This window comes from Chloroflexota bacterium (genome assembly GCA_018648225.1).
GTDB lineage: Bacteria > Chloroflexota > Anaerolineae > Anaerolineales > UBA11858 > NIOZ-UU35.
On record JABGRQ010000046.1, the window covers coordinates 1 to 57,671 of the forward strand.

Genomic DNA, 57,671 nt, shown 5'->3' on the forward strand with positions numbered 1-57,671 from the left:
CAGGCAGCGCGCTGCTGAAAACGGCCATGCAGCAATTACAGCTTTCGGCGCGCGCTTATCATCGCGTACTCAAGCTGGCGCGCACGATTGCTGATCTGGCCGGAGAAGCGAATATCCAGACTACAAATCTGGCCGAGGCGCTGCAGTATCGACCGAAGATGGATTTATTGTAAGTAGGGGAGTCGAATTATTTTAACGTGATCAGGACTTACACACTTTCGCAAAAGAAAGCCCGAAAATAGGGGTGTGTGGGGTGCTCCGCGCCCTACACACCCCTATTTTCGGTATATTTTTCATCATTTTGCGTAAGCCTTGGCGATTATTCTGCCATCGGTTGCTTGCGCCAGAAAAACGCCCAGTACATACTGATAGCAATCGTATACAGTGTAATGGTGATGGCGAAGGCCGGGCCGAAGCCGTAATGCACCTGTAAATAGCCACTAAGCGCCGGACTGAGCGCCCAACCAAAACTCCAGGCCATGCTCGAAAGGCTGGCTACTGTGCCGCGGGCGGAGGCATCGACGCGCTCCATTACAAAGGTCTGATAAACCGGGGTGCTCATATTCATCAACGCTAAACGGAAATAATAAGCTCCTGCGCTGACCCAGAACCACGGAGAAAAGCCAAGCAGCGCCAAAAGAGGCACCGACAAGCCTTGCGTGACCACCACAACAGGAATTTTGCCAAAACGATCGGCCAGCGGCGGCGCAATCAACAAGCCAACGCCCATCGCCAGCGATCCCCAGGCGAAAAGATTGCCAATCACCGGGTCGGGCTGATGGTGCACCACCCGATAGAAAACATTCATAAACGGCATCACCAATCCAGCCCCAATTGAGGTGATCAGCAAAGGCATAATCAGCTTGCCCAGCAATGCCGGATTCTCTACAGCGTATTTTATCGGTGCAAAGACCGAACGCTGATCGCTCTCCAAACGCTGACGGCGCAGCAAAAATAACGGCGCAATCCCCAATGCAAAAGTGGCTGCCACGACCAGCAAAGACCAGCCATAGGCCGCGCTGCTGGTCGCGGCTGCACCCAATTGGCGCCCCAACAACCCTGGCAGATAGCCGCCGATGGCATTGCCAAAAAATGCCGAAAGCATCTGCAAACCCTGGCTAAAACTGAATAAATAGGTGCGCTCCTGCTCGCCGCTATTTTCCATTAAAAACGGCGACATGGTGATTCCCCACAACCCCTGCCCCAGCCCGGAAAAGATATTCATGGCGTATAACGAAGGCTCCGTCGGCCAGATAACAACCCCCGCCACTGAAAAAGCCGTTAACAAACCACCCAAAACCAGCGAGTATTTACGCCCAAAAATATCAGCCAGATAACCCATGGGCAGCGCAGAAAGCAAAGCGGTGGTACTCGAAACACTGATCAAACGCCCAACCAACGACTCATCAAAACCCAGGCTGAGCACATAAAAATTGAACAGCAATCGGAACACGCCCATCGAAATGCCAGTGAGGATCACATTCAGCAAAAACAAGCGTGCATTGGGTCGAAATAAACGCACACGGTCAATATATGCACCCAGTGCGTTGCGAAGTTTTTCAAATATCATCATAGAATTGGAGATTATACTCCCGCCTTCGGAGGAGTCAAATAAATTACGCGGTAAAGGCAAAAACGCGCTATATTGAGAACATATTCTGCCAGATATGGGGGGATGTATTTCAAGCGCAGATCGTATTTACCCCCCAAAGCTGTGGATAACTCGCAAAAAACTGTGGAGAAGTGGTCTTTTATGTTGAAAACTCGTTCTAACTATGTGTAGCAGGATTGATAGCGAACCCCCATATCTGGGTGGGACTATTTTTAGGAAACCATATCTACAGAAAGCCTGATTCTCGCTAAAATCTATTGCGGTTGTTCGCGTTTTCTCCCCATCACCGTTGGGGAGAAAATTGACTGGCATTTCCCCCGGATATCGGACGGTCAATTAATTTTATGGTATATATGGCGTAATTCCCGACCCACTAAAAACTTATCCACATATCCCCAGCCCCTACTAAGACGACTATTTTAACTATTAATTATTATTTGGGGATACTATCTTTAAAAAAACAAACTCACAAAAAGGTACTCTTTTTTTCTTGCTCTTTGAGGGGATCATCTGCCACCGGAGAGAGTCCCGCCTTGATCAGTTGTGAGCGTAATTTCTTTACCGTCTTTTTTAACTCAGCCATCCGAACTTCGCGCCCAGCCATCATATTGACCAGTTTTTGAAGTTCTTCGGTACGCTCTCGAACTAATAGCTTCAGATGTTCCTGATATTGACGTAGTTCAAGCTCAACACGTTCGCGCTCTTCCAGGAATTGAATTCGGTCAACTACAACCGCCACATGCCGCGCCATGGTTTCTAAATATTCAATTTCTGCCTGTGTTGGAACCCGCACCCCTTCTTCCCCAAATGTCCCCGTTGCGATGGCGCCTAGACGCTGATGTTCCAAATATACTGGCACATTGATGATGGTCCGATTTCCTAAAGCGGAAACGATGTCTTTGTTCGTGCGGGGATCTGTGCGTGCATCTTCGGCAATGCAGATATGATCGCCTTGTGTAATCTCCTCATTCCAGGCATCGCCAGCTATTTTGAACTCACTTACCCGTGAACCAAATTCTTCGGCTTTTTTCCCGGCGCAAGTCAGAAGTTGAGCGTATTCCCTTTCTTCGCTCAGCACATAAATCCAGACATTATTATAGCCAAACTGAGTTTGTATTTCGCGTAACAGGGCATTCGCTACATCCTGATGGCTGCGCGCTCGCTCCAATTCCTGAAAAAGCCTCATCAGGGAACTTAGATGCCCCTTGTTCTTGGCGAAATCCGAAGTGGCAGCCATATTTTGTTACTTTCAAGCGAACTGGTTATTTTGTGGGGTAGATTGCTAAATCGTGGATGTCGAGCCGGGAACTCTTATTGAATGTTAGTGTACCATAAGATAATTTCCCATGCGGTGGAAAAGCCGCATATTGATTATCGATCCACAAGACGAATCCCAGTGGGGCTTGGGGCACCACCGGTGTTTCGAAGATCACAATATCATCCACAAAGAACTGGATGAACTCTGTATGCCAATGAATGCCGTAACTGTGCCATTGGGTTGTATCCAGAGGGAGACGGGCAGCATCCTGATGGATGAGGCGGCTTGCCAGTTTGCGCAATAACCGAGCCGTGGGGGTGAGCGCCAGGAATGGTAACGCCGGAAGCCCCAGCCCCAACAGTGCTGCGGGCCAGTGCGGAGAGCGGAAGGTAGCGGCTAATAATCCTTGTGCGGGCAGGTCGTCGCGCAGGGAGAGATAGTTCTGCGCCGAAGCGTAGAAGAACCAGGCCGCGTTGGGGAGTGCAGGCAAACGCCTTTGTCCACCGCCAAAACCAAAAGACAGGCTAAAGGGGTCATTCCAGAAGCCGAACCCCCAGGTGCCAGGGATTTTCAGATCGGAGACTTTTGCGCGCAGGCGCATTTGTAGCGGCGGCTGCCAGGGGAAGTTTTTGCGTGTGAGGGCACTATAATCATCGAGCTGCGCCAGACGATAGCTTCCCGCAGGGCCAGGAGGGAGTTTGAGTTTCCACGCGCCAACTCCCGAGGGAGTCAGGCTACTGTCGGGGGTGAGGGAGGGAATCAGATTCACGCTACTTCAAAAATATGTGTCAAAATCGTCGCTCCACTGCCGCCGATATTCTGCGCCATGCCGATTTTAGCATCCTGCACCTGTGAGCCAGCCGCCTGACCGCGCAATTGCTCGACAACCTCAACGATCTGGTATATGCCGGTAGCGCCAACAGGATGGCCGCGGGCTTTCAATCCGCCGCGGGTGGTAATGGGGATACGCCCCCCGATGACGATTTCGCCTTCCAGCCCCAGGCGGGGGCCTTGTCCGCGCTCGGCAAAACCGCAAGCCTCCAGCGACAGGGCGGACATAATTGAAAAAGCATCGTGCAATTCGAACAGGTCAATCTCGTTGGGGCCGATACCAGCCTGTGTGTAGGCCTGCCGGGATGATTTTTCGGCGGCAGTGAGCCACAACGCATCGCGTCGATCGTGAATGGCGAGTGTATCGGTGGCCGCCCCGGAGCCAATCACGCGGATAGCAGTGTGTGGAGCCATTTCGACAGGCATAAGCACAACGGCTGCGGCTCCGTCGCCAATCGCGGATGAATCCATCAGATTGATAGGATCGGAAACCATGCGCGCCTCGAGATATTTTTCGTGGTTCAAGGGGATATGCAAGCGGGCATTGGGGTTGTGCAGCGCATTGGCATGGGCGTTGATCGAAAAGGGAGCAAAATCGGCGTGCTGCCAGCCATATTCGTGCATATAGCGGCGCATGATAAGCGCATTCAGGCTGATGAACGATAGCCCGTGGATAATTTCGTAATCGGCATCGGCGGCAGTTGCCAGCCCGGCGGTAGCTTCTATGGGCAGGGCATCGGTCATCTTTTCTGCGCCGATAACTACGGCGCTGTTGACCTGGCCTGAGGCCACAGCCATCAGCCCCATGCGAAAGGCAGCCGCGCCCGACCCGCAGGCAGCTTCTACCTTGAAGGCTTCAATGCCGCGCATTCCCACCCAATCGGCGATCCAGGTACCGAGATGCTCCTGCCGCTCGAGCAGGCCAGAGAGCATATTGCCAACATACAAAGCATCCACGGCGGGCATAGCTGCATCTGCCAACGCAGCGAGAATCGCCTCCCCGGCCAGTTCTTTGAGTGATTTTGTCCAGTGTTCCGCGACCGGGGTTTGCCCGATCCCGATAATTGCAACTCTTCTCATAGGAATGAATTACCCTCACCCTGTCCCTCTCCCATAGGGAGAGGGTTTGTATCTATTCGCTTAGCAACCTCTCTCTTTAGGAGAGGGCGAGGGGTGAGGAGTTTAAAAAGTTTATCATCTATCTCTAAACTCTGCATGATACAATCGTGCCCGTTATGCGGGTAAAGTTACGCTCTATTTGGCGTTTGTTTCGGGTTGTATTGCTTATCTTGGCACTCGTTTTTCTTTTGGTACGCAGTGTACCCGAAGTTGGCGACCAGACTGAGAAAGTGCGCGCTTTTACCCGTCATACGGAATTTGACTATATTACCTGGACACTGGATGCAGTTCAAATTAAATTGGCTCAGACCGGTTTGGGCGCCGCGAACTACCTCTCGTCCGCCGACCAGCACCAGGTCGTGATCGATTACTTTGAGCTGATTGACCGCATCCAGCAACTGGAGCGTGATCTCGATGCCTACTACATCAGCCCAGAGATTATTCATCCCAAAATCGCAGCGCAATTTACCCGCGGTGAGTTGGATCAACTCTATCAACAACGTCAGCAGCTCGCGCCACTGGCCGAAGCGATTGTGCAAGCCCAACTCAGCACCGTGACCGCCGAACTCGGTCTGGGTTTTGGCGGGCAGCCGATTCCGCCGGTACTTTATCATGTTACGCCCCTGCCGCTGGCGCTGATCGTCTCGCCGCGGGATGTCATTCGTCAGGATGAAGATATTTCGCTGGATCCGAATCTGACCGTGGATCAACGAGTATCATTGGAAGCACAGGTGGATGCTGCGCTGAATGTTTCGACGGTGGTGGTTAATATTGGCGGCGTAGGCATGTACCCGACGATGGTGCAACAAACCACCAATATCAACTGGATGTTTGAAGTCGTCGCTCACGAGTGGGCGCATAATTACCTCACCCTGCGCCCGCTGGGACTGAGCTATATGAAAGATAATCAATTGCGCACGATCAACGAAACCACGGCCAGCCTGGCGGGCAAAGAAATTGGCGCCCGATTGATTGAACGCTTTTACCCCGAAAGGGTGCCGCCCCCGCCAGAGCCGCAATCCGAAAGCGCACCCACCGATACAGGCGCTCCCGAAAGTGAAGCCCCTCCCGCATTCGATTACCGCGCTGAGATGCACGAAACCCGTCTCACCGCCGATGCGATGCTCGCTGAGGGCAATATCGAAGCGGCTGAAGCCTATATGGAAGCCCGCCGCCAGATTTTTCTCGAAAATGGCTATAGCATCCGCAAGCTCAACCAAGCCTGGTTTGCCTTCCACGGAGCTTATGCCGATCTCCCAGGCGGAGCTGCCGGAGCCGCTGAAAACCCCGTCGGCGATACTGTGCGCCAGTTGCGCGCCCAAAGCAATTCGCTCAACGACTTCCTTTTTCGTATTTCATGGATTTGGAGTTTTGAACAGTTGGAAATGTTAGTAGACTAAAAAAAAACTCACCCTAACCCGCTCCCACTGGGAGCGGGTTAGGGTGAGAGCAAAAAGGAGAAACTATGCTCAAAAAATTACTCGTACCCTTATTGATATTGCCACTGATGCTGGCCGCCTGCAGCGGGGAGACTCAAGCCTCGCTCGAAGAGGCTCCTGTTGCCGTGGCGGATGCTGCATCCAAAGTGGAATCCATCGTAGAGCCTGTAGCCACTGAAGCCGCAGCAGAATCCGTTCCCGGAGAATTTACCAGCGTATGTACCCTGGTCAGCGCCGCGCTGGATGCACCCGAAGAATACGCTCAACTCTTCGGTGTCACCGAGAGAGACTGGGTCTATGGCCCTGAAACCGCCGCCCTTACCATTGTTGAGTACGGCGATTTCCAATGACCATACTGTGCCGAAATTGCGCCCGTGTTGGCGCAACTCAAAGTTGACTTTCCCGAAGATGTTCGTATTATTTACCGTCATTTCCCGTTGGCCTCCATCCACGATAAAGCCCTGCTCGCCGCACAAGCGGCTGAAGCGGCTGGCCTGCAAGATAAATTCTGGGAGATGCACGAATTCCTGTACGCAAATGCCCCCGAATGGAGTGAACTCAGTGTTGCAGAATTTCAGGCTTATCTGATCGAAAACACCGAATCCCTTGGGCTGGATGCAGACCAATTTGAAGTTGATCTGACTAGCCAAGAAATTGTGGCCTTCGCCGAAAATACCTGGCAACTCGGCCAACAGATGGGCTTGCCCGGCACGCCATTTTTTGTGATCAATGACAATCCGTATAATGGCCCGCTCGATTCTGCCAGTGTTGAGGCTACGCTCAACCTGCACACTCTGCCTGAGAGACAATACACCGAATGTCCACCGGCGGTGATTGATCCGCTTAAGGCCTACACCGCCACCATAGAGACCGAACGCGGCGATATCGTAATCGAACTCTTCCCCGATGTGGCTCCGCAGACGGTGAACAGCTTCGTCTTTTTGGCGCAAGAAGGCTGGTTCGACGATGCTCCTTTCCACCGCGTGCTTCCCGGCTTCATGGCGCAAGGCGGCGACCCCACCGGAACCGGAATGGGCGGCCCTGGCTATGCCTTTGCCAACGAAATCAGTGATGACCTGAGTTTTGATCGCGCTGGCCTGGTGGCGATGGCAAATTCTGGCCCGGATACCAATGGCAGCCAGTTCTTCATCACCTACGGGGCAGCCGAACACCTCAACGGCGGCTACACTATCTTTGGCGAAGTGCTCGAAGGTATGGATGTGCTCGAAAGCCTAACCCCTCGTGATCCTTCACAGGGTGGCGAACTTCCTGAGGGTGACAAGATCATCACAATTATGATCGACGAAAACTAAACGTTGAAAGTTTCAGGTTGAAGGTTGAAAGTTATCCGTACACTTTCAACCTTCAACTTTTAACGTTAAGCCGGTATAATCCCGCCCGCATCTTAAATAAAGGATTGAAAATATGGAAATAATTAACTTTTTGATTGACTTTATACTGCATCTCGATGAGCATCTCAGCGCCATCATTTTGCAGTACGGAACCTGGACCTATGCGATCCTGTTTCTGATTATCTTCATGGAAACCGGCTTTGTGGTGACCCCCTTTTTGCCCGGCGATTCGCTGCTCTTTGCGGCGGGAAGTTTTGCCGCCCTCGGCGCGCTCAACCCGATTACTCTTGTGATCCTGTTGTGCATTGCCGCCATCCTGGGTGATACTGTAAATTACTGGATCGGTCACTATATCGGCGAGCGCGCCTTTAGTGGTAATATTCGCTGGCTGAAAAAAGAATATATGGATCAAACCCATGAATTCTACGAGAAGCACGGCGGCAAGACCATTATTCTGGCGCGTTTTGTGCCCATTATCCGCACCTTTGCGCCCTTCGTGGCTGGTGTTGGCAAGATGAGCTATGGCAAGTTCATCTCGTACAATATCATTGGCGGCATCATTTGGGTCAATCTGTTCATCTTTATGGGCTTTTTCTTTGGCAATTTGCCCTTTGTGAAGAAAAATTTTGAGTTGGTGATTTTCGCCATCATCTTTATATCGTTTATCCCCCCTGTGATGGAGTATTTCAAAGCCCGCAAAGCTGTCAAGGCGAAAGCCGAAGCCAAAGTTGTGACGGATTAGTATTAAAAACTATAGTAACTGCTCAGGCTAACGTCTCCGCAGGGAGAATTCCGAAAAAAGGGGTGTGCGTGGGGGCATACGCCCCCACGCACACCCCTTTTTTCGGCCTCTTTTTGTTCGAGGCTGAGTAGTCACAAACTAAACCACAAAGGACACAAAGAGACACAAAGAAAAATTTTTGTGTTCCTTCGTGTCCTTTGTGGTTAAATAGCATTAAAGTATGAATATTTCTCCGCCCCCCGTGTTTCATCTCATGGCAAAACCGCGTGGCGCAATTTGTAATCTGGATTGCGCCTATTGCTATTTTTTGTCGAAGGAAAAGTTGTATCCGGGAAGCGATTTTCGCATGGGGGATGACGTGCTGGAAAAATATACACGCCAGTTTATTGAGTCTCAACGCGTCCCTGAGGTGACATTTTCATGGCAGGGGGGGGAGCCAACGCTGATGGGCCTGGAATTCTTTGAGCGGGCGCTGCACTTTCAGAAGAAATATGCCCGGCCTGGGATGAAAATTCATAACGCACTGCAAACCAACGGGGTCACGCTCAACGCCGAGTGGTGCAAATTCTTCGGGGATAACAAGTTCCTCATCGGGTTGAGTCTCGATGGTCCGCGGCAAATCCACGACGGTTATCGTAAAGATAAGGGCGGACAACCCACCTTCGAGCGAGTCATGTGCGGCCTGCATCTTTTGCAGGAACACAAAGTCGAGTTCAACACCCTCACTACAATCCATGCCCTGAATGTCGAATATCCGCTGGATGTGTATCATTTTCTCAGAGATGAAGTTAAATCAGCGTTTATGCAGTTCATCCCCATTGTGGAGCGAGATAACGAAACCGGCTACCAACAAGGCCGCAAAGTGACGAAGCGTTCGGTGGGCGGGCGGCAATATGGCGAATTTTTGACGGTAATTTTCGACGAGTGGGTGCGCCGCGATGTGGATCGTGTGTATGTACAAATTTTTGATGCGGCGCTGGGGGCGTGGTTGGGGCATCCGGGAAGTCTGTGCATTTTTGCCCCGATATGCGGCACAGCCCTGGCGTTAGAGCACAACGGCGATGTGTATGCCTGTGACCATTATGTCGAGCCGAAGTTTTTGTTGGGGAATATGGTTGAAACCGATTTGTCAGCGTTGGTGGCTTCCCCGCAGCTGGCGAAATTTGGTCGTGATAAGTTGGAAAAATTACCGCGCTACTGCCAAAATTGCGCGGTGCGTTTTGCCTGTCATGGCGGCTGCCCCAAGAACCGCATTTTGCGTACGCCGGGTGGCGAACCGGGACTGAATTATCTGTGCGAAGGCTACAAGCACTTTTTCACACATATTGATACCCCCATGAAAACGATGGCCGCCCTCATCCGTCAAGGGCGGCATCCGGCAGAAGTGATTAATTTGCTGAAAAAGGGTTGAAAGTTATGGGTTGAAGGTTGAAAGTTCGTCAATCCAAACCTGTAATTTTCAACCTTCAACTTGCAATTGTAGACCGCTAATTCCGAAACGCTTCTGCGGGCTCCAGGTTGGCGGCGCGCAGGGCCGGGTACGCCCCGGAGAGCAGGCCGATCAGTGCGCCGATGATGGGGGTAGCAAAGGGAGCGGATGGGTCTAATACCGGCGTCCACACCTGAATGGCGGAAACGCCAACCACGATGAACACGCCCAGGCTGGCTCCCAGCAGTCCGCCGACAATGCCCATCGCCGAAGTTTCTACAAGGAATTGCGCCGCGATATGGGTGCGCGTGGCACCGATAGCGCGCCGCAGGCCGATCTCGCCGGTGCGCTCGATCACGGATACAAGGGTGATGTTGCCGATGCCGATTGCCCCAACGATGAGCGATAGGCCGCCGAGCAGCAGGAACATCACGTTCAGGTCGTTTTGCACGGAGTCGCGCACGCGCGCGGGTTCGGGGGGATACTCGACCTTCAGGACGGTGGTATTATCCGGGCGCAAGGCCAGGGGAATCTGACGCGCAATCAGCGAGGCCGCGCCAATGCGCGTTTCGATGACCACCATCCCCGGCCCGGCCAGACCAAAATCACGCTGAGCCGTGCCTTCGGGCAAAATCACCGCGCCGAGCAAATCTGGCTGACGGGCGACATCCTGCAAAATCCCTACGACCAGATAAATATGATCGCCAATAGCGATAGCGGGCAATTGCTCCAGCCCGACGATGCCCAGACGCTGCGCGGCAATCGGTCCCAGCAGAGCCACCCGGTCGGCGCGTTGCGAGTGGCCCAGATCGGGGAAGCGCCCGGCGGCCATCTCGGCCCGCACGGACGGATACAGCCCCGGCGAAGCCGCGATAACGCTCATCTTGAAGGCGGTTTGGGCCTGGGGGTCTTTGACCGGTGAAGCGCTGACTAGCGCGTCGCCGATATCCACTTCGCTCATATTGCCAACAGCCACCACGCCATTGAGCCGCTCCAGGCGGGCGGGTGCATCCCAGGGCATGGCGCGCGGGTCCACGCCCGTGACGGTGGATTTGGCATTGACGGTGATCTGCGTGGCGGCGAGTTCATCGAACTGGCTGATAATGCGGTTGCTGGCGGTGCGTGATAAACCCAAAGTGGCGACCAATGCCGTCAGCCCGATTACAACGCCCAGAATGGTGAGGAACATGCGCCCGGGACGGGCGAACATCCCGGCAATTGCCTCGCTGAATAGGTCTTTGAGGGTGATACCGGAGGCGCGGGGGGCTGTGTCATTGCGAGGCGGTACACTTTCGCCGACACTTGCACCTGTAGTGTCAGGTACAGGTGAGCAATCGCCTATATCCGAAGAAGGGGATTGCTTCGCTGGCGCTCGCAATGACATATTGTTGAGTTTCCCATCAATGATGTGCACCCGGCGGGCGGCGCGGTTGGCGACGTTTTCGTCGTGGGTGACAACGACCAGGGTGAGGCCTTGCTGGTTGAGTTCGTCGAAGAGATCGAGTAACGAAGCCGCGGATTTTGAATCCAGGTTTCCGGTGGGTTCGTCGCACAGCAGCAGGCCGGGTTTGCCCATCAGCGCGCGTGCGATAGCCACGCGCTGACGCTCGCCGCCAGAGAGCTTGGGGGGCAGAAAATCGACCCGATGCCCCAGGCCGACGCGTTCCAGCGCGGCCATCGCACGCGCGCGGCGACCCTCGCGCGGCTGTTGGCGGTAGACTTCGGCCAGCATGACGTTTTCCAGCACCGAGCGATAGGGCAGTAGATGAAACGATTGAAAGACGAACCCAATGCGACGGGAACGCAAACCGGCGCGCTGGTTGTCGCTCAGGGTGGCGGTATCCACCCCCTCGAAAAGAAACTGACCTTCGCTGGGACGGTCGAGGCAGCCGAGAATTTTCAGCAGGGTAGATTTCCCTGCCCCAGAAGGCCCGGTGATTGCCAGCCATTCGCCCGCACCTACGCACAGGTTAATATTGGATAGCGCCTGCACGACTGCGCCGTTGCCGAATTGTCGGCTGATATTGGTTAATTCTAGAATAGTAGACATTTATAATAGGCACATTTGGTGACAATCACTTACGAAGTGACTGTCACCTGAGAATTATTCAAACCCGATCACGACAAGCTGGCCAGGCTGAATCTCGCCATCCACGGGGGTGATTTCGACGAAGCCGTCTGCCGAAAGACCGGGGGTGACGGTGATATATTCTAGCGCGCCATTTACCTGCACCTGGACGCGCGAGGAGCCATCCGGGGCCAGGCTCAGGGCGCTGAGCGGCACCACAATGACCGCGCCGCCAGTCGATTCGACCGGGATGGTCAGGCGCAGCGAGAAACCATCCAGGGTGAGAGGGGTTTCGTCTACGATGACTTCAAAGTAAACGTGAAAGCCGTCTACGCCCTCGGTGCCTGGGATGTTGGCGACACGTTCGACGAGGCCGGTGGCGGCGATGCCCAAATCGGGTTCGTCAATGGCGACTTCCATGCCGGGCTTGACCAGTGGGGCTTCTTCGAGCGGCAGGGATGAGTCGATTGCCAGTTGGTTGTTGGTCACCAGCACCATCGGGCCGACGGCTTCGTCGCCGATAGCGGCTTCGTTGGCCTCAACCCGCACGGGCAGCGCCGAGACGAAGATCAACTCGTCGGCGGGGACTTGCAGGCCGGTTTGGGCCTGTGCAGATTCCAGATCGGCGGCGAGGCGCGCAGCGGTTTTGCCCAGGCGTTGGGCCTCGCGCTCGGCGGCGGCTTGCTCGTCGAGCGCGGTCTGGATGATATAAGCGGCGACGGTGGCAGGTTCGCCTACGGCCTGGGCGCGGGCGGCTTCTACCGCCAGGGGCGCGGCGGCGGCGATTTCTTCGGCGGTCAGTTTCTCATTAGTCGCAGCGGCCAGGGCATCTTCCAACTCGCGGATTTGGGCGAGCTGCTCGGCGGTGGGGCCAAAGGGGGTGAATCCGCTCTGGGAATACCACACGCCCACCGCAAGCCCAGTCTGCTCGTCGAACAGGCCATCTACGGGGCCAGGATCAAAGCCCAGGCGGGCGAGTCCGCTTTCCAGTTGCAGCACATCTTCTCCATTGATCCCCGGTGTGAGATCGCGGTAAATGGGCGTTTCGCCTTGCAGGATGAAAACCGGCCGCCCGGAGGCCGTCAGGAGGAGATCGCCTTCGCTGAGTTGAGCGGCGCGGGTTGGCAGGGTGGTGATAACGCCGATTTCGCCCTTGAGTGGTGAGGGAGCCAGCGAGAGAGATTGCGGCAGGCCGAAGCGGGCGGTGCCGCGGGTGACGACGTCGGCGGTGAGGACGCGTTCTTCGATGGGCACGAGAATTGGCGAGGGGGCGGGCGGCGCGGTGCGGGCAGCGGCCTCGGCGGGCGATTGAATGCGTGAGCCTGCCAGCCAACTGCCCGCGGAGGCGGCAATGACGACGGCGAGTAAGATAAAGGCGGTGGTGATTTGTTTTCGGTTCATGTTTTTTTTTGTGGGTAGGGATTAGGTATTTGAAGACCTAACTCGGATAAGCCAGAGCCAAAAATTATTCACCACGAAGACACGAAGTCATAAAGAAAACCAAAAAGCTGTTCTTCGCGTCTTTGTGGTAGATTTTCTTGTTTCTTTTTGCTCAAGAATTTCATTGTTATCGAACTAAGTGAACATCCAGAATAAATTCTTGGCTAAAATGGTTCAATCTGAATATGACTTGGGAAGATAAGCAGCAATTTGTACAGAATGAACCAATTTTTCCGGAAGTTATTTTTAGACAATCATAAGTCCTTGTTCTATTTCGGCGGGTCGGCGTAGAGTTCGCGCTCGATGCGGCCTTCAACGGGGTCAATGATTTTGCTCTCGCAGTCGAAGGCCACAATGCCCAGGGCCATTTCTTCGGCGCGTAACTCTTCGAGGGCCGCCAGTGCATCGGATGATAGGGCCTCAACGGGCAGGCCGCCGGTAATTTCGTCCAGGCGTTGGCGCAGATCGGGTTCGATGTCGTCGGGGTGGGCGTAGTCGAATCCGGCAACGTTTACGCAATCGGTAAATTCGGTGATGGCGGTCGCCATGCGCGGGTCTTGGCGGATCATGGTGTCGAGCGGGTTATAGTAGCCTGCTGCCATTTGCTCAGCGGTGAAAACCTGCTCGATGGCCTGACGCGTGCAGCCACTCGTGCGGGAGAAATCTTCGATTTCGAGAGCTACGGCGAAAGTGGCATCAATATTCTCGCCGAAAAGAGTGAAATTATAGGCTTCCTGGTCGGTGGGAGCCAGGCTGTTGAAAATTGCCACGTTTAGCTCTCCCAGGCCGATTTTTGCAGGGATAGTTTCGGCGGAGAGTTGCGGGGCCAGGCCAGTGTAGAGTGTCGAAATGCCAAAGCCGTATTGGGCAATAAATTGCCGCTCGGTCATGCCGGGCAGCGATTTATCGGCCACCATGCCGCGGCGCACTGTGCGGTAGTCGGCGGCTATATATTCAAACCCGGCGGCCTGCATACAGGCCGCAATCTGCGATTCGACCGTCTCGATATTAGTGACGAGTTCTTCGCGGGTCATACCAAATTCTTCACCGCCAGGCAGTCCTTCAATGGGAGCGCCGCTGGCTTGAACGACGGCCCCTTTAACTTGTCCACAGGCAGTGAGCAAAACAGCCAATAAGACGAAAATGAGTGATTTTTTCATGTCTTACTCTCCTTTTGATGAATATCTGATTTTCAATCATGTGTTTTCGAGTTTGAAATTATTCTACAAAAGAGAGCTAAGAAAGTAGTAACAAATCACTAAGAATTTTCTCAATATCTTGTAGTATCTTAGTCCTATTGTGGTTTGGCTGTGCTTGTTTATAATCGAATCATGGACTTACAATTCTGTTAGGTTCATGAAAGGAAAAAACACATGTTAACGATTTCCGAAAAGGTGGAATTTTTGAACGGTGTTTCGGCGTTCAATGAATTATTGCCAGAGCAATTTCAAAGTCTTGCGAATATCTGCGAAGAAAAATTCTATAATGCTGGCGAACGTATTTTTAGTCAGGGAGAAGCAGATGGCGCCTTATTTATCGTTGTCTCTGGAAAAGTACTCCTTGAACGAGAAACTGATGATGCCAACAAGTCGGTTTCGATGAATACGGTTGGGACTAGGGGCTATTTTGGTGAAATTTCCCTGTTTTACGATGCCCCCTGGTCTGTTTCTGCTACCGCGATGCAGTCAACAAAAGTACTCAAACTCATCAATGATGATTTTGCTGTTTTCGTCACGGGGCAACCCCGGTTACTCGTGAAAATGAACACTGTTCTCAGCCAGCGGCTGGTTGAAGCCCACGATAAAATTTCAGAAATAACCCGGAACAGAAAGCCTCGTGAACTGCAAAAGCTGTACGACGGGCTGAATTTCTAACTACTCAGGCAGTTGTTGCCGAACATGAACCCTATCCTGGGCAGCGGGTCAAGATTTTTTTACGATTGAGGGAGATACACCACCACGATCACCCCCTGCTGAGGCTCACTGCTTACGTTGATTTCACCCCCATGCCGACGCACAATTTCTTGGGCAATCGCCAGCCCCAGCCCCGTTCCCCCGCTTTGGCTGGATCGGTCGGACTCGACGCGGTAGAAGCGCTCAAATAGGTGGGGTAGATGCTCGGCGGGGATGCCCGGCCCGGAGTTGTGAATCGTGACCTGTACCCCGGCTTGACTCGGGTATGCCCGCAGTATGATCTGCCCTCCATGGGGGGTGTATTTAACCGCATTATCGAGCAAATTTAAAAACAAACGAATAAGATGATCGGTATCGCCAAAAGTCGGCAGTATTGCCGGGATATCGCGCTCGAATCGTAGATTTTTTTCCTGCGCCAGGGGTTCAATTTGTTCGCTGATGACGCGTAACAAATCGCCCAGGTTGAGCGAATAGGGTTCCCATGAAACGCTCTCCTGGTCCGAGCGCGAGAGAAAGAGCAGTGCATTGCTCAAACGGATCAAGCGATCCACCTGTTCGGCCAGTCCGACCAACGTGCGTTGGTATTCTTTCGGCTGGCGTTCTTTGCCGAGCGTGACCTCAATTTGGCCTTTGAGCGCCGTCAGGGGCGTGCGCAGCTCGTGGGCGGCATCGCCGGTAAAACGCCGCTCGCGGGTAAAGGCGGCTTGCAAGCGTTCTAGCATCTGATCGAAAGTATGTGCCAGGCGGCCCACTTCGTCGGGCGGGCCAGCGTAGGCGATGCGTTGTGAGAGATCACCAGCCTCGATAGTGTGCGCCGTGCGCGTGATCTCGTCGATGGGGTGTAAGGCACGGTCGGCCAGAAAATAGCCGCCTACTCCGGCTAGCAACAGCATCAGCGGAATTCCCCAGTACAATTGGCTGCGGAAATCTTCCAGCGTATCGCTGGCATTTTTCAGTGATTGCGCGGTCTGAATCCAGCCTACCGGTGTGCTGCCCACATCGATAATGGGCTGGGAGAACACGCGCCAGCCCTGTTCGGTAGTAAAACCCTCGTTCAGGGCTGTCCACACCACCGCTTCGGCGCCGTACACATCCCAAACTTCATTTTCAGCGGAGATCAACCGGATAGCAAAATCATCTCCCGGCGGGTCTGTGCGCTCCAGCAGCAGCTTTCCACTTTCAAGCAGGTCTTCCTCCACTTCGAATGTGGCGAGCGTTTGCGCGGCAACATTCTGGAGTGAGGCATCGATGGTGTTAACCAAACTATGCTGAAAACGGGCGTATAAAACTACGCCGAAGGCAGCAAAAGAAATTGCCATCAGCAGCACGTACCAGAGCGTGAGACGCAGGCGGATGGGTAGTTTGGAGAGCTTAAGGATTTTCATAGATGTGTTCGGGATGGTTCAAAAATATACACACTTTTTGTCCATCAGCAACTGTCATTCCGACCGCAGGGAGGAATCCCTGCGAAAAAACGTGAACTTTCACCTGTGCGGGGATTAATATACGCTAATTCTCAGGGATTTCTCGCCGCTGGCTCGAAATGACAGGCTAAAAGTGTCCACTAATTTTCTTGCAAATATGAGCCATTCCATTGTTCGTCAAAAAAGTTAGCAAATATACCAATACTTATGAGCCAAACCCTCAGGGGCTTGCGTTCAATTTATAGCCTACCCCGCGCACAGTTTGAATCAGCGGGGGGGCGAAGGGTTCGTCAATTTTGCGGCGCAGATAGCCGATGTAGACATCCACAACATTAGTATCGCTGTAGAAATCGAAATTCCAGACGCGCTCGATGATCTGTGTGCGGGAGAGCGCCTGGTTGGGATGCCGTAGGAGCAATTCGAGCAGTGAAAACTCGCGCGGGCTGAGTTCAATGGGTTGATCGGCGCGGTGTACTTCGCGTTTGGCGAGGTCCATTTCGAGATCGGCAGCGCGCAAGACAGTATCTGCCTGTAAGGGCGGGCGACGCAGCAGGGCGCGCAGGCGCGCCAGCAATTCTGAAAACGCAAAGGGTTTGACCAGATAATCATCAGCCCCAGTGTCGAGGCCGCGCACGCGGTCGTCTACGCCATCGCGGGCGGTGAGCAGCAGCACCGGAGTTTTGACGCGTTGATCACGGATTTCGTGCAATACTTCCAGCCCATTCATACGGGGCAGCATAATATCGAGCACAATCGCATCGTATTGAATCGCCAGGGCATAGTCACGACCTTCCATGCCGTCGCGCGCCACATCCACGGCATAGCCCGATTCGCGCAGCCCCTGCTCAATAAATTGGGCCACACCCGCTTCATCTTCCACAACAAGAATTTTCATGCTCACATTATGGCACAAAATTCTAAGAAAGCGCTAAGAGTATCTTCGGTTCTTTAGGAATTGGCGAATATTCCCAAAGAACCGTATTTTCAACTTGACATGCCATTTTCGCGCTGGTATAACCGGCATCTTATATGAGCATTACCGCCGCGGTTCTAATTATTCTCTCTGCCTTTATGCACGCGCTGTGGAACTTTATCAGCAAACGGCGCAATCCATCGTTGGCGTTTTTCTTTGTGAACGCGGTGATGGTTTCAATTGTGGTGTCGCCTGTGTTGGTGTTTCATCGCCAAACGCTGTTAATCCTACCCTTGTCGTTTTGGGGAGGGGTGCTGGCAACCGGGCTGGCGCAAATGGTCTATTTTATGGGATTGGCAGGAGCCTACCGCAACGGCGATATCTCGCTGGCCTATCCGCTGGCGCGCTCACTGCCGGTGTTGATGGTGGCGGGACTCAGCCTGATGCTGGGACACAGAACCGAGATTGGGAATCTGGGTCTGGTGGGCATGCTGTTCATCACGGTGGGTTGCATTATGCTGCCTTTTCCCCGCTTCCAGCGAATGCGCTGGCGCGAATATTTGAGCGTCGTCTATATCATGGCTTTCGTGGCAGCAATTGGCACAACAAGCTACACCCTGATTGACGATTATGGCCTGGCGCAGTTGCGCGCGTGGCTGTTGCCTCAACAATCTGTGCAATCGATTACATTGCTATATATGGCCCTGCAAATTAGCAGCACAACGTTGATGATGGGGATCGGGACGCTGCTTTCCCCGTCAGAGCGTCGTCAGTTACGGCAGATTTTGAAACCCCCCAGGCAAATCGTTTTGGGATTGGCTACGGGGCTGACGATTATGGCAACCTACGGGTTGGTGCTGGCCGCGATGTCGTATGTGAACAATGTCAGTTATGTAGCCGCATTCCGGCAGTTGAGCATTCCCATTGGGGCAGTTCTCGGCCTGACCATACAGGGCGAGCCGCGTTATACACCCAAATTATTAGGCATCGGGATTGTGTCGCTGGGGTTGATTCTCGTTGGGGTTGGTTGAGAGTTGAAGGTTAAAAATTGAAGGTTGAAAGTTCACTTGCCAACCTTCAACCTTCAACGTGCAACTTTTAACGTTTATCTGGCATTCATCATTTATTAGTCAATCGCAAATGCCCTTCCGCGTCCGCTTCAACGGACTCACGTTCCCAGTGCTGCGGAACATACTTAACCAGCCGCCAGGGGTCGGCCATGTCGATATAGTGGGGGTGATAAGCGTGGCCCGATTGCCCGGTGGTGTTGATCCAGGTGGAGGCCTGCCAATCGGAGGTATCCATGATGGCGCGTTCGGAAACCAGCCAGGTAATGCCATAGCCTTCTTCGAGTGAAGACCAGGCGTTGGCGTTGACGATGGAGTTGCCGCCCGCTGTGGGGAAAGGGCCGCGGTTGAAGGCATTGCTGATGAAGGGGAAGTTGCTCATAACCTGATTTTCGAAAGTTGTGCCGTGTACGTCACCCCAAGCCCAGTCGGCGGGGTCTTTTCCGGCGATGTCTTTGACTTCTTCTACGGCAGCTTCGAAGGCGCGCATCAGAATATCGTCACGCGTTTCCACTTCGGGGGTAGTTTGGTCGTCCCACCAGACGTTGGTGGGGTCTTTCAACAGGCGACGGGTGACTTCCATCCAGCGAGAACCGCCTTCGGGCCAGTAAAATTCGGGCAGGTCATCCTGGTAGGTTTTCGCCATGACCTTTTTCCAAAATGCGGCGTACATCAGTGCGGGAGCAGAATCCATATCCATGCGGTAGTCCCAACCGGAAAGTAGTGGTCTGTGATACTCGGCAATATTTTCATTGACTGGCAGTTCTAATAAAATCGGCAACAACTCACGGGCCAGTAAATCGGTGGTGTCGGCGTGAATTTCTTCGATATAAGCTGCGTCAATCGGGCCGGGTGCGCCCTCGATCAGTTCAACAATACGCTGCGCCCGGAAACCGTACTCGAATTTATTGGCAATTAAATAGGGATACTCCGGCCCGGCAACGGCATTATTGGCGGTGGCGATATACCCCTCAGGCGGATTGTATGCAAAGGGCAAATCTTCAAAGGCGATATATTCGCCCCACTCATAATCACCCGTCCAGCCGGGTACGGGGTGCAGGCCGCTGTGGCCTTCGGCACGGATGGGAATATTGCCCGGCGTCTGGTAGCCGATATTACCTTCAATATCAGCGTAGACGATATTTTGCGCCGGGGCAGCAAATTGAGCGGCCGCGGCACGGAATTCGCCCCAGTTTTCGGCATAGCTGAAATCGACCAGTGCGCACATCACGCAGGTTGCATCCAGCGCTGCCCAGCGCAGCGAAAGGGCGTAGTTTTCGGGCAATTCTACGCCGGTTTCGTTGTGAAATTCTTCCAGGCCGTAGGTGTCGGTGATGATCGGGCCGTGGCGGGTAATTTGCACGGTGAATTCAACCGGATCGCCCCCGGCGACGTTGATCGTCTCGGTGACCAGTTCCATATCGACCCATTCGCCCTGGAATTCATATTGGTTCGGGTTTTCGGGGTTGATCTTCTCGATATAGAGATCGGCAACATCCGGGCCAACATTGGTGAAGCCCCAGGCGTGATGAGCATTGTGTCCAACAACGATGGCCGGAGTCCCGGCGAATGAGAAGCCGACCGCGTCAAGGGCGCAATCGTCGCTGACCGGGGCGCAATGCAGCCCGTTGAGATACCAGATCGAAGGCATTTGCACGCCCAGATGCATATCGTTGGCGAGCAGGGGCATTCTGGTATCGGTGAGTTCACCAGCGATAACCCAGTTATTTGAACCAATCGCACTGGAATCGCCAGTACCAAGCAGCGACACTCGCTCACCAGCCTGTTGCAGGGCCGGGAAGAGTGCGGCGATAATATCTGTATTGGCAGGTGCGGTTGCGGCAGACGCGCCAGTGATATGTGGATTTGGGACAATATAGGGATGGTCTTCGGGATAATCGGGGAAAATAAAATCAATTTGCTCTTGCGACAGGTCTTTAAGCAGCTTGGCATAGTCGATTTCGCCGTTCAATTTGCTGCGACCCAACTCCCAGGCCATGGCTTTGGCCCATGTCAGGGTGTGGATCGGCTCCCAGGGGTCGGGTTCGTAATCAGCGTTGATGATCGGTAAAAAGGCGTATTCCAGACTCAGGGCCGTACCTTTATGATCGGCGAGATAGGCGTTTACCCCGGCGGCATAATCTTGCAAGATGGCTTGTTTTTCAGCAGGCATATTGGCGTATTCGACTTCGGCGATGCGCCCCCAGCCCAGCGAGCGCAAGAATTTATCGGTATCGAGGGTGGATTCACCCATCATCTCGGAGAGCGTACCCGTTCCCTGATGACGCCAGAAATCCATCTGCCAGAAGCGATCTTGAGCGTGGACATAGCCCTGGGCGAAAAACAGATCGTGTTCGCTGCTCGCGTAGATGTGCGGAATTCCGGCGTTATCGCGGTAAATATCTACAGGGGCCTCCAACCCGTCAACGGTCAGCTCTCCGTTGATGATGGGGAAGGATTCTTCGGCTTTGTTGCGCGTCCATGAGGGGCCGATAATGGCAATAGCCGTCACCAGCACCACCAGAACGGCGAGAATGATCAAAAGGATTTTGCCGATTTTTTTCAACATAATTTTCTCCAAATCTATTATGAATTTATGTGAAGTCGAAATACTTACCACGAAGACACAAAGACTCGAAGAAAGTTTTTATTTTTCTTTGTGTCTTTGCGGTGAAAATAAAAATAGGAAAAATACAATTGGCTATTCGCCAATTGCTACGACCATGGCGATGGCGTGCGTTTCGGTATGGCTTATGCTAATGGACCAGGTTTCCAGTCCAAGCTTTTCGGCCAGTTCTTGGGCTGCACCGTGCAAATATAACACCGGAGCGCGGTTTTCGTCTCGCAAGATTTCGATTTCCTGAAAACTGACCGCGCCGATGCCTGTCCCCAGAGCTTTGGCAACGGCTTCTTTAGCGGCAAAACGCGCTGCCAGCGATTCGATACTAAACCGCGGATACCCTTTCGGGCACTCGTGAACGCGGATAGACGCTGATTTTTTCTCGTTTGTATATCTGTGTTTATCTGTGTTTATCCGCGGTTGATCTTCTACCGCACAAATTTCCAACTCGCGCGGGGTGTAGATGCGCGCTAAGAACTTTTCCCCATGACAAGCGATGGATTCGCGGATACGTTCTATCTCGATCAGGTCTATGCCGGTTGCTAATTTCATAATGGTTGAAAGTTGAAAGTTGAAAGTTGAAGGGTATCAACAAACTTTCAACCTTCAACCTGTAACTTTTAACCCTCGTCTAACGGCACAATCCGCTGCTTCAACGCATAAATTGCAGCCTGTGTCCTATCGGCGAGTTGCAGTTTGCTGAAGATGTTGCTGACGTGGGTTTTGACGGTTTTTTCGCTGACGACCAGCGACGCGGCGATTTTACGATTATCCTGCCCCTGAGCGATGAGCTTGAGTACTTCCAGCTCGCGGCTGGTCAGGCTTTCCAATGAGGGTGCGTCCCCGGAAATTTCTTCCATCAAGCGTTTGGCAATGCGCGGGTGCAAGCGCGCTTCTCGATGAGCCGCAGCGCGCACCGCGTCGAGAACTTCGTCGGGGAGCGAGCTTTTGAGTAGGTAACTCAGCGCCCCGGCCTTGATCGCCGGAAAGACGAGCGCATCTTCGTGATGGCTGGTGAGTACGACCACCTGCGTGTGCGGGCTGGCTTCACGGATGGCGCGTGTCGCATCCACGCCGCCCATGCCGGGCATAACCAAGTCCATGAGGACCACATCGGGCAAAATTTGCTGAATCCGCTCAATGGCGGTATTCCCATCCTCGGCCTCGCCCGCCACCGCGAGGTCGTCCTGAATCTCTAATAGTTGGCGCAATCCCTGCCGCACGATGGGGTGGTCATCCACGATGAAAACGGTGATTTTTTCAGTCATATTGAAAAACGAACGCAATACCCTAAAGGGCACAGGTGGCGCAAAGATGCAAGGACGCAAAGATTTTTAAATTATTTCTTTGCGCCTTCGTTTCCTTGCGTCTTTGCGTTAAAAATCTTCAATAACAAGCTCTCCCCCATTATACACGCCATCGGGCAAGAGCGTGGGGATGCTGTATTCGGGGTTGGTGAGCAGTTTGTAGATGGCGGTGTCGGTTGCGGCCAGTTTTTCAGGGGTGTTCAATTTCCACTCGTGGCCGATCTCATCCTGCCGCCCGGGGAAATCTTGCGCGCCCAGCAGGGAGGTCAGCGCCCAGTAGAAATACTCGGCGATCATGCAGTTGTATTCGCAGGTTTCATCGTCATACGAATACCACGCCCCGGCGGGGTAGGGGTTGGGGATTTCCTGAAGGTGTCCGCCGCGGGCGGTATCCATCGCCAGGGCAATTTCGGTGCCCGGTTCTTCTCCGAACACATCCGGGTGGGCGAGCGCGTAACCGTATTGCGTGATGAGATGCAGCACTTCTTCGAGCGTAGCATCAAACGCATCGTAGTGCGAGCCTTCGGGGAGTGTTTCTTCGGCAAATAGAAGCTGCAAGGCTTCGCTGCCGTCTATTTCTACAAATTCATCAAAGTCGAAATTGCGTTCTTCGCCCTCGTCAACGAACATCACCAAAGTTGCTCTTTCTTCAACCAGCGCTTCCATAACGGCGGGATTATCCGGCTCGCCGTCTTCGTCGTTGTCGAGATATTCGGCCATCACGCTGGCGGCGTGCAGCAACTTCTCGTCGGGGACGTTCTCAGTCGCCAGAATGCGCACGCCGAAGATATTGACTTGTTTGACAAAAACATCCTTAGCATGCCCTTTTACAAATGTAGTTGCCAATAAAAATACCAATAAAATTTTTACGAACACGAGGTTCTCCTGTAAAAATAGTGAATGGCGCGTCAGACAGCAACGGATGACACGCGCACTTTTATCGTACAACCCTGATTAGCCTGGCTGTTAATTTCTAGCGTTGCGCCAATTTCCTCGGCGCGCTCCTGCATGCTGCGCAGGCCCAACGACAGCGTGGCATCCACGCTGGCCGGGTCAAAGCCGATGCCGTCATCGTTAATGTTCAGCCGAATTTGCCCGGTTTCGTAGACCAGCTCAATGGTCACGGTGCTGGCCTGGGCGTGCTTGGCGATATTGTTTAAAGCTTCCTGCGAAATGCGGAAAAGAGCCTGTTCCACGCTCAAGGGGAGTTCTCGTTCTCCTTGCAGGCTGAGCGAGACTTTAACCGGGTGTTGATTCTGCCATTTGGCCGTCAACTGCCTCAGAGCGGAGGCCAGTCCCCGGTCGCCCAATGAAGCGGGGCGCAACTGCTTGATGATGGCATCCATTTCGAGATGAATATCGCGCGCCTGTTCTTCGAGCTGCGCCAAGCGTTCAGCGGCCTGCACGGGCGCTTTTTCGAGCAACTGGCGGGCGGCATTGGCGCTCAGGCTGAGGCCAAAAATCTGCTGTTTGAGGGCATCATGCAGCTCGCGCGCTAACCGGCTGCGCTCTTCGACAGCGGCCAGCGAGCGGGCTTCTTCGGCCAGCATGGCGTTGCGCTCGGCCAGGGCGCGCAGATCGTGCATTTGCGTGCCGATCTGGTCGGCCATGTGATTGAATTGTTCACCCACCTGGGCAATTTCATCATCCCCCTCGATGGCTACGCGGCTGCTCAAGTTGCCCGCGGCTAATGCCGCGCTGGCCTGATTCATGCGCTGAAAACGCAGGCTAAACGAACGCGCCAACCGGCTGCCAGTGAAGCCAGAAACGATGATCGCAATCAGCCCCGAACCGAGGATCACCACCGCCAGAGCGGCGAGGGTTTCGCCTGATGTATACGGCGCACCGACGCCGCCAATGCGATAGTACACCCAGCCAAGATGCGCACCATCCAGGGCGATGATGGTCGCCTGCCCAATATGATCTTCGCCAAAAACGGCGTAGGCGACCAGGTTTTCGGGGTCTTCTTGGGAGGTGTCGATGGCTTCGAGTTCAGAATCCCACCCCGGGAGCTGGCTCAGGGCGGGGGATTCCCCTGGAGGGTAGCGCCAGGCATCGTTACTGGCAATCACGCCCCCATCCGGAGCTAGAATTACCAGCCAGTCTTCGTAGTACAGGCTGTCTTCGTTCCAGCTTTCTGCCACCGGCACAAAACCCACATCCCAGATATATTCTTCTGCAAATTCAATTGTTAGGGGCGCATCTTCGAGCAGCCAGGTTATATCTTCGGCGATGTAATAAGCTTCATCCCCGGCCCATTGCGCAGGGAGATCGGTTTGCAGGTAGATGAGGTAGCCTGTTGCGATCAACGCCGCCAAAATGACCACGGAGATGAGCGTAACGGCAAGATGTGAGCGGGTGAGTTGGGTTTGCATGGGGGAATGATGAACGATGAACGATGAATGCAGAATGATGAGTGTGATTCTGCATTCATCATTCTGCATTTTGCATTTGCTTACTTCAACATACTTTCAACAACTTTTGCCATTTCGTCCACGCTGAGATTTCCCTCCACGACGATGAATTGATCGCCGAGGATATAAGTGGCGTAACTGTAGGGGCCGTATTCGTCGCTGACATCTTCGATGAGCACGTCTACGCTGTTGAAGGTGAACCACTCTTCGTCGAGCGGTTCCCAATCGGCATCGGTGAGAAACTCGTCGAGATTGGTAAAGCTGGTGCTGGCTGAGCTGACGGAGATAAAATCTTCATCGCCGGGGCCGTAGAAATCGACCACGGTCAGTTCGCCGCCATCGGGGGCGTACCAGTAGGCGTCTTCACCGAATTCAGCGGCCTGCATGAGATAGGCTTCGTAGAATTCGTAGCCCGCGGGCAAGTAGGCTGGGGTCAACTCAGCGGGCGCTTCGATGGATTCATAATTGCCGTATTCATCGCCCCAGTATTCGGCGGGGTCCATCAGTTCTTCGACTTCGGGGGCCGAGAAATTGGTGGCGCTGAGAGTTTCGGCCGCGGGTTGGGTCTGCCCTCCGGCGCTTATATCTACGCTGTACTCGCTGAAATAGCAGTCGTATTCGTCTGCGGCGCGTTCGGGGTTTATCACGATCAGGTAGAGATGATCGAAGGCGCTGGCATCAACACTGGCCTGGGCGCCATTGAACTCGAAGACACTCGCCTGCCCGCCAGCGATACCCACCAATAGCGGAGTGAGCGCGTCGTCGTCCAGTTTCACTGTAACCACGCCATTGGCGAGAATTTCAATATAATCGGCAGCCATCTGCCCGACGCCATCTACGGGGGTGAATGTGCCGGCGCCAGTGGCTGTACTTTCTAGGCGCAGTACGGGGTAGGCCGCGCCTTCTTCAAATTCACGGGTCAACAGGGCAAGCGAGAAGCCGCGCAGGGTTTCATCCAGCGTTGTACCAGCGGCGTTGAGGGCGGCTTCGAGGGCTGCGTAGCTATCCAGCGCGGCTGCCTGTTCCCAGATGGTGCGTACGGTCTGATGTCCGTAATTTTCAGAGATATAGCGCAGGAAAATCCACTCGCCGTACCAGTGATTTTCATCTTCGACGCGTTCTTCGCCGCCATAGGCCAGTTGGCACGAATCTGGCGATTTGAATACCGCGTACAGGTCTTCAATGCCGTCGTTAACGTCGTCGTAAACTTCGTCTTGCATCCAGGTGGCGGTAGCTTCCCATAGCCAATCAGCGGGTTCTTCGCCGTCGTAGCCGAACTGGATGGCGTGATTGAATTCGTGGGCCACCGTGGATTGCATAACACTTGTTACGGTATAGTTCTCGATGGCAAACTCTTCGAGGTCGGCGTAGTCGTTATCGAGTACCATGAACGATGCGGAAGCGCGTTCTTCCACGGCGGCGGTGTTCGGGTTATCGCCCACCTGTCCATCGCTGCGGTAGCGCGAATCTTCTCCGCCTTCGACATAACCAAACGTGCCATCCCAGAGAATTTCCTGTAGATAGACATCGTAGCGGTCATCGCCGCCGATGCCATCATCGGGGGGAGGGGCTGCCCAGCCAAATTGATCAATTTCGACCTTCCAGACATGCTCCAGCGCCTGTGCAACTTCATCCACATAGCTGGCCGAGGCGACTGCATCACGCCCCTTGCTGGTGTAGTGAATGCGAAAATGTTCGCTGTCGAGAATTTCTTCCGTGCCGCTTAAAATCGGACGACCCTCAGCGTCATACTCGTAATCGCCCTCATCATTGAAGCCTTGCTGCTTGTCGGTTTGATTGTCGGTGGCAATCGGTAGATCAGGTACATTTTCGAGGCCCAGGGCGCGGGTGACAGTCACGCAGGCCAGACTGCTAAAAAGTACCAGTAGGGTGGTGAGAATGGTAAATATTCTTATTCTTGGGGACATTGCGAAACTCCTTTTGTGAAATTACTTGCCCCAAGCATACTTGTAAACTGGGGTTGCTACATCGGCCCCGGGGTGGAGATTTGCCTCGGACTTTGGGCTGAGGCAAATAACAACTTACCACAGAGACACGAAGAACACAGAGAATTCTTTTGTGTAAACAAAGAAAAACTTTGTACTCTTTGTGCCTTTGTGGTGAATTTTCTCTACCGAATCACCATCGCCAGCAGATTTCCCATCACGAACAGAATCAACCAGACCCATGTTAGATTGTCCGCTGCGTTGCGGGCCGAGAAGATCATCCCCGCCGCGGGAATCACCATCATCAGGAAGGCGGTCAGGTGAGCTTCAAATTTGTGTTCGCGTATCCAGGTTAACATGATTTTTTATCAGGAAGCCATGAAAGCAGGAAAAAACTTCCCGGCTTCCTGCTTTCCTTATAATTGTTGTACAACATCTTTGAAATAGAACGCGCCAGGGAAATCATCGGCGACTTTTCTCTCTTTGCCGCTCCAGCTTTCAATATCAATGCGCAGCACCGCGGTGACTTTGAGATCGATGTCAGTAGTGGTTTCGTAATCCACATCGGGTTTCAGGTGCGGAAAGTATTTGTCGCACAGCAGTTGCAGGCCATATTTAGCTTCGGCAGCCGCTTCAACCACGCGCAGCCTCCCAAAGGCCACCACTCCGCCAAATTCGGTGCCGAACTCCATCGCCCGTTCGTCAGGCAGCAGACGCCCAGCTTCACTGGCGCTAAAACAAACCTTAGGGTTTTCATCGGCATTCTCAAAAGTGCGGCCTTTCTTCGCTCCGTGCATGTAGATGGCGTGTGCGGCTTCATCATAAGCGAAATTGCGCGTTACCAAAAAAGGCTGGTCACCGTGGACGGTTGCCGTTGTGCCAAATTCGGCGCGCGCCAAAAAGGCCTTGATCCAGTTGTCATCTTTGCCGCGCTCCTTACGGCGCATTTTTGTGTAGTCTTCGGTTGTTCCCATTTGTGCTCCTTAAAAATATTTAACGCAAGGGCGCAAAGAAACAAGGACGCAAAGGGAAAAATTTAAAAAATCTTTGCGACTTCGCTTCCTTGCGTCTTAGCGTTATGTTTTAGATCAAATTAACGCTAATGACGGCTAATAAACTCATCAGGGCGATCAGCAGGCCGGTGTAGACGAGCATTTTTCGCATTACTTCGCCTTCGCGTCCGGCCATACCGCCCGTGCTGGCTCCAACCACAATTTTTGTGGGCGCAATCACCGAGCCGAGCGCCGCCCCCGAGGTTTGCGCAGCCAAGATCAGCGCCACACTTAGGCCGAGCAATTCAGCGGTGCGCATTTGTAGGGCGGCGAAAACCACATTCGAGTTGGTGTTGCTGCCAGTCATAAAGGCGCCCAACGCTCCAATCCACGGGGCAATCGCCGGGAAAGCCGCGCCCACTCCCTCGGCGAGTCCGTTAGCCAGCGTTTCGGTCATGCCAGCGTGCTGCATTACCACGGCCATCGCCACCATTGAAGCGATCCCCACGCTGGAGGACATCACCTTTTTTACCGTGCCCCCTACGATGGTTTTAACCGCTCCGTCTCGATACCATCCGGCTTTTTTGTAGATCAAAAAGGAGGCAATCGAAGCGTAGAGCAAAATCATCCCGGCGTGACGGAAAATGGGGATGTCGCGACCGCTCTCCGCGGGGGTGGCAAACCCCAGGGATGTGCTCACCGCCCCGAAGTCGAGATGCAGGCGGACACCCCCTAAGGTGGCTCTGATCCCGGGGATGAGTTGAATCCCGAGGGTGATCGCGATCAAAACGAGGTAGCCCGAAAGGGCAATCCCCACCGAGCGGGAATCCAGCTTATCGTTCTCGCCCTGCTCCCCTCGAAAGTGCCGCGCCAGCGGCCAGGCCGCCAGCAGCCCGGTGAGACTGCCCAAAAACGCGCCGATATTCCACAGCCCGGCGGTGGCGGCAAAATATTGCCCCGCGCCCATGAATACACCCAAAACCAGCACCGGGATTGCCAGCCGCCGCATGGTTGACATACCTCCGGCGGCGTGCGCTACGAGGAAGCCAACACCCAGTCCAGCAATCCCCAAGAAAATAGCCGACTCGGCGGCTAAATCAGAGTAATCCAGCCCGGTTGCGGCCATCATGGCATTGAAGGAGGATCCCAGCGAGCCAAATGTGACCGCCCATGAGTGCCCCACGGAGGGAATCACTACCGCAGAGAGCGGTGCGAAGCCCAGCCCAACCATAATCGGGGCGATGACGGCCACCGGCACGCCAAACCCACCCACGCCCTGCAGGAAAGATGCGAAGACCCAACCGATGATGAGTGCCTGCATGCCGCGGTCGGCGGTGAGATGCGGCAGCGCCTGCCCGATGATTTTGATCGCTCCGGCTTCGTCGGCTACGCGGAAGAGAAGGAAAGCGGCCCAAATAATCATCAGCACGTCGATGATTAACAGCAGGGCTTTGCCGTGTGCCACAGCCAGCAATTGGGCCCCCGATCCGAACGCAAAAATGGCAACGACCAGCGCAGAGAGATACCCGGCAGCCCCGGCGCGGGAGGCCCCCCAACGCAGGCCGACCATGAGGATCAAAATAATGGCGATAGGTGTGAATGCGAGAAGAAAGTTCATAGCGTGTTGAAGGTTGAAAATTGAAGGTTGAAAGTTAAAAGTTGAACCTTCAACCTTTAACTTTTAACTTTCAACCCCGTATTCGAATTTCGCGTGTATAAATAAATGAGCGCCGCGCCGAAAATCAGCCCCGGTATTACGATCAACCCGGCCTCCGGGCCGAATGTGCCGCCGGTGATGAGGATGGGACCATCGACGGTGATGTAGGTTAAGTTGAAAATATCCAGACCGCTGACGGGGAAGCCGAAGACTACACCTTCGAAATAATTCCAGCCGATGTGCAGGCCAATCGAGAGCCAGAGTTGACCCGTGCGCACATAGCCATAGGCCAGAAAAACGCCCGCCAAAAAGATGCCCGCCGCGCTGACCCAGGTGGCGTTGGGATTGCCCAGATGGAGTATGCCAAATACTGCGGATGAAATGATGATACCCCAGGTCAGGTTGATGCCGCTGGCGAGGGTTTGCAGGTGATAGCCGCGGCTGAGCAATTCTTCGTTCCAGCCGACGAGAATGAAAACCAGCAATACCCCCAGGGCGTTGCGCAGCACCGCACTTGTCGACATATAGTCCCAGGCGAAGCCTTCGAGCGTGATCCAGCCGAAGGCGCTCTCCAGGGCGAAAATCCCGGCCATCATCAGTCCGGCGATACCAATTCCGGTGAGAGTATCTATGCCAGCGCGCTTGTCGAGCTTCAATCCCAAACTGACGAAACTGCGCCGGTCAAGCAAACGTCGCGCCAGATAGATGGATAGCGTAAAGGCGATCAGTTGGGCAATTTGTGTAATCAGCATTTGATCGCCGATTTTACTGAAAAGCGAGGGCAGCAGGAGCAATCCCATACCCAGGCCAATACTGATGATGATCATAAAAATAGTTTGCAGCACCAGCCGCCATCCGGCGCGCAGGCGCGGCTCTTCGGGCGAGATAAATATTCGGGCAAGGATATTGCGTTTTTGCATACGAGTCCTTTGATAAAAAACGGATGGTCAAGAGTTTACCAGAAAAAAAACACCCGAGCTTGAATTCCTGGGTGTTTGTGGCAGATTGCAAAGACGCGGGCGCAACTTCTAATATTAGACCTGTTCCCGACTTTTCCCCGCCGCAGGCGGGGGATGTCAAGATGGTAGTTATTTGGGAACAACTCTATTATTGGACTTGCGTGGCAGGTAATGGGAGCAGCTTGGTTTTCGCTGCGATAGCTGTTTTTGGCGTTCGGTGGTGATGCGTGTGGAGCTCTGTTTCAAATTCAAAGGCGTCCTGCCCGAAAGCTGGCTTGAGGTCTGTGATCCAGATAGCACGGGGATCATATTCGGCAAAAAAGACATTTCCCACCCAGGCTGGGTCACGCCCCTGAATCATTTCCAGGGCGATGACTTTTTCTCCAGCAATTTCCGGCAGGCCGATCACACGCACCTTTCCCGGATGGCAGGACATGCTGGGGCCGCGCACGGTTCGACTCAACCCGCCGACATGACGATAGGCTTCAGCGAAGATTTTCTGCGCCTTCACCAGCGGAACAGAGAAATATTGTTGTGCGCCGGTATTGCGGGCGATGAACATATAATATGGAATCATGCCCAATTTTGTTTGTTCTTTCCACATACTTTCCCAAATTTCGGGTTTGGCATTGATATGACGTAAGAGCGCCGATTGCGTGCGGATGACGGCCCCCGTATTGCGAATACGGCGCACAGCATCTCGCAGCACATCGGTATCCAGTTCTTGTGGATGGTTGAAATGCGCCATCAGGGCCAGTTGTTTTCCGGAGGCAACTACTTTTTCAAAGAGACGCAGTAAATCATCGGCATCTTTATCAGATGTGAAGCGATACGGCCAGTACGTCAGGGCTTTGGATCCGATGCGGATATTCTGCAGATGGGGAATATCCAGCAGGGGTTCGATATAAGCCCGCAGGTGGTTCGTGTTCATAATGAGGGGGTCTCCCCCGGTGAAGAGCACATCAGTCACCTGCTGGTGTCGCTGAATATATTGATGCAGCACCATTGCCTGCCGCGATGCAAATTTAACACCATCCATCCCGACGAATTGTGGCCAGCGAAAACAAAATGTGCAGTAGGCGTGGCACGTTTGTCCCTGGCTTGGAAAAAAGAGCACCGTTTCTTGATACTTGTGCTGAATACCTTGTAATTTCGCCCCCTCAAATACCGGCACGTTGTGGCTCAACTGCCCGGCCGGATGTGGGTTGAGTTCATGCCGAATACGGTTTGCCAGATGCCGCATTTGTGGTTCGGGGAGTTCTTCCGTAAGGGCAGAAGCCATCTGTTCGAAATGCTGCGGTTTGAGCATTTCGGCTTGTGGAAAATTGAGGATGAAAATGGGATCTTCGGGAATATTGTCCCAGCGGATGAGCTGTTCGACAACGTAATGATTTGTACGGAACGGCAGTACCTGGCTGACAACCTGGATGGAGAATTTTTGTTGTGGTGATAGATTTTGGTACTGCGGAAGGGATTTGATATTTCTGAGTGTGTAGGGGGTATATTTGTTTGAGCTTGGGGCGATAGGCATCTTTACTCCTGGTTATATTTTTTTCGACGCGCGCAGAGTGCGGAAAATCACCAAATTTTCGCGTACGGGTGAATATTATGCTTTTTTCGCGAATGAAATGCGTGTTGCCCCTGTATTTTTTACACGCCAGAAATTTGCGATGAGAAATTTTCTTAAGTTAGAGAAACTTCCCATCGCATTATAGCACAGCCCCCTGAAGCAATCTTCTAATTCAACAATATGATATTGTCAAACTACTCTCTTTTCTTTGATCGCGAACGCAGCCTGCGCCATGTGCGAAAGTATCGCTCATCTGCGGATCGCTTGCTGCCGCGCCACCCTGTGATGATTCCAAATATTACGAGGCCAATTCCTGCGAGAAACCAATCTGCCTTAGTTTGATTCGCTTTTACCGAAGCCGCGAAGAGCATTAGAGAAAAAATGCCCAAGATGATGAAATAGATACCGATTTGCTTTTTCATCGGAGAAATTGGACTGGTTCTAATCTGTGAAGAGAGGCAAATGCCCCAGAGATACGATCTCGGCCCATTGATTTTGATCCCCTTCGGTTAAGATCGCCGCCATCCCGGCTACTTCGGCGTTGGCTTTTTTTACGATGACGCTCATCCCATCGAGGGTGGAACCGGTGCTGATGACATCGTCGATGAGGATCACTTTTTTGCCGTTGACCAATTCGATATCTTTTTCATCCATAAAGAGTTGTTGTGGCCTCCCGGTGGTTATGGATATTGTTTCGGCCTGGATGGTTTTGCCCATATAGCTGCGGTATTGCTTGCGCAGCACAACATACGGTTTTTGGCTGGTTTGGGAAAGGGCGTGCGCCAGGGGGATGCTCTTGGCTTCTGCGGTGATGATGACATCATAATTGCGGCTGGCGAGTTTTTCATTCAGGGCTTTGGCGCAGGCGGTTACCAGTTCAGTATCGCCGAGAATGTTAAGAATAGCAATTTTCAGCCCGGTTTGAACTTCAAAGAGGGGCAGTTCACGGTAGATACCGGCAATTTCGATAGGATAAACAGAACGGGGATTGGACATAATAATTCCTCTAATAAATTTAACGCAATACCCTAATGGGTATAGGTGACGCTAAGAGACAAAGGCATGAAAGAATTATTTGTTTTTCTCTGCGTCTTGGCTTCTTTGCGCCTTTGCGTTAATCATTTACCCTTCCAGGTAGTCGCGCAAGTGGCGGCTGCGGGTGGGATGGCGCAATTTGCGCAGGGCTTTGGCTTCAATCTGGCGGATGCGCTCGCGGGTCACATTGAAATATTGCCCCACTTCTTCCAGCGTGTGGTCTTTGCCGTCCAGCAGGCCAAAGCGTAATTCTAACACCTGGCGTTCGCGCTCGGAGAGAATTGCCAGCGCATTTTTGACTTGTTCGCGCAGCATCTCGCGGGCAGCTGCATCAACGGGCTGTAGCGCTTCTTCGTCTTCAATAAAATCGCTGAGCTGGTTGTTATCTTCATCGCTGCCCACCGGACTATCGAGTGAGAGCGGCGTTTCGGAGGCTTGCATAATGCGCGTGACCTTGCGCGCAGCCCGGCGCAGGCGGCGTTGTAGATCTGATGGCAGTGGTTCGCCATTCTTCTCGGCGCGTTGAATGGTATCAATATCTTCCCGCTTTAGAAAATCCGATAAAATTGCGATTTCTTCATTGGTGGGGTCGCGGTTGAGTTCTTGGGTGAGATCGCGCTGAATGCGCACCAGGCGGTTGATGGTTTCATGCACATGCACCGGAATACGAATGGTGCGCGCCTGATCGGCAATCGAACGGCTCACCGACTGTCGAATCCACCAGGTGGCGTAAGTGCTGAATTTGTAGCCGCGGGTGGGGTCAAATTTCGAGACCGCTCGCAGCAGTCCCACATTGCCCTCCTGGATTAAATCCATAAAAGAGTTGCCGCGCCCGGTATAGCGTTTTGCCACGCTGACCACCAGGCGCAAATTTGCCCGGATAATCATATTGCGCGCCTCACGCGATAATTCGCGCAAATCCAGAATATTGCGGCTCAATTCATCATCATCGGGGAGGTAGCGCGAAAATGTGCGCCGTGAGGGCAATTGGTGATTGCTTTCGATGAAAACGCGCAGCTTCTCAGCCGTTTCTGAGGGCATGGCGTAGAGCGAAATAAAAATTGTGAACGCATAGCGCGCCACCGCATCCCAAAAAGTATCTTTACCCCACATGCCATTATCGAGATAATTGCGTAAATACGAAGCTTGTGAAATATCCCAGGTTTGGCGCAACAGTTGGGTTTCGTGCAAAATCAACGTTAAGTCTGGGCACTCAAACTCCCAGCGAACAATATCTTCTTTCAGGCGAGCCCAAGCCGTATTCAGTTCAGAAAATAAGACCCGATAAGTGCTTTGTTCGGGGGAGGCCCCCTTGCGGGAAACCAGATGCTGACGGGCAATCGCATCCAGGCGGCGCACGGTCATCATGCGGGTTGCCAGCCAAAACTCCTGATCGATCTTCAACAAATCGACTGCGCCAATATCATTGAAGTACAACCGAATGGGATCACTTTCCACCTTCGGCATGACTTCACTCAAGGCTGCTGCCGCGCTGGCTAGTTGCGCCTCGTCAATATCCTCATTTTCGCTGTCATCATCTTCCTCGTCGAGAATTTCTTCCGGCGAAAGCGATAATTCATCGTCATCGGTGTCATTGTCATCCAGGTCGTCAAAGCGATCTTCGTCTAAAGGCATATCATCGTCTTCTGAATGTGGGGGCTGGGCGAGCTGAACATTGGCAGGTGTCATAGCGAAGGTCTCAATTAGTGAATGGGGGAAAGGTTGGTAAATTGATTCTGTGCCCGGTGTAGACGTCCCAGCAGCATGGCATATTGTGCCTGTACTTTTTGATATTCTTTGGAACGCAAATCGCCTTGCTCTTGTGCGGCTTCTTGCAAAAAGCGCAGATGATCGAGTTGCTGGTTTATTCCCTGCGTACGCAATTGTACCAGTGCTCGCAAGACATCTTCCAGCACATCTTTCGTAAACGCGTCCAGATTTTGTGTGGCTTCCAAAATTGCATCGGCCAGCGACATCATATCATCGGCCAGATGGTTGAGTACATAATTTAATGGCTCTATTTCGCCCTGTTCGAGCGAAGTGTATGCCAGGCCAAAAATCACCTGCAAATCGCTGTGCTGAAAATCTTGTGGCTCAATGCGCGTCAGGCCGTGTTCTTGCAGATAGCGATCCATATGATAGATCAGATCGGGACGGCGGAGCAGCATCCCCAGGATATGCACCTCCCGCGCGTAGATTGCGTCTCGAGGTGTGGCGACAATAGTAGCCGCCGCCGTGGCTTGCGGATTCCTGCGAGGTTGGTACTGGCTCCGGGGGATTCCACGCCCTCTACTGCGTGGCGTTAGCAGCGTGCGCTCATCCACTTTGAGCAGGCGCGCCAACTGTTGGCGGTAGGCATCCCGCTCGACGGCATTGGGTACATCCTCGATCAGCGGCAGCACCTGGGCGGCGATCTCGCTCTTCGTTTTCGGGTCTTCGATATCGCGGCTTTCTGCCAGCGTATCCATCACGTGAATGACAATCGGTTTGGCGGCTTCGATAATGCGTTGCCATTCCGCTGGGTCGCGATTGATCACATCGTCCGGGTCCATGCCCGGGGGCAGTGTGCTGACGCGAATATCGGCCTTCAGGCGGCCTTCCTGACGCAGCAAGCCGCGCGCATCGAAGCGCATCTCCTCCTCGCGGTCAAGCGTTTGGCGGGCAATTTCTAACCCGCGCAGGGTGGCCTTCATTCCCGCGGCGTCGGAGTCCATTGCCAGCACAATCCGGCGGGTGAAGCGTTTGAGCTGCCGTAGATGATCTTCGGTCAGCGCCGTGCCCATCGTAGCGACCACGTTTTTGTAGCCGCTCTGATGCGGGGCCAGCACGCCCATATAGCCCTCCACGATGACCACCTGATCTTGCTCGCGGATGGCGCGCCGGGCCTGATCCAGCCCGAAGAGAATTTTGCCTTTGTCGAAAACCGGGGTTTGCCGTGAATTAAGATATTTGGGTATGCCCTCCGGGTCGAGGGTGCGCGCCCCAAAGCCGCACATGCGCCCGCGCCCATCGCGGATCGGCACCATCACGCGCTGGCGAAAACGATCATAGGTACCGCCCGAATCGCGTTCCGAAACCATCCCGGCGGCGATCAAATCATTCTCGGAAAAGCCTTTCGATTTCAGGTGATTGCTGGCGGCTTCCCAGTCGTTGGGCGCGTAGCCCAGCCCGAAGGCGGCAATCGTTTCATCGTTGAGGCCGCGCTGATGGATATAGGCCAGCGCTTGTTCCCCGGTGGGGCTGTTGCGCAGTTGGTGCTGGAAAAAAGTGACCGCGGCCTCCAATAATTCGCGCAGACGATCATATTCTTCGGCCTGTTCCTGTTGTTGCGGAGTAAGTGGTTTCAGCTCCACCCCGGCGCGTTTTGCCAGTTCCTTGAGGGTGGTGGGGAAATCCCAGCCCTCTTTCTTCATCACGAAGCCAAAAATATCGCCGCCCTCGTTACACTCGCCAAAACAGCGCCAGGTGCCTGTATCCGGAAAGATGGCAAAAGCGGGGGTGCGCGTATTTGAGTGGAAGGGACACAAACCCGAATAACTGCGCCCGGAGCGTTTCAGTTCAACGCTCTCGGAAACAATATCAACAATATCGATACGGGCTTTGATTTCTTCTATTGCGGTCATGGGGGTGAAAGTTGCAGGTTGAATGTTGAAGGTTGCGGGATAGCAGGTTGGCCCTGGTGGAGTCTAGGGATAGCGGGATGCTGTAAATTTCGTTTTCCCGCTAAGGGTGAATTATAGGCGCGGACGGGCGGATTGTCTATTGGATTAACGCAAGACCTCCGAGGTGTTCAACATCTCGGAGGTCTGCCAGATTATATTCTATGCGAAACGGCTATTCTATTGCGTGCAGCTTACACTCCAGGTTCCACTGATTGATCCAGGTGGCTGCCCAATGATGGTGTATACATTTTCGCTATTCCCTGGAAAAACCGGTACAGATTGTGCAATGCCATCTTTATAAAAGGTGCATTTCGTGGCATCGGCTCCAGCAGGCAATGGAAACGAAAGTTGACCCTGTGTAAAGACGTTCCCATCGGTGGAAATTTTCACTGCCGCCCCACCTTGTTCAAGCGTTATCTCACCACCGGAAATATAGAACGGGTTAAAACAGATGCCGCCAACACACAAAATTCCACTTGTTCCGGCACTTGAAACCGTTCTTGGCTTTGGATCACGCGGCGGCATTATAACTGGGTCAGCGGGGGCAGGGTCAGGGTCGGGGGCAGGAGGGTTATCTGGAGGGAGATCAACCCCTGCTGTTTTTTTGATAATGGTGTTTGCCAATGCTGCTCCAGTTGGGATCAATAAGCCTAGAATCACAATCACAATGATCAGTATTCGTCCAATTTTCATTTTTTTGCTCCCTTGTTGTCGATAGCCTGGTATTCAAGCCTTTTTCTAATTCTATGTGAAATATATCACTCGTGCAACCCTATTTGGGTACTAAAATCAAATACATGGCCTTGTTTGATGTGCAAGATACGTTTAACAAAACAGCCGCCCGCGGAAACACCCACGGACGGCTAATATATTGACGTAAAGACGCATTCACGCCCCGACGCTTTAGAATCCTTCCAGCTTGCTCATATCGGCCACACCCTTAGCCAGGTTGGCAATGCGTTGCAACAGCGCCAGACGGTTAGCGCGCACGCGCTCGTCATCAACCATCACCAGCACATCCTCGAAGAAGCGGTCAATTGCCGGGATCATCGGGACGATCGCGGTCAAGAATTCGTCAACCGTCGGGCGTTGGGCGTCGTTGGCAAGGGCAGCTTCGGCGGTTTGCAGCGCGGCATAAAGGGCATCTTCAGCATCGGTATCAAACAGGGCGGCACTTACTTCCGTCCCCGGTCCCCCGTCCCCCGTCCTCGTAATGCGCACACAGCGCGAATACGCGGGTAAAATCGTCGCCCAATCTTCACGTCCCACCCACTCGCTGAGTTGCTTCACTGCCTGAGAAGCCAGCGCCGGGTTGTGCCCCTGGGCGCTGACAATCGCATCCACCACATCGTGGGCGTAACCTTGTTCAAGGAAGATATGGCGCAGGCGTTCAATCACGAAGTTGAGACATTCGGCCTGTGAAGCGGGTGAGGCCTCGATGGGCAGGTTCTCCGCCGCGAGGCTCAGTGCGGATTGCAGGTCAAGGGGTAAATTCCACTCGATGAGATTGCCCACCAACCCCAGCGCGGCGCGCCGCAGGGCAAAGGGGTCTTTATTGCCCGAGGGAGCCAGGCCAGCCGCGAATAAACCGGCCAGTGAATCCAGCCGATCGGCGAGGCCGACCACCAAACCGGGTTTGGTCTTGGGGCTGATGTCGTCGCTGGAACGCGGCAAATAATGCTCGAAGATCGCCACGGCCACGTCTTCGGCTTCGCCGGAGTGCAGGGCGTAGTCGCGGCCCATTACGCCTTGCAGGGAGGTCATTTCGACGACCATCTGCGTGGCGAGGTCGGCTTTGCAGAGTTGGGCGGCGCGGGCAGTGGCAGCCTGCTCCTCCGGGGATAGCCCCACCAACGGGGCCAGCGCTCCTGCCAGGGCTTCGATTCGCTGTGCCTTATCCCGCATCGAGCCAAGCTCCGCTTGGAAGGTCAGTTTGTCCAGCGCGGGGAGAAAATCGGCGAGTTTTTTCTTCATATCCTCGCGCACAAAATAGGCCGCATCGGTAAAGCGCGCCCGGATGACATCCTCATTGCCGCGCACCACGGCGGTATATTGGCCTTCGGGTTTGTTCGCCACCGTAATAAAATACGGCAACAACTCCCCTCTCCCTCCGGGGGAGGGGGTGGGGGCAGACTGCACCGGAAAATAACGCTGGTGCTTTTTCATCACCGAGATGAGCGCCTCGCGGGGCAGTTCCAGGTGCAGAGGGTCAAACTCGCCCAACAGGGCTGCGGGGGCCTCAACTAAATGCGTGACTTCGAGAAGCAGGCCGGGGTCGTTGGGAATTGCGCCACCGACTTGCTTGGCCAGGGCATGAATTTGGCGTTCGATGCTGGCCTTGCGCTCTGCGGGATTGAGCAAAATGCCCTGGGCTTTAATGGTTTCAAAATAGTACGCTGCGTCGGCCACGGGCAGGTTTTCGGCGTGGTTGAAACGCAGGCCGCGGGTGGCATTGGTGGCGGTCAGCCCGGCATATTTGAAGGGGATCGCGCTTTCGCCGTGCAGCGCCAGCAACCAGCGAATGGGGCGCGAGAAGGCCACGTTGGTGGCATTCCAGCGCATGGTTTTGATAATGCGAATATTGCTGATGAGTTTGGGCAGAGCCTCGAGCAGCACTTCGGCGGTCGGTTGGCCGGTTAACCTCACCACCGCGGCTACGTATTCGCCGCCGTCAATTTCTTTAACTTCCAGATCGCTGACATCCAGCCCTTTGGAGCGAGCAAAACCCTCGGCGGCTTTGGTCGGATTTCCATCTGCGTCGAAGGCGCGTGCCGCGGGCGGCCCTTTGACCAACTCTTCGAGATTGCTTTGCGTTGGGGCTAATTCATCGACATGGACGACAATGCGCCGCGGGGTCGCCATAACCTGAATTTCGCCATATTCCAGACGCAATTCATTCAGCATGACGGGCACGTTCTGGCGCAACTGGCTCATGGCATCTTCGAGGTCGGTGTGGGGGATTTCTTCGGTGCCGATTTCGATGAGCAGGGGTGCAGGGATGCTGGGGGGCTGGGGGGAAGTTATTGTACTCTCCTTCTCCTTTGCACCTTTGCCCCCTGCCTCAGATAACCACGGATACTCTAACTGCTGCCGCTGTTCCACATAGGCTTCGGCCACGCGCCGCGAGAGGCCGCGCATCCGGCGGAAAAATCCCGCCCGCTCGGTGACGCCAATTGCTCCGCGCGTATCGAGCACGTTAAAGGTATGCGAGCATTTGAGCATATAATCGTGCGCCGGAATCACCTGAAGATGTTCCAAACACACGTTGGCTTCGGCTTCGTAGAGATCAAATAGCTGACGCAAGCGTTCTACATTGGCCAGTTCAAAGGCATATTTACTGGATTCCTGCTCATTGGTGAGATATACATCTCCGTAGGTGCGCGTCTGATTCCATTTTAGGTCGCGAAAATCGCGCACGCGCTGCAAGGCCATGGCGATGCGCTCCATGCCGTAGGTCAATTCCAACGAAATCGGGTCAAGCGTCTGCCCGCCGGATTGCTGGAAATAGGTAAATTGCGTGATTTCCAAACCATCGAGCCAGACTTCCCAGCCCAGGCCCCAGGCGCCCGTCACGGGCGATTCCCAGTTATCTTCCACAAAGCGAATATCGTGCTCGGCGGGATCAATCCCTAGGGCAACCAGCGATTCGAGATAAATATCTTGCGAATTTTCCGGGGCTGGTTTGAGAATTACCTGATACTGGATATGTTGGTAAAAACGGTTGGGGTTCTGTCCGTAGCGTCCGTCGTCAGGGCGAATGGAGGGTTCCACGTAGGCCACGTTCCAGGGTTCGGGGCCGAGTACGCGCAGGGTGGTGGCCGGGTTCATCGTCCCCGCACCGACTTCGTTGTGATAGGGTTGCCAGATCAGGCATCCTTTGGCATTCCAGAAATCTTGCAGTTGGATGATGATGGATTGGAAATCGAGGGGTGGGTTCATAAGTTTATAATTTTGCAGGTTGAAAGTTGTTGGTTGGTAGTTGGTGGATTATACGGCGAGCGATGGGGATTGGCAATTGCGAATTCAGCAGTCTGTTTTAGAACTGCACCCACCCCATTTCGGCAGCGATAAGCGCCAAAAAGGCAATTACCACAACGACTGTCAGGACGATGCTGGTAATAATTGCCGCAGCCTTGAGATTGTCGCGCGGTTTGTCGCCGCTGATTTCCCCGGTTTGACCGTTCATTAACAAAGTGAACGCCTCGCCCTTGTATTGGTAGTGCCCGACCCACAGGGGCAGCAGCACATGGTTAAAGGTGAAACCACTCCATTGCAACGCTCCGGTCGTCAGGTTGCGTTTTTCTTTGCCGGGCAGCACGCGGCGGTGCAGGTTGCGGCGCACGTCGCGCACAACCGCGGCGCGGGCATCTAATGTGGCTTCCGACAGGGGGATGTTATAGGTCAGCGCGGGCCATCCGGCTAAAAATTCGGGCTGAAAGGCGACAATTTCCTTGAGTTTGAAGGGCGCAATCTCGCGCAGCGATTGTTTATCAATGGATTGATAACCGCTGACCAGCACGTCGTCAAACATTTTGTATTCCACCCCGGAGCGCGCTACCCAATTGGGTGCGTCGTTGCTGCCTTCGTTGACGTCGCAGCGCCAATTGAGTTCCAGCGTGCCATCGAAGTTCCAGAAGGGATAATACGCTGGACGCAAATCTATTTTTTTCGCCGCCTGGGTCAGATCATCAGGCGAGAACCAGCCTGCGCCCAGCCAGGCTTTGAGCAATTGGTGTGCTTTCTGTTCATCGATTTCCATCAACCCGATGGCTTGCGGGTCAACCAGATTGGTAGTTTCTTCCGATTCGATGAGTTGGTTTGAGCCGCAAAATGGGCATTGCAGCGCCCGTTGTCCCAGCGGCCAAAGGCTGTCGGCACCACAACTTTGGCATTTGAGATGGTGTTGCGTTTCAGCCCAATGATGGCCGCGCTCGGTTGGCAAAACGAATTCAAGTACCTGTTCAGAATGTCCGGCGGCATTTTGTTTTTCGATATTTTGCTCGAAGCCGCAGAAAAGACAATGTGTGTTTTTCGTTTGGATATTAAATTTAACGCGCCCGCCGCATTGGGGACAGGTGAATTTCTCTTCGGTGGAAGCCTCTACCGGTTGCAGATCGGAGCGCGGCCGGATTCCCTGCCCGGTGGGCAGCAGTTCCTCGGCCTTGATTTTGCCATTGAGTAGCGCCAGTCCCCGCCGGGCGACGATATGATGCGGGTCAGCGGCCAACGCTTTTTCGAGATACTCGCGCTTTTCATCCAAATCGTCGGTGATTTCCGTCAACCATATCCACGGACGCGCATCATACGGCTGCATCCGCGCGGCTTTTTCCAGCAGTCGTTGGGCGAGCCGGTAGCTTTCATTTTTCGCTGCAGTGATGCCGTCGCGCAGGGTATCTTCAAATTCGCCTTGGGGAGAAAATCCGTAGGATGTCATTATTTTTTCGATGCCCTTTCACGCCATTGCCAATATTCTTGCAAGTTTCGGTATGGAATATCTGAATCTATGGTCTCTGCCATATCGCGTGTCAAGTAATTCATCCAATAGTCATCAAAAACAGTTTCGCCATATTTGGCAAAAGGCCCATCTCCTTTTTGCAAAGTAGCAATGTTTTTTACCGAGCCAATATTTTTTGTATTTCCACTGCCTGGGGAATCATTGGCGATGCGCCATTTTTCTTGTAACAAAAAATCGAAATCTTGAATTACAGAGATGATGTTATGAAGATTGTCAATTGTATAAACTGTGTGTTCGTCGGGCGTATTTTCACTGCGACTATAGATAACCCCCAGAACAAAATGCGCCAGATATCCATTATAGGGGAAGGTAATGTTCTTGCTCGATGAACGTTTTCTAAAGTACCCTGTAAATGCGCCCAGAGTAAAGCCACTTACTGATGTATCACTGACACGATATGTGCTTTTTAAATCCAGAGCGATTTTTGAATCATCAGGTAGTATGAAACTGATGTCTGGGTAGTGGTTTTGATGCTCACTGAGTACGATACGATATCCGTTAGTTTCGGCAAATTGAGAAAGAATCGGAAATAGGGTTAACTCGATGATTTTTGAGATCACCTTGGTATCGATGGAAATTGTATAAATGTTGCGATAAATATCAACGAAGCCTTTGACGGCCCATTCGCCCGATTCTGTAGATAGTGCATTTCGAAAAGTTGCAAGATAAGCAACTAATTTTTGTTGAAATATATCTTTTAGTTCCATTTTTTATTCCCCAATGATAAGAAGTTCTTTTGAGTTTGAATTGGTAGATAATGCATATTTGTATTTTCCAAAATAGGCAGCACTCACATTCGGTTTATATATTTTTAGCAATTTAATCAATTCTTCATCGGATGGTATTCCATCGCTGCGATAGGAAACAACAATAATACTCTCCTGAAATTTTTCAAAAATACGCTCAAATGCAGTGTGAATTTCTGCTTTTTTTGTCCATTCATTGTGTTGAGGCACCAAACGGCGATGTTTTGATGTTTCATCAATAGATTCTTCCCATGTATCATAGAAAGTTAATCCTTCAAGAAAATGATAGAAACTTCGATAATCAACACCAGTGCCGCTTTGTGAAATGTAGGGAGTGTCAATGTAGACCAAATCATATTTGCCAGGAATATTTAATGCATTGTGGTTAAGCGCAGTATGGGTTTGGCCTGTATCAAATATAGCTCGATTAGCATCTTTGATAAATTTTTGAAACCAGATGTCAAAGGGTTTGTCCCAAGATGTTTTATTACCAAATGTGCGATCCACATCAGCAAAACGGATGTAAAGATTTTTTCGATGGAATAGATTATATGGACGTTTTACGATGCAAGATTGGGCAAGCGCAAAAAATGCGAGTGCAAATTTATAAGGATCAGTTAACTGACGAATATTGGTGATTGTGCGATCAATCCACCTATTCTCTTCTGGTGTGAAATAGATATTTTGAAAAGTATCTTGAATAAGCCTGGGGTATTCAAGATCGGCATGTTCTTGTAGTAACCAACTAACGTCAGAAGGCTGTAATTGAGTGTGGTTATTTTCAATCAGTGCTTGACCAAAATAATAATTGAATCGAAGAATATCGTTATAAGTGACTTGTTTCCCAGCTTGCTTCAGTCGATAAGCAACTGCGCCAGTGCCTCCGAAGGCATCTAGGCATGTTGAAAAATTTTTATCTTTTATTTGCTCCCAGATCCAATCAACAAGCTTTGCTTTACTCCCTTGATATCGAGTAGCCGGGAATTTTGCGGTCAAATTGGGAAATAGAGATGGTTGATAAGTGATTGTATTTTTTTGCATATGCGGTAACCACACCAATTATAGCGCAAGAAAAAACGCCGCCGAGAAGCAATTTCTCAGCGGCGAATGGGTAACTGACTACTAGTAACTAAAAATTAGCTCTGGGGCTACGGAATCTCTCCGGCGAACTCGGCCTCAATAATATTTTGGAAGACTTCAAAGGGCTGCGCGCCGACAACGGGAATCCCATTGACGAAAAAGGTTGGTGTAGAACTCACGCCCAGATTAACAGCATATTCCAAATCGGCCATAATTTCGGCGTTGTGTCGACCGCTCTCGACGCATTCGGTGAAAGCGTCCATATCCAGATTGAGCGTTTCAGCATATTGCAGATATGTTTCTACGTTGAGATTTTGTTCTGCTGAGAAGAGCATCTCGCTGAATTCCCAATAGGCATCCTGCTCTTCAGCACAATTGGCAGCCGACGCGGCAGGCGTGGCGTTGGGGTGAATATTTGTCAGCGGGAAATCGCGGTAGACCAATCGAATCTGCTCGGGGTAAGCTGCCTGAATCAACGGCCAAATTTGAACGTGCCATTTCTGGCAGTAGGGGCACTCGTAATCGCTGAACTCGATGATCGTAATCGGGGCGTCATCTGGGCCCCAAACAGGATCATCATCTTCGGGGACATCATAGCGGCGCACTTCTTGCGGGGCGGGTTCGGCTTCTGCAGGAGCTTGTGCGGCAGCTTCATTTGCAGCTTCCGGAGCAGCAACAATCGCTGGTTCTTGTCCCCAAAACAGATAGCCTACACTTAGGCCGATCACGAAGGCCAGCGGCAGCAGCGCAGCATACACATGCGAGCGTTTGAACGTCATCGTTTTATTCTCATCGGGCGCAGATGGTTCTTCTTCAAGCGCCGCTTCGGGCGAAGGTTCCGGAATTACTTCCTCGGTGATTTCTTCTTCGGGGGTGTGGGGCAGGGTTTCTTCGATACTCATAATGGCGGCGATTATAGCATAAAGACAGCAAGTTATAGACCTCCGAGGTTTTACTGACCTCCGAGATCTAGTTCATCGAGTAGCGCTACAAACTCGTCGGCCTGCGTGCGTGTGAGCAGTTTTTGACGCACTTCTTTTGGTAACCGGTACGGCGAGAGATAATGAGCGGCATATTTGCGGAAGAGTATCAGCCCGCGCTCCGGGCCGTAGAATTGAAGACTGCGCTCCAAATGATCGAGCAGCGTGGTGCGGGCTTGCTCGAGGCTGACGGCTGGACGATCAAGATGCGCGAAAATCCACGGGTTGGCGATGGCGGCGCGCCCGATCATCACCGCGGTGCAGCCGGTGTGGGTTTTCATGCGTTCGATGTCGGCTACGTTTTTAATATCCCCATTGCCGATGACGGGGATATTCACGCATTCTACGACCTCAGCAATCGCGTCCCAATTGGCCTGCCCGCCGTAGCCCTGCACTTTGGTGCGCCCATGCACGGCGATGGCCGCCGCGCCTTCGTTCTCGGCGATGCGGGCGATCAACGGGTAGGTCAGGCTGTCGTCATCCCAGCCCAGGCGGATTTTGGCGGTGACGGGAATCGCCAAAGAGGTAGTTAAAACCCGGAGTATGCGCGCCACCTTTACAGGAGTCCGCAGCAACCCCGCGCCTGCGCCGCGGTTGGCAATCGTCTTGGCTGGGCAGCCCATGTTGATGTCGATGAAATCTGGCCCTAAGTCTTGCAGGCGCAGGGCGGCTTCCCGCATCGTTCGGGCATCATCCCCATAGAGCTGAATCGCCAGCGGGCGCTCGTCATTTGTGAAGCGCAGTTTGTCGTTAATTTGCTCACGGCGGTTGAGCACATCTTCGGCCTTGACGAATTCGGTATAGCTGATGGCCGAACCCAGGCCGCGGCACAGCGAGCGGAACGGCCAATCGGAATAGCCGTCCATTGGCGACAGGATGGCCTCGCCGTGGATGGGGATATGGGCGATGTGGAAGGTGGGGGTTGAAGGTTGCATGTTGCAGGTTGAAAGTTTTTTTCTTTGCGACTTGGCGGCTTTGCGTGAGATTTCAGAATAAATTCATCTGCGCGGTTTTCTTTTTGACGGGTTCAGGCGCGAAAATCGTCATGTGGTCGGCGATGCCGTATTGTTGGCGCAGTTCGTTGAAGCGGGTATAAAGTGCCGGAGCGTAGAGCGAGTTGCACTCGTAACGCAGGCCAAACTGGCGCATATATTTTTGTTTTACGCCGGGAAAGAGTTTATCGAGTTTGGCGTAAAAATATTCGCGTGAACCTTCACGCAGCGTCAGGCCAAACCAGGGCAGGATGTAGGCTGCGCCGCGGAGATAGCACAGTTCGAGCAGTTTTTCAATATTCTTGATGGTGTCGGCGATGAAGGGCAGGACGGGCATCATCGTCACCCCGGTGTGGATTCCGGCATCCGAGAGCGTTTTCATGGCCGCGAAGCGCGCCGATGATGGCGGCGCGCCGGGTTCGATTTTTCGGGCGAGTTCGTCATCCGCCGTGGTGATGGTAAAACTGACCGCGGCGTAGCTGTCGGCGTTGATTTGTGCCAGCAAATCCAGGTCTCGCAGCACCAGATCGGATTTGGTGATGATATGCACAGGGAAACGGTTTTCGGCGATGATTTCCAGCGCCCGGCGGCAAAGCTGGCTTTTGCGCTCGACGGGCATATAAGGATCGTTCATCGAGCCAAAACCGATTGTGCCGCGCACACGTTTGCGGGGCAGCGCGTCGGCGAGGAGTTCGATGGCGTTAACTTTGACATGAATATCGGCGAAATTCTCAATCCGGTAGCACGTCGAGCGCGAATCGCAGTAGATGCACTGGTGCTGGCAGCCGCGATACAGGTTCATATTGTATTTCAGGCCAAACCAGTCATCCGGCTGCTTGACGTGGTTAAGAATCGTTTTGGCGTGGATTTCTTGGATCATTCTTCGATCAACGCCGCCTTCAATGCCTCGCGCAGACTGCGCACCTCAATTACATTAATCCCCTTGGGCCAGGGTTCGCCTTTGCTCAGGCGCCGCGGGACGATGGCATTTTTAAAACCCAGTTTTTCGGCCTCGCGCAGGCGAGCGGGCATTTGCCCAACCATGCGCAATTCGCCCGAAAGCCCCACTTCGCCGATCAGCACCGTATCGGCGCGCACGGGAGCATCTTTGACGGATGAAGCAATCGCCGTGGCGACAGCCAAATCGGCAGCCGGTTCGTTGATTTTCAGCCCGCCAATCACATTGACGAAGACATCCTGCTCGGCCAGACGCACACCCACGCGGCGCGTTAGCACAGCGGAGATCAGCAGCAGGCGGTTGAAGTCGATGCCGTTGGGGGTACGGCGCGGGTTGCCGAAGTTGGTTGGGCTGGTGAGACCCTGAATTTCGACCAGTAACGGGCGCGTGCCTTCCATGGTTACGGCGATGGCTGATCCGGGGGCATTTACCATGCGTTCGGCCAGAAAGGCTTCTGATGGATTGGTGATCTCAACGAGGCCGCGCTCGCGCATCTCGAAGACACCCACTTCCGAAGTTGCCCCGTAGCGATTCTTGACCGTGCGCAACAGCCGGTAAGTTTGAAAACGGTCGCCTTCCAGATACAGTACCGCGTCCACAATATGCTCTAGCACGCGCGGCCCGGCGATGGTACCTTCTTTGGTAACATGCCCAATCAGGAAAACCGTAACTCCGGTAGTTTTTGCCAACTCTCGCAGGCGCGAAGCCGTTTCGCGCACCTGCGAGACTGACCCCGCTGAAGATTCCAGTTCGGGCAGGTAGGTGGTTTGTACCGAATCGATCACGATCAGATCGGGTTTGATGGTTTCAATATGTTCGAGAATCACATCGAGGCTGGTTTCTGTAACGAGGTAGAGATTTTCGGGGAAGCCCCCCTCACCGCTCCCTTGCTCCGTAGGAGCGGGGGAGCGGGACGGGGGGGGACTTGCCGTAACCCGCGTGGCTCGCATTTTGATCTGTCGCTCGGATTCTTCGCCGGAAACATATAGCACCGGGCCGCGCTCAGCCATAGCCAGCGTGGTTTGCAATAGCAGCGTTGATTTGCCGATGCCAGGATCGCCGCCGATCAGCACCACCGAGCCGGGCACAATCCCGCCACCCAGCACACGCGCAAATTCCTCGATGGGCACAGGGATGCGTTCTTCGGCCTCGTTGCTGATTTCGCTCAGTCGGCGGGGCGTAGAAATTTGCCCCGCGCGGCGCGGCGCATGGGTTGCCGCGCTGGGTTTTCGCTCGATAATTTCCTCAACCAGCGTGTTCCATTCGCCACATCCAGGGCAACGCCCCATTTGGCGGGCCGATCTGCGTCCGCATTGTTGACAAACGTATTGGGAGTAAGTTTTTGCCATCATAGCCGTTTCCAGTTGTTAGTGATTTATGGTGTGTTTTTCCAGGGCCAGCACCAGATCATACAGCGCCTGGGCGGTTGTAACGAGTTTTGCCGTATCAATAATAGCGGGGTGATCTTTGGGAGTATGTGTGATATGGCTGGTGAGATGCCAGAATTTTTCGGAGGTAATTGCCATTGCCGGAACCTGGCGCTGAATGAACATGGAATGATCGCTCTGGTACCAGGATTCACCCTCGATGAGTTCAGCATGACCGGCGAAAATATGCCGTATGGCGCTTTCGATTTCAGCGGGGCAATCGTAGAGCGAATAGGCCGTTTTGCCATCGACATACCCGGCAGCATCCATATTGATCGCCAGGGCAATTTTTTTAAATTCAGCGCCTTGCTGCGCCAGATAGAGCATTTCACCCGAGGCAGCGTAATAATCTTCGCCGTTGACGGCGGTAATTTCAATATCGAACGGCCCTGCATACGCTTTGAGTAAATCGGCGAGCAATAGCAGGATCACAATGCCGGTGCCATTATCGACCGCGCCGGGCGAGTTGGTTTTCGCGTCGATATGCGCCATGAATACCAGACGCGCCCCTTGTGGGTTGCCTTTGCGGGCGAGCACGTTGCAGCCTGTGGCGGCTGTGCGTTGTGCACGAATTTCAAGTTCAACAATCTCGCCAAGATGCGCCAGTAAATTTTGGCCCACTTCTACGGTCGTATAGACCGAGGGAATGTCGAAGTCGCCGTCTTCGATCAGCGGGAAGGGGGAAATGCCTCCAGCCAAACCCGGATCGCGGTCGGTGGCCGCAATGATGGCAGCGGGTTGTATTTCTTCGAGCAGGCGCACAATGCGTTGATGTTCTTCCGGATTGTAGAAGACAAAATTCTTGGGCATGAGCTGCTCTTTGGCAAGCTCACCGTGCAGCAGCAAAATTTGCCCGCGGGCATCGAGTTTCGTCAACTGCTCCAGGGTTTCGGCTGCCACCAACGGGCCGCGAAAATTGCCGCCGAGCGTGTATGGGCTGGGAACCATCTCAGAGGCCGCCTCGCCCACCTCCAGCCGCGCCCCGTCTTCTTCCCAATCTATACAATCAAATTGTGGTGTTTCCACATCAAATCCAAAAGCGCGCAATTTTTCGCTGAAAAAATCGGTAGCTTGCCGGTTCCCGGCGGTACCCACCGTTCGGGTTGGAATTTCGATGCAAAGTTGTTGCAGATAGTTTGGCGCTTTAGGTTGCATGGGGAGAATTATATACGAAAGGGCACGGGGCCGCTAATTTGCAGCTTCCGTGCCCGATGTGTGTACTACGTGGGAGAGTTGGCAACTGGCTCTTAGGCCGCGGCGAGCAACTCTGCTTCGTTTTCCGATGTCGAATCTTCGGTCTTGGCGCGCAGCACAATGTCGGTTTCGTCTTCAAGAATTTCGACATCCACCACAACGGTATCGCCAGCTTTGAATTCGCCGGAGAGTAACCTGTCGGAGAGCGAGTCTTCAACCTTTTGCTGGATCACGCGGCGCAATGGGCGCGCACCCATCTCGGGATTGTAGCCCAAATCGGCGATCATCTTGGCTGCCTCCGGGGTGATTTCCAGTGAAAGGTCGTGCTCTTTCAAGCGATCCGAAACTTTACTGAGTTCCAGATGAACAATTTCCTGAATATCCTCGCGGCTGAGGGCGCGGAAAACGATCACGCTGTCGAGACGGTTGACAAACTCGGGGCGGAAGGTTTGTTTGAGTTTTTTGGTGAGTTCTTTCTGCATCTCGCGATATGAAACGCGCTCTTCCATTTCTTCGTCGCGGCGAATTTTGAAGCCGATATTGGTCTGGCTGATTTCTTTTGCGCCGATATTGGAGGTCATCACAATGATGGCGTTGCGAAAATCTACCTTGCGGCCTTTGGCATCGGTGAGATGGCCTTCTTCCATAATTTGCAGCAAGATATTATGCGCATCGGGATGCGCCTTCTCAATCTCGTCGAAGACAACAATCGAGTAGGGGCGGCGGCGGATGGCTTCGGTGAGCTGACCGGCATCATCGTAGCCGATATACCCTGGGGGCGCGCCCACCAACCGACTGACCGAGTGCCGTTCCATAAACTCCGACATATCCAGTTGGATGAGCGATTCTTCGCTGCCAAACATGAATTTCGCCAGTGTTTTGGTGAGCTGGGTTTTGCCAACCCCGGTGGGGCCGAGGAATACAAACGAGCCAATTGGGCGGCGGGGGTCTTTCAACCCGGCGCGGCCGCGGCGCACAGCTTTTGAAATTGTTTCAATCGCTTCGAGTTGCCCCACAATTGATTCTTTAAGTTCGTCTTCCATCTTGAGCAGGCGTTCCGATTCGGCTTCGGCCATTTGCATTACAGGGACACCCGTCCACATGGCGACGACTTCGGCAATATCTTCTTCGGTGACATTGGGGCTGGTTTCGCGGTCCCAGGTTGTGCGGAATTGGTCGAGTTTTTGTTCCAGTTTTTCTTTGTGTTGCAAAATAACTTGTGCATCGTCGGCGCGTTCTTCGCTTTCGGCGGCCGCGTATTCTTTTTTCAATTCCCGCATTTTAGTCAGCAATTCTTTGGTGGTTTGCGCTGCCGGACTTTTATACATACGCACGCGGGAGGAGGCTTCATCGATCAGATCGATGGCTTTATCGGGCAAGAAGCGGTCTGAGACGTAGCGCGCTGAAAGGTGAGTTGCGGCGTTGAGCGCTTCGTCGAGGATGTTGAGATGATGATGCGCCTCGTACGCCGGGCGGATGCCGCGCAAAATTTCGATGGTCTCATCGAGGGAGGGTTCTTCCACCACGATGGGCTGGAAACGGCGCTCAAGGGCAGCATCACTCTCGATGTGTTTGCGATACTCATCCAGCGTGGTGGCGCCAATCACCTGAAGTTCACCGCGCGATAATGCCGGTTTGAGGATATTGGCCGCATCCATCGCCGAGCCAGCTGAGCCAGCCCCCACAAGCATATGAACCTCATCAATAAAGAGGATCGAATCGGAGGATTGGAGTTCTTGAATCACGCGTTTGAGACGGTCTTCAAACTGGCCGCGGTACATGGTTCCGGCGACGAGCGAGCCAACATCGAGTTGGAGTACGCGCTTGCCAATCAGCGGCAGGGGGACATCGCCATCCATAATGCGTTGGGCGAGGCCTTCCACGATGGCGGTTTTCCCCACTCCGGGTTCACCGGTCAGCGCCGGGTTGTTTTTTGTGCGGCGTGCTAATATCTGCACCACGCGCTCAATTTCCATCTGGCGGCCAATCACCGGATCGAGTTTGCCATCTTCGGCCATTTGTGTCAGGTCGGTTGCCAACTGGTCAACCATAGGCGTTTTCGATTTGCTTTTGCCTTTACCTTTACCGGAGCCTTCTTCAGTCTGTTTGACAGTTTGGCGTTGTTGCTGTCGTTCACTGCGTTGAGCGGCTTTAGTCTCTTTGATAATGCGATTGGTCTGTCGGCGAATCTGTTCGCCGGTGACACCGAGATTGCGCAGCGCATCAATCGCCACGCCCTCATTAAGTTCCACGATGCCGAGCAAGAGATGCTCTACACCAATATAGTGATGTCCCAGTTTGCGGGCTTCTTCCATCGCCAGTTCGAGAACTTTTTGTGTTCCGGGCGAAAGTGTAGGCCTTTGAGCCGATTCATCGTCGATGCCGACCATTTTTTCAATGATGGTTTGCACACGGTCAATTTCCAGGCCAAGTTCGCGTAGCACGCGTGCGGCAATGCCGCCGTCTTCGCGCATTAATCCCAAGAGCAGGTGTTCGGTTCCAATATAACCGTGGTGCATACGTTCGGCTTCTTCGTGAGCCAGGCTGAGCACACGGCGTGCACGCTGTGTAAAACGTTCGATATTTGACATAATCATAGCCTCCTGTACGGAGTATTTCTATCCATGCTGCACTACGAGCGTACTCTTCGTGAGCGTGGTTTTGCTCGCTACTGGTGCGTTGTCATGGATTTCAGAAGGGGGTTGCTGATAAACGCAGTGTGTGTATTGGAGCGAACTGCGCTTTTTGTGAACAAGGCTGTTCTGGCTAGTGTAGATAGATTAAGTCCAATTCTACCAGAGAGTGTCCAATTATATGGCGATAATTGTGCCGATGAAGGCTTTTCTTACATAAATTTAATGGTAGCCATCAATAAAAAATGGGAGTAGAAGTAAAAACTTCTGCTCCCATTTAATTTTGGTTTGTGAGATGGTTTAGCGGCAAGGCTAGTAATTTGCTCTGAGGCTAAGCCAAACCGAGTGCAACTTATTCAGCGTCCTCGCTGGGTTCTTCTTCTGCAATTTCTTCTTCAGCGGTATCTGCGGTTTCCACAACTTCTTCTACCGCTTCGTCTTCTTCGACGACTTCTTCGACGACTTCTTCAACGACATCAGTAACTTCTACAGCTTCTTCAATCGTTTCAACTTCCTCGATTTCGACGACTTCTTCAACAACCTCGGCGGCTTCTACAACATCTTCGACAGTTTCAACTTCTTCTACTGCTTCATCTTCTTCGACGACTTCTTCAACGACATCAGTAACTTCTACAGCTTCTTCGATCGTTTCAACTTCTTCGGTTTCGACGATTTCTTCAACGGTCTCAACGGCTTCTACTTCAGTCTCGGCCTCAGTTTCATCGTAGGGCGATTCAAAAGTAGCATCCACTTCTTCTTTTGCAAGCTTCCAGTCCAGATCGATATAGGCGCCGGAATCAACTTTTCGCAGGCTCAAGCCAATGCGGAATTTGTCGCGGTCAATGTTGATGATGCGCAAGGTCAAGGTGTCGCCAACTTTGACAACTTCCTTGGGATGTTCCACACGGTCGCCGCTCAGTTCAGAGATATGGATAAGACCTTCAAGCTCGCGGTCTTCCAGGCGGGCAAAAGCGCCAAACTCGGTCAGGTGGGTGATGGTACCTGCCACCAATTGACCTTCTTTGAGGTCTTTGACTTTCACCAGCCAGGGATTTTCTTGCAATTGGCGAATCGACAGGCCAATGCGCTTGCGTTCCTGGTCGAGGCTAATCACTTTGACTTCAACTTCCTGTCCAACTTTTAGAACATCTTTCGGATGTTTAATGCGTTCCCAGGAAATTTCAGAAAGATGTACCAGACCATCGGCGCCATCAATATTGACGAATGCGCCGAAATTTGCCAGGCTGGTAACGCGTCCGGTGCTGACGGTGCCAATGGCAAGTTCGTCGAGCAGGCGGTCTTTGAGCGTCTCGCGGGTCTCGTTGAGCGCTTTACGTTCAGAAAGAATCAAACGACGGCGGGCACGGTCAACTTCGATAACGTTGATCTCAATCGGTTCACCAATGAGCTTGCCCCAGCGTTTTTCGGGGGTGTCGCCCGTGGTGCGACGAGTCAGGCTGATCTGTGAACCAGGCACAAACCCGCGCAACCGACCAATGGGAACCAGCAAGCCACCTTTGTTGAATCCAGAAATGGCTCCATCGTAAGCGTCTCCGCTTTCTTTGAGCTGTTCTACTAGCTCCCAATCCTGTTCTTCTTTGGCTCGGATATAGGAGACAGCTAAATTCCCGTTACGATCCTCTGGCGTAAGGACATAAATGGTAATCGGTTCCCCCACCTCAAATTTTGCGCGTTCGTCTGAATCAATCTGATCCAGTTCTTTGCCGGAGATAACGCCTTCCGACTTTGCGCCAATACCTACCAGAATTTCTGAATGCGTGACGGCGGCGATTATACCTTCACGAATTTCACCAGAAGTAGGCAGATCTATTTCTAAGCCCTGCTCATCGAGCAGTTCTTCCATAGACATATGGCGTTCGGGCGCTTCTTCGACTTCTCCTTCCACGATGTTTTCGGCGACGACAACTTCACTTTCAGTCATAATATTTAGTACACTCCAAGTTTATAAGATCGGCGTACATTATAAGGGTTAAAAGATAACTTGGCAACCTTTGTGGTAAGATTATTGCGAATATTTGGCTCAAAATATGCGAAAATGGTCGAGACTTTGGAAATCTTTAAGGTTTCGGAAGCCTTTCCCACAAGACAAGAAGAAAAATTCCTATGCCAACGATTTATCCTTTTTCTGCCATTGTTGGGCAGGAGCGCATGAAGCGTGCCCTGATCCTCAACGCCGTATCGCCGCGCATTGGCGGGGTACTCATTCGCGGGGAGCGCGGCACAGCTAAATCGACCGCCGCACGCGCCCTGGCCGCATTGCTTCCGCAAGTGCAGGTCATCAACCACTGCCGTTTCGGCTGTGATCCCGAAAATTCACACACCTGGTGTACCGAATGTCGCGAACGAAGTGAGCGTAATGAATTTGAGATTCAATTGCGCGATACGCCTTTTGTAAATTTGCCGGTATCAGCCACCGAAGACCGCGTGGTGGGGACGCTGGATATTGAGAAAGCCATCCAGAAGGGGGAGCGCCACTTTGAGCCGGGTGTGCTGGCCGCGGCCAATCGCGGACTTTTGTACATTGACGAGGTCAACCTGCTGGACGATCATGTTGTGGACCTCTTGTTGGATTCTGCTGCGATGGGCATGAATATTGTCGAACGGGAGGGCATCTCTTTCAGCCATCCGGCGCGTTTCATCCTCGTCGGTACGATGAACCCCGAGGAGGGCGATCTGCGCCCGCAGTTGCTCGATCGCTTTGCGCTTTCGGTCGATATTCACGGCATCCGTTCGCCGCAAGAACGCGTTTTTATTATGGAACGTAATCTGGCCTTCGAGTCCGATGCCGAAGGCTTCCGTGAATATTGGCTTGAAAAAGAACGTCAACTTTCGGAACAAATTGCCAATGCCCGCAAACTGTTGCCTCAGGTAGAATATTCCCGCCGCGACCTGCTTTCGATTGCCGCCCTGAGCGCCTCGCTGAATGTGGATGGTCATCGCTCCGATCTGGTGATTCTGAAAGCAGCGCGCGCTCATGCCGCCTTTGAAGGCCGCACCACAGTAACCGAACGCGATATTGCTCTGGCTGCCGAATTGGCTTATCCGCACCGTATCAAGCGCGGCCCCTTTGATCAGGCCAATATCGGCTTCGATGAACTACAGGAGCGTATTGACCAGTTGCAAGGTGCGTCTTCTTCCTTTGATGAACGCGATCCCGATGAAAACGCCCAGGCCGATTCTGAAAAAAAAAAGCCGTAGGCGATAACGTTCAGGAAGAGGGGGAAGAAACTTCGCACCGCGGCCCGGTAGAACCCGCCAAGCAAGATGTGTTTGACACAACAGCTTCCAATTGGTGGGATGGTGGCGAAAAAGCGAAAACTGGCGAGGCTTTTGATGCTCGTAAATTTGAAACCCCCCTCGACCGTCTCAGCCGCCGCCGGGGAGGTCGACGCTCGGTGACACGCACCGAGCGCAAGCGCGGGCGCTATATTCAGGCCCGCCCCGCTAACGGAAATCATACCGATATTGCCTTCGACGCCACGATCCGAGCCGCCGCCCCTCATCAGAAAAACCGGGAAGAGCAGCGCAAGGATGTGGCGTTTGCGATTCAGCCTCAAGATTTGCAGCGCAAGGTGCGCGTCAAACAAACCGCAAATCTGGTGCTTTTTGCGGTGGACGCTTCCTGGTCGATGGCCGTGGCCGAGCGTATGTCAGCTACCAAAGGGGCAATTCTCTCATTGCTGACAGACGCCTATCAGCGCCGCGACCGCGTGGGGTTAATCGTTTTTCAAAAGGATCGCGCCACTCTGATTCTCCCGCCGACCAACTCGGTGCAATTGGCGCAACGGGCGCTGACCGATATCCCGGTGGGGGGCAAGACACCCCTGGCAGCGGGGTTGTTTCTGGCCCATCAGGTCATCAAACAACAGAGCATGATCTACCCCGATGTCGAGCCATTGATGATTTTACTTACCGATGGGGCAGGTAACGTCTCGATGGGGGATCGCCCACCGCAAGAAGAAGCCCATCGTCTGGCCGAGAAAATCGCCGCCGAAGATGTGCGCAGCGTGGTTATTAACATGGAACACGCTGCCTTCGATCAGGGGTTGGCGCAAGGATTAGCCGATCATCTCGAAGCGCCGTGCTACACGCTCCACGAACTCAAAGCTGAAACGCTGTACCAGGCTGTGCGCCAGGAAATGGCTGGATAAATTGTCATGCTGAGACTACGCCTCAGGGTGACGAGTTTTCTTTGCTATGACGAATCGATCCTGGTACGTGTATATCATCACGAATTACACCAACACCGTGTTGTATACCGGTGTGAGGAATAATTTGGAACGGCGTATCTACGAGCATAAAAATGGTGAAATCAAAAGTTCTTTTAGCCATCGGTATCGGCTTTATAAGGTAATCTGGTTTCAAGAATTTGATTCTCCCAACGCGGCAATTACGATGGAGAAGCGTATCAAAGGCTGGCTTTGATCATTGAAGAGAATCCCAAATTTCGTGATTTAATGGCGTTATAGTACATTGCGTCATTCTGAGGAGCGAAGCGACGAAGAATCCAGCGAAGCGCATGGTTTTACGCTCCCTACGGTTGCTAGATTCCTCGCCCGCGGCTCGGAATGACTATAGGCTGCGAAGGATATTTCAATGACCAACGAAAATAATAATAACCAATCCCAAAATACTCAGCCCCAGGATGAACTTTCGATCACGCAGCACAGCGTGACGATTGATGGGCGCGAACTGCACTATACGGCCACGACTGGCAAGTTAATTCTGAAAGCCGAAGTGGACGAACCCAAAGACGATGACAAGCCTCAAGATATAGAGCAGCCCAAAGCGGCAGTCTTTTTTACGGCATACACCCTCGATGCAGACGAATCTGTCGGCGAGGCCGATCACCGTCGGGCGCGTCCGCTGACCTTCGCCTTCAACGGTGGCCCCGGTTCGTCCTCGGTGTGGCTGCACCTGGGGTTGTTGGGCCCGCGCCGGGTGCAGATGGGCGAAGAAGGTCACATGCTCCAGCCGCCGTTTGATCTGATCGATAATGCCTATTCGCTGCTCGATCAGACCGATCTGGTATTCATTGATCCGGTAACGACGGGCTATAGCCGCCCGGTGCCGGGCGAGGCGGCCAGGCAGTTTCATGGTTTTCAGCCGGATATTGAGTGGGTGGGGGAGTTTATTCGGCTGTATACCACGCGCTACCGGCGCTGGAATTCGCCCAAATTTTTGATCGGTGAGAGTTACGGTACGACGCGCTCGGCAGGTCTGGCGGGCTATTTGCAAGAGCGGCATGGGATGTATTTAAACGGGATTTTACTCATCTCATCGATTTTGGATTTTCAGACGGCGCGCTTTGTGCCGGGGAATGATTTACCCTTTGCGCTGTTCTTGCCGACCTATG

Annotated in this window: 46 protein-coding genes and 1 pseudogene (1 of these 47 running past the window's edge); 12 read left to right on the top strand and 35 right to left on the bottom strand. The window is 53.2% G+C overall.

The features are described from left to right. On the top strand, positions 1-173 hold a 173-nt coding region (locus HN413_02440; protein MBT3389245.1), incomplete at its 5' end, for a hypothetical protein. Between the two features lie 146 nt (positions 174-319). Here the strand turns inward: HN413_02440 and HN413_02445 are convergent. From HN413_02445 to HN413_02460, 4 genes are all read right to left on the bottom strand, one after another. After that, positions 320-1,573 (bottom strand): MFS transporter, encoded by a 1,254-nt coding sequence (locus tag HN413_02445; protein ID MBT3389246.1) that lies wholly within the window; start codon positions 1,571-1,573, stop codon positions 320-322. A 505-nt stretch (positions 1,574-2,078) separates the two neighbouring features. After that, positions 2,079-2,849, bottom strand: coding sequence for a GAF domain-containing protein (locus tag HN413_02450; protein MBT3389247.1), 771 nt, complete (start codon positions 2,847-2,849; stop codon positions 2,079-2,081). 25 nt (positions 2,850-2,874) lie between these two features. Beyond that, positions 2,875-3,639 carry a family 16 glycosylhydrolase gene (locus HN413_02455; GenBank protein ID MBT3389248.1) on the bottom strand — a complete coding sequence of 255 codons (765 nt, stop codon included), beginning with the start codon at positions 3,637-3,639 and terminating at the stop codon, positions 2,875-2,877. Beyond that, positions 3,636-4,781: a thiolase domain-containing protein gene (locus tag HN413_02460; protein MBT3389249.1), complete on the bottom strand. Its 1,146-nt coding sequence runs from the start codon at positions 4,779-4,781 to the stop codon at positions 3,636-3,638. Before HN413_02460 ends, HN413_02455 begins: the two co-directional genes overlap by 4 nt. Positions 4,782-4,990: 209 nt before the next feature. On the opposite strand from HN413_02460, the gene HN413_02465 reads away from it, so the two are divergent. From HN413_02465 to HN413_02485, 5 genes are all read left to right on the top strand, one after another. Then, entirely contained in the window at positions 4,991-6,220 is a 1,230-nt protein-coding gene (locus HN413_02465) for a hypothetical protein (protein ID MBT3389250.1), read from the top strand. Positions 6,221-6,285: 65 nt separating this feature from the next. Continuing rightward, positions 6,286-6,609: a hypothetical protein gene (locus tag HN413_02470; protein MBT3389251.1), complete on the top strand. Its 324-nt coding sequence runs from the start codon at positions 6,286-6,288 to the stop codon at positions 6,607-6,609. Between the two features lie 345 nt (positions 6,610-6,954). Further along, complete coding sequence (locus HN413_02475) at positions 6,955-7,572, top strand: peptidylprolyl isomerase (GenBank protein MBT3389252.1); 618 nt, start codon at positions 6,955-6,957, stop codon at positions 7,570-7,572. Positions 7,573-7,684: 112 nt separating this feature from the next. Further along, positions 7,685-8,353 carry a DedA family protein gene (locus tag HN413_02480; protein ID MBT3389253.1) on the top strand — a complete coding sequence of 223 codons (669 nt, stop codon included), beginning with the start codon at positions 7,685-7,687 and terminating at the stop codon, positions 8,351-8,353. 220 nt (positions 8,354-8,573) lie between these two features. After that, positions 8,574-9,764, top strand: a complete 1,191-nt coding sequence (locus HN413_02485; GenBank protein MBT3389254.1) for an anaerobic sulfatase maturase — start codon at positions 8,574-8,576, stop codon at positions 9,762-9,764. A gap of 76 nt (positions 9,765-9,840) precedes the next feature. Here the strand turns inward: HN413_02485 and HN413_02490 are convergent, their stop codons facing one another. From HN413_02490 to HN413_02500, 3 genes are all read right to left on the bottom strand, one after another. Then, on the bottom strand, positions 9,841-11,832 hold the full coding sequence (locus tag HN413_02490; GenBank protein MBT3389255.1) for an ATP-binding cassette domain-containing protein: 1,992 nt from the start codon (positions 11,830-11,832) through the stop codon (positions 9,841-9,843). A gap of 54 nt (positions 11,833-11,886) precedes the next feature. Beyond that, positions 11,887-13,251 carry a hypothetical protein gene (locus HN413_02495; protein ID MBT3389256.1) on the bottom strand — a complete coding sequence of 455 codons (1,365 nt, stop codon included), beginning with the start codon at positions 13,249-13,251 and terminating at the stop codon, positions 11,887-11,889. 308 nt (positions 13,252-13,559) lie between these two features. Next, positions 13,560-14,450 (bottom strand): hypothetical protein, encoded by an 891-nt coding sequence (locus tag HN413_02500; protein MBT3389257.1) that lies wholly within the window; start codon positions 14,448-14,450, stop codon positions 13,560-13,562. A 213-nt stretch (positions 14,451-14,663) separates the two neighbouring features. Between HN413_02500 and HN413_02505 the strand changes: the two genes are divergently transcribed. Next, the gene (locus HN413_02505; protein MBT3389258.1) at positions 14,664-15,164 is read left to right on the top strand and encodes a Crp/Fnr family transcriptional regulator; all 501 of its coding nucleotides are present in this window, start codon (positions 14,664-14,666) and stop codon (positions 15,162-15,164) included. Positions 15,165-15,223: 59 nt separating this feature from the next. On the opposite strand, the gene HN413_02510 is transcribed toward HN413_02505, so the two are convergent. Further along, complete coding sequence (locus tag HN413_02510) at positions 15,224-16,588, bottom strand: HAMP domain-containing protein (GenBank protein MBT3389259.1); 1,365 nt, start codon at positions 16,586-16,588, stop codon at positions 15,224-15,226. Between the two features lie 259 nt (positions 16,589-16,847). Beyond that, positions 16,848-17,522 (bottom strand): response regulator transcription factor, encoded by a 675-nt coding sequence (locus HN413_02515; GenBank protein MBT3389260.1) that lies wholly within the window; start codon positions 17,520-17,522, stop codon positions 16,848-16,850. A gap of 134 nt (positions 17,523-17,656) precedes the next feature. Here HN413_02515 and HN413_02520 point away from each other — a divergent pair, with 134 nt between their 5' ends. Continuing rightward, entirely contained in the window at positions 17,657-18,571 is a 915-nt protein-coding gene (locus HN413_02520; GenBank protein MBT3389261.1) for an EamA family transporter, read from the top strand. Between the two features lie 88 nt (positions 18,572-18,659). On the opposite strand, the gene HN413_02525 is transcribed toward HN413_02520, so the two are convergent. From HN413_02525 to HN413_02650, 26 genes and pseudogenes are all read right to left on the bottom strand, one after another. After that, positions 18,660-21,176, bottom strand: a complete 2,517-nt coding sequence (locus HN413_02525) for a penicillin acylase family protein (GenBank protein ID MBT3389262.1) — start codon at positions 21,174-21,176, stop codon at positions 18,660-18,662. A 132-nt stretch (positions 21,177-21,308) separates the two neighbouring features. Next, positions 21,309-21,779 (bottom strand): holo-ACP synthase, encoded by a 471-nt coding sequence (acpS, locus tag HN413_02530; GenBank protein MBT3389263.1) that lies wholly within the window; start codon positions 21,777-21,779, stop codon positions 21,309-21,311. Between the two features lie 68 nt (positions 21,780-21,847). Next, positions 21,848-22,495 (bottom strand): response regulator transcription factor, encoded by a 648-nt coding sequence (locus HN413_02535; protein ID MBT3389264.1) that lies wholly within the window; start codon positions 22,493-22,495, stop codon positions 21,848-21,850. Between the two features lie 108 nt (positions 22,496-22,603). Continuing rightward, positions 22,604-23,410, bottom strand: a complete 807-nt coding sequence (locus HN413_02540) for a hypothetical protein (protein MBT3389265.1) — start codon at positions 23,408-23,410, stop codon at positions 22,604-22,606. Between the two features lie 32 nt (positions 23,411-23,442). Then, positions 23,443-24,978, bottom strand: coding sequence for a HAMP domain-containing protein (locus HN413_02545; GenBank protein ID MBT3389266.1), 1,536 nt, complete (start codon positions 24,976-24,978; stop codon positions 23,443-23,445). A gap of 11 nt (positions 24,979-24,989) precedes the next feature. Next, positions 24,990-26,876 (bottom strand): hypothetical protein, encoded by a 1,887-nt coding sequence (locus HN413_02550; protein MBT3389267.1) that lies wholly within the window; start codon positions 26,874-26,876, stop codon positions 24,990-24,992. Between the two features lie 203 nt (positions 26,877-27,079). Continuing rightward, positions 27,080-27,253 carry a hypothetical protein gene (locus tag HN413_02555; protein MBT3389268.1) on the bottom strand — a complete coding sequence of 58 codons (174 nt, stop codon included), beginning with the start codon at positions 27,251-27,253 and terminating at the stop codon, positions 27,080-27,082. A 57-nt stretch (positions 27,254-27,310) separates the two neighbouring features. Further along, positions 27,311-27,868, bottom strand: a complete 558-nt coding sequence (locus HN413_02560; GenBank protein ID MBT3389269.1) for a pyridoxamine 5'-phosphate oxidase family protein — start codon at positions 27,866-27,868, stop codon at positions 27,311-27,313. Between the two features lie 109 nt (positions 27,869-27,977). Next, a complete protein-coding gene (locus HN413_02565) occupies positions 27,978-29,504 on the bottom strand; it encodes an L-lactate permease (GenBank protein MBT3389270.1) in 1,527 nt (508 codons plus the stop codon). A 56-nt stretch (positions 29,505-29,560) separates the two neighbouring features. Then, positions 29,561-30,463: a CPBP family intramembrane metalloprotease gene (locus HN413_02570; protein MBT3389271.1), complete on the bottom strand. Its 903-nt coding sequence runs from the start codon at positions 30,461-30,463 to the stop codon at positions 29,561-29,563. Between the two features lie 271 nt (positions 30,464-30,734). Next, positions 30,735-32,033: pseudogene (locus tag HN413_02575) on the bottom strand (lysine 2,3-aminomutase). A 480-nt stretch (positions 32,034-32,513) separates the two neighbouring features. Beyond that, positions 32,514-33,068 (bottom strand): adenine phosphoribosyltransferase, encoded by a 555-nt coding sequence (locus HN413_02580; protein MBT3389272.1) that lies wholly within the window; start codon positions 33,066-33,068, stop codon positions 32,514-32,516. Positions 33,069-33,194: 126 nt separating this feature from the next. Continuing rightward, a complete protein-coding gene (locus HN413_02585; GenBank protein MBT3389273.1) occupies positions 33,195-34,574 on the bottom strand; it encodes a sigma-70 family RNA polymerase sigma factor in 1,380 nt (459 codons plus the stop codon). A gap of 236 nt (positions 34,575-34,810) precedes the next feature. Continuing rightward, positions 34,811-36,730 (bottom strand): DNA primase, encoded by a 1,920-nt coding sequence (locus HN413_02590; GenBank protein ID MBT3389274.1) that lies wholly within the window; start codon positions 36,728-36,730, stop codon positions 34,811-34,813. A 216-nt stretch (positions 36,731-36,946) separates the two neighbouring features. Continuing rightward, positions 36,947-37,462: a hypothetical protein gene (locus HN413_02595; GenBank protein ID MBT3389275.1), complete on the bottom strand. Its 516-nt coding sequence runs from the start codon at positions 37,460-37,462 to the stop codon at positions 36,947-36,949. Between the two features lie 210 nt (positions 37,463-37,672). After that, positions 37,673-40,708 carry a glycine--tRNA ligase subunit beta gene (locus HN413_02600; GenBank protein ID MBT3389276.1) on the bottom strand — a complete coding sequence of 1,012 codons (3,036 nt, stop codon included), beginning with the start codon at positions 40,706-40,708 and terminating at the stop codon, positions 37,673-37,675. A 97-nt stretch (positions 40,709-40,805) separates the two neighbouring features. After that, a complete protein-coding gene (locus HN413_02605; GenBank protein MBT3389277.1) occupies positions 40,806-42,203 on the bottom strand; it encodes a hypothetical protein in 1,398 nt (465 codons plus the stop codon). Further along, positions 42,203-42,991: a restriction endonuclease gene (locus tag HN413_02610; protein MBT3389278.1), complete on the bottom strand. Its 789-nt coding sequence runs from the start codon at positions 42,989-42,991 to the stop codon at positions 42,203-42,205. Before HN413_02610 ends, HN413_02605 begins: the two co-directional genes overlap by 1 nt. Positions 42,992-42,994: 3 nt before the next feature. Beyond that, positions 42,995-44,071 (bottom strand): DNA methyltransferase, encoded by a 1,077-nt coding sequence (locus tag HN413_02615; protein MBT3389279.1) that lies wholly within the window; start codon positions 44,069-44,071, stop codon positions 42,995-42,997. A gap of 107 nt (positions 44,072-44,178) precedes the next feature. Then, positions 44,179-45,012, bottom strand: a complete 834-nt coding sequence (locus HN413_02620; protein ID MBT3389280.1) for a DsbA family protein — start codon at positions 45,010-45,012, stop codon at positions 44,179-44,181. A 50-nt stretch (positions 45,013-45,062) separates the two neighbouring features. After that, positions 45,063-46,025: a tRNA dihydrouridine synthase DusB gene (dusB, locus tag HN413_02625; GenBank protein ID MBT3389281.1), complete on the bottom strand. Its 963-nt coding sequence runs from the start codon at positions 46,023-46,025 to the stop codon at positions 45,063-45,065. Positions 46,026-46,077: 52 nt separating this feature from the next. Beyond that, positions 46,078-46,962, bottom strand: coding sequence for a radical SAM protein (locus tag HN413_02630; GenBank protein MBT3389282.1), 885 nt, complete (start codon positions 46,960-46,962; stop codon positions 46,078-46,080). Next, entirely contained in the window at positions 46,959-48,389 is a 1,431-nt protein-coding gene (gene radA / locus HN413_02635; protein ID MBT3389283.1) for a DNA repair protein RadA, read from the bottom strand. The genes HN413_02630 and radA overlap by 4 nt, the downstream gene beginning before the upstream one ends. 18 nt (positions 48,390-48,407) lie before the next feature. After that, positions 48,408-49,622 (bottom strand): M28 family peptidase, encoded by a 1,215-nt coding sequence (locus HN413_02640; GenBank protein ID MBT3389284.1) that lies wholly within the window; start codon positions 49,620-49,622, stop codon positions 48,408-48,410. A gap of 92 nt (positions 49,623-49,714) precedes the next feature. Beyond that, entirely contained in the window at positions 49,715-52,252 is a 2,538-nt protein-coding gene (locus tag HN413_02645; protein ID MBT3389285.1) for an ATP-dependent Clp protease ATP-binding subunit, read from the bottom strand. 394 nt (positions 52,253-52,646) lie between these two features. After that, positions 52,647-54,236: a S1 RNA-binding domain-containing protein gene (locus HN413_02650; protein MBT3389286.1), complete on the bottom strand. Its 1,590-nt coding sequence runs from the start codon at positions 54,234-54,236 to the stop codon at positions 52,647-52,649. A gap of 182 nt (positions 54,237-54,418) precedes the next feature. Between HN413_02650 and HN413_02655 the strand changes: the two genes are divergently transcribed. The 4 genes from HN413_02655 to HN413_02670 form a co-directional block, all read left to right on the top strand. Beyond that, entirely contained in the window at positions 54,419-55,513 is a 1,095-nt protein-coding gene (locus HN413_02655; GenBank protein MBT3389287.1) for an AAA domain-containing protein, read from the top strand. Positions 55,514-55,581: 68 nt separating this feature from the next. Then, entirely contained in the window at positions 55,582-56,466 is an 885-nt protein-coding gene (locus tag HN413_02660) for a VWA domain-containing protein (protein ID MBT3389288.1), read from the top strand. Between the two features lie 46 nt (positions 56,467-56,512). Further along, positions 56,513-56,740 carry a GIY-YIG nuclease family protein gene (locus HN413_02665; GenBank protein MBT3389289.1) on the top strand — a complete coding sequence of 76 codons (228 nt, stop codon included), beginning with the start codon at positions 56,513-56,515 and terminating at the stop codon, positions 56,738-56,740. Between the two features lie 171 nt (positions 56,741-56,911). Next, on the top strand, positions 56,912-57,671 hold the 5' portion of the coding sequence (locus HN413_02670; GenBank protein ID MBT3389290.1) for a peptidase S10. It continues 740 nt past the right edge of the window; only the first 760 of its 1,500 coding nucleotides appear in the window; it begins with the start codon at positions 56,912-56,914; its stop codon lies off the right edge, out of view.

What these genes read in the sequence shown, in the direction of transcription:
- HN413_02550 (MBT3389267.1), bottom strand. Translation starts at nt 26,876, where the DNA reads ATGTCCCCAAGAATAAGAATATTTACCATTCTCACCACCCTACTGGTA.
- HN413_02475 (MBT3389252.1), top strand. Translation starts at nt 6,955, where the DNA reads ATGGGCTTGCCCGGCACGCCATTTTTTGTGATCAATGACAATCCGTAT.
- HN413_02490 (MBT3389255.1), bottom strand. Translation starts at nt 11,832, where the DNA reads ATGTCTACTATTCTAGAATTAACCAATATCAGCCGACAATTCGGCAAC.
- HN413_02445 (MBT3389246.1), bottom strand. Translation starts at nt 1,573, where the DNA reads ATGATGATATTTGAAAAACTTCGCAACGCACTGGGTGCATATATTGAC.
- HN413_02470 (MBT3389251.1), top strand. Translation starts at nt 6,286, where the DNA reads ATGCTCAAAAAATTACTCGTACCCTTATTGATATTGCCACTGATGCTG.
- HN413_02580 (MBT3389272.1), bottom strand. Translation starts at nt 33,068, where the DNA reads ATGTCCAATCCCCGTTCTGTTTATCCTATCGAAATTGCCGGTATCTAC.
- HN413_02480 (MBT3389253.1), top strand. Translation starts at nt 7,685, where the DNA reads ATGGAAATAATTAACTTTTTGATTGACTTTATACTGCATCTCGATGAG.
- HN413_02485 (MBT3389254.1), top strand. Translation starts at nt 8,574, where the DNA reads ATGAATATTTCTCCGCCCCCCGTGTTTCATCTCATGGCAAAACCGCGT.
- HN413_02595 (MBT3389275.1), bottom strand. Translation starts at nt 37,462, where the DNA reads ATGAAAATTGGACGAATACTGATCATTGTGATTGTGATTCTAGGCTTA.
- HN413_02585 (MBT3389273.1), bottom strand. Translation starts at nt 34,574, where the DNA reads ATGCCGAAGGTGGAAAGTGATCCCATTCGGTTGTACTTCAATGATATT.
- HN413_02600 (MBT3389276.1), bottom strand. Translation starts at nt 40,708, where the DNA reads ATGAACCCACCCCTCGATTTCCAATCCATCATCATCCAACTGCAAGAT.
- HN413_02650 (MBT3389286.1), bottom strand. Translation starts at nt 54,236, where the DNA reads ATGACTGAAAGTGAAGTTGTCGTCGCCGAAAACATCGTGGAAGGAGAA.
- HN413_02515 (MBT3389260.1), bottom strand. Translation starts at nt 17,522, where the DNA reads ATGAAAATTCTTGTTGTGGAAGATGAAGCGGGTGTGGCCCAATTTATT.
- HN413_02665 (MBT3389289.1), top strand. Translation starts at nt 56,513, where the DNA reads ATGACGAATCGATCCTGGTACGTGTATATCATCACGAATTACACCAAC.
- HN413_02640 (MBT3389284.1), bottom strand. Translation starts at nt 49,622, where the DNA reads ATGCAACCTAAAGCGCCAAACTATCTGCAACAACTTTGCATCGAAATT.
- HN413_02510 (MBT3389259.1), bottom strand. Translation starts at nt 16,588, where the DNA reads ATGAAAATCCTTAAGCTCTCCAAACTACCCATCCGCCTGCGTCTCACG.
- HN413_02500 (MBT3389257.1), bottom strand. Translation starts at nt 14,450, where the DNA reads ATGAAAAAATCACTCATTTTCGTCTTATTGGCTGTTTTGCTCACTGCC.
- dusB (MBT3389281.1), bottom strand. Translation starts at nt 46,025, where the DNA reads ATGCAACCTTCAACCCCCACCTTCCACATCGCCCATATCCCCATCCAC.
- HN413_02555 (MBT3389268.1), bottom strand. Translation starts at nt 27,253, where the DNA reads ATGTTAACCTGGATACGCGAACACAAATTTGAAGCTCACCTGACCGCC.
- radA (MBT3389283.1), bottom strand. Translation starts at nt 48,389, where the DNA reads ATGGCAAAAACTTACTCCCAATACGTTTGTCAACAATGCGGACGCAGA.
- HN413_02610 (MBT3389278.1), bottom strand. Translation starts at nt 42,991, where the DNA reads ATGGAACTAAAAGATATATTTCAACAAAAATTAGTTGCTTATCTTGCA.
- HN413_02570 (MBT3389271.1), bottom strand. Translation starts at nt 30,463, where the DNA reads ATGCAAAAACGCAATATCCTTGCCCGAATATTTATCTCGCCCGAAGAG.
- HN413_02590 (MBT3389274.1), bottom strand. Translation starts at nt 36,730, where the DNA reads ATGACCGCAATAGAAGAAATCAAAGCCCGTATCGATATTGTTGATATT.
- HN413_02535 (MBT3389264.1), bottom strand. Translation starts at nt 22,495, where the DNA reads ATGACTGAAAAAATCACCGTTTTCATCGTGGATGACCACCCCATCGTG.
- HN413_02605 (MBT3389277.1), bottom strand. Translation starts at nt 42,203, where the DNA reads ATGACATCCTACGGATTTTCTCCCCAAGGCGAATTTGAAGATACCCTG.
- acpS (MBT3389263.1), bottom strand. Translation starts at nt 21,779, where the DNA reads ATGAAATTAGCAACCGGCATAGACCTGATCGAGATAGAACGTATCCGC.
- HN413_02630 (MBT3389282.1), bottom strand. Translation starts at nt 46,962, where the DNA reads ATGATCCAAGAAATCCACGCCAAAACGATTCTTAACCACGTCAAGCAG.
- HN413_02655 (MBT3389287.1), top strand. Translation starts at nt 54,419, where the DNA reads ATGCCAACGATTTATCCTTTTTCTGCCATTGTTGGGCAGGAGCGCATG.
- HN413_02505 (MBT3389258.1), top strand. Translation starts at nt 14,664, where the DNA reads ATGTTAACGATTTCCGAAAAGGTGGAATTTTTGAACGGTGTTTCGGCG.
- HN413_02495 (MBT3389256.1), bottom strand. Translation starts at nt 13,251, where the DNA reads ATGAACCGAAAACAAATCACCACCGCCTTTATCTTACTCGCCGTCGTC.
- HN413_02645 (MBT3389285.1), bottom strand. Translation starts at nt 52,252, where the DNA reads ATGTCAAATATCGAACGTTTTACACAGCGTGCACGCCGTGTGCTCAGC.
- HN413_02560 (MBT3389269.1), bottom strand. Translation starts at nt 27,868, where the DNA reads ATGGGAACAACCGAAGACTACACAAAAATGCGCCGTAAGGAGCGCGGC.
- HN413_02520 (MBT3389261.1), top strand. Translation starts at nt 17,657, where the DNA reads ATGAGCATTACCGCCGCGGTTCTAATTATTCTCTCTGCCTTTATGCAC.
- HN413_02620 (MBT3389280.1), bottom strand. Translation starts at nt 45,012, where the DNA reads ATGAGTATCGAAGAAACCCTGCCCCACACCCCCGAAGAAGAAATCACC.
- HN413_02545 (MBT3389266.1), bottom strand. Translation starts at nt 24,978, where the DNA reads ATGCAGAATGATGAATGCAGAATCACACTCATCATTCTGCATTCATCG.
- HN413_02565 (MBT3389270.1), bottom strand. Translation starts at nt 29,504, where the DNA reads ATGAACTTTCTTCTCGCATTCACACCTATCGCCATTATTTTGATCCTC.
- HN413_02615 (MBT3389279.1), bottom strand. Translation starts at nt 44,071, where the DNA reads ATGCAAAAAAATACAATCACTTATCAACCATCTCTATTTCCCAATTTG.
- HN413_02450 (MBT3389247.1), bottom strand. Translation starts at nt 2,849, where the DNA reads ATGGCTGCCACTTCGGATTTCGCCAAGAACAAGGGGCATCTAAGTTCC.
- HN413_02460 (MBT3389249.1), bottom strand. Translation starts at nt 4,781, where the DNA reads ATGAGAAGAGTTGCAATTATCGGGATCGGGCAAACCCCGGTCGCGGAA.
- HN413_02525 (MBT3389262.1), bottom strand. Translation starts at nt 21,176, where the DNA reads ATGTTGAAAAAAATCGGCAAAATCCTTTTGATCATTCTCGCCGTTCTG.